Consider the following 55044-nt stretch of genomic DNA (forward strand, 5'->3'; position numbering starts at 1 on the left):
CCGACGACACGAGCTACTTCATCATCGGTGACTACGCGCAGGGCAACTACGGCGCTCCCACCGGCGCCTCGTTCATCGTGAAGGCCATCAACGACGACCCCAACGCGCCGCTCCTCAAGCCGGCCAAGGCGTGGAGCGTCGTCTACACGGACCAGGGAAGCGGCGGCGACTACGACTGGTCCATCTGGTCGGCCGTGCCCCCGGATGGCTACGTGTCCATCGGCATGGTGGGGCAACTCGGCTACGACTCGCCCGACATCCAGAACTACCGCTGCATCCGGAAGGACCTCGTCGTGCAGTCCACCGTGGGAGCCAGCATCTGGAGCGACGAGGGCTCCGGCGCCGACGACGACAGCACCCTCTGGTCCATCAACAGCGTGCCGAACGCGTTCGCCGCGCAGGCGAACTACAACCCGTTCTCCGGCACCGTCTACAGCATCAAGAGCGCCGACTAGCCAGCGCCGCGTCCCCTCCGCGCTTCAGTGCTCCCTCTTCCGGACGGCGGCCGGCTCGCGGCCGCCGTCCTCGTGCAATTCCCATCTGAAATGGACGTGTGACAATGCCCGCAGAAGGCTCTCTCTCCGCCGCCGGTCTGGCCCAGGGAACGTTCGAAGTCGATGCGAACGGCCAGGCGACGTACAAGCTTCCGGTCGACCTGCCTCCGGGCATCAGCAACTTCCAGCCCCTCCTCGGGCTCGCGTACAGCCACCGCCAGCCGAACGGTGTCATGGGCATGGGCTGGGGGCTGTCCGGCCTCTCCGCCATCACCCGAGCCAAGGCCACGTATGCCGTGGACGGCTTCAACGGCGCCGTCACCTATGGGCCGGAGGACCGCTTCGCGCTGGACGGCATGCGCCTCATCAACGTGCAGGGAGACCAAGGCGCGGGCGGCACGCTCTACTACACCGAGCTGCAGCGCTGGGACTCCGTCCTGGCGGGCGCGACGCCAGCGGACGGCTTCACGGTGCATGGCAAGTCGGGCGAGCTCCGCGAGTACGGGACGACGGCCAACAGCCGCATCCTCGCGCCCGGCACCCAGGACGTCCGCGTGTGGGCGCTCGCGTCCGTGACGGACCTCAATGGCAACCGCGTCGAGTTCACCTACACGCTGTCCCCCGACGGCCAGCATGGCGACTCGGGCTCCTACTTCATCCAGCGCATCGCCTACACGGTGCGCGACGACGGCACCGAGGCGAACCGCTTCGTCGACTTCACCTACGAGCAGCGTCCGGACCCCATCGAGGACTACGTGGCCGGCCACCCGGTCAGCCTCTTCTATCGCCTGACGGGCATCACCACGTCGGTGGGCAGTGGGGAGACGGTCCGCACGCTCACGCTCGCCTACCGCACGAGCTCCGCCACGCAGCTCAGCTGCATCCAGTCCATCACCCTCGCCGGCTCGAAGTCCGAAGGGACGCCGTCGCTGCCGCCCACGGTGCTGGTGTGGCAGGACGTCGACTCGCCCGGCTTCGACATCAACCCGTCCTCGACGCTCGACCAGCACCTGGGCACGCCCGACATCCGGTCGATGGACGTCAACGGCGACGGCCGCACCGACCTCGTCCAGCTGTGGACGGACAAGGACAACTCGCTGCACGCCACGACGTACCTGGCCACGCCGGGGACTGGCGGTACGACGTTCCTCCGGGCCTCCGACACCAACCTCGGCTCGTTTCCCTCCCAGCGGGAAGTCCACCCCGTGGACCTCAATGGCGACGGGCGCACGGACCTGCTGGTCGTCTACGCCGGCGGATCGGACAGCGAGCTCCGGCTGGCGGCCTTCCTCTCGAACGGGACGTCCTTCGACGACGGGGGCATCTTCAAGACGGGCGACACCTGGGACTCGAAGCACCTCCAGTTCTTCCCCATGGACGTCAACGGGGACGGGCGCACGGACCTGGTGGAGGCCTACGCGCACCATGACGTGAGTCTGGGCGACCTCCTCTACTTCCGCGCGTACCTGTCGAAGTTCGGCGACACGGACGGCGGCACCTTCACCTCGGGCCTCGTGAGTCCGACGAGCGACCCGGCCGTGCCCACTCATCAGCTCGCGTTCTGGCCCATGGACGTCAACGGCGACGGGATGATGGACCTGGTGCGCGTCTGGCAGAGCGGCTCGGACCAATCCATCATCGCGACGGCGTACCTCGGCGCGAGCCGGAGCCTCGACGACGTGTCCTTCACGTCCTCGGTCGAGAGCAACCTGGGCACGCTCAGCCTCGCCAACCAGATTGCCTTCCTCCCGGTGGACGTCAACGGCGACGGCGTGCTGGACCTGCTGCAAATCTGGAAGGAGCAGGGCAGCAGCTCGACGACGCTGCACCTGACGACGTTCCTATGCGACGCCGCGGGGGCCTTCGTGGCCGGGCCGGACTCCGCCTTCGAGAACCAGACCATCGACCCGGCGGGCTTCTTCCCGATGGACCTCGACGGGAGTGGCCTCACCGCCATCGTCAACAAGTGGGTCTCCGGCCAGCAGCGCCTGATGTTCACCGCCTTCCGCGGCTCGCCCTCGGGGACGTACCGGGTGCTGACGCCCTTCGACGCGGGTGACGCCGGCACCACCGTCGCCAACGCGAAGTTCTTCCCCTGCGACGTCAATGGCGACGGCAAGGCGGACCTGCTGCGCATCGGCCTCGACAGCAACGACCAGGTCGTCGCCGTGCCCTACGCCTCGTCCGGGGAGACGCCCGACCTGCTGTCGTCCATCACCAACGCGCTGGGCGGCGTCGTGTCCATCGACTACGCGGCGCTCTCCGACTCCAGCGTCTACGGCCCCGGAGACCCGCTCACCTTCCCCGCAGGCGATGGCGCGCGCTTCCCGAATCCCCTGACGCCGACGCAGTTCCCCGTGCAGGCCGTCGTCGGCCGCGCGACGTATGTCGTCTCCCGGTACACGCAGAGCAACGATTCGACGGCCAACCGCTTCGCCTACAGCACGACGAACACCCTGACGTATGCCGGCGCGCAGCTCGACCTGCTCGGCCGCGGATGGCAGGGGTTCCAGACGGTCAGCAACCTGTCGCTCGACACCGGGCTCGTCACCGTCGACACCTACAACCAGGACTTCCCCTGCACCGGCACCAAGGCGTCCACGCGCATCGAGGCCAACGGCACCCATGCGTCGGACCCGCGCGTCCCCAGGGACCAGACGGTGCTGATGAACGTCACGACGCTGGAGTACCAGGCGTACGTCAGGGCGACAGGCGCCACCGCGCCCAACCCGCCCGTCTACGAGCCGCTGAGAACCTCCATGCGGTGGGAGACGTGGAACTACGGCACGTTCGACGGGGCGCTCGCGCACACCTTCGACTACGACGACTACGGCAACGAGACGCTCGACGCCAACCTCGGCTACGTCGACTCCGACAACCAGCCGCTCGAGCCGGCGAAGGCCGTCTACCAGCACCGGCTGTTCCAGAACGACGTGCTCAACCCGGGGTGGGCGCTCGGCTACCTCCTGTATGCGAAGGAGACCGCCAACGCCGAGGATGCGGACATCACCCGCTTCCTCCCGGGCGACTACCACCTGCAGGCGCGCACGTACTCGCCGACGACCTACACCCTGGCCACCCAGGGTCAGTGGGATGACACGAGCGGCGCCTTCCTGACCCTCAGCTACACCTACGATGCCTTCGGGAACCGGAGGACGGAGACGAAGCCGGGCGGCTTCACCACGACGTACGAGTACGAGCCCGACTACAACACCTATGTCATGCGTACGACGACGCCTCCCAATGTGGACGGCGTGGCGCTGGTGACGACGAGCGGGTACGACCCCCGCTTCGGAGCCCAGGTCGCGAGCAGCGATGCGAATGGCTTCATCTCCATCTCGAAGCTCGACGCCTTCGGCCGCAAGGCGCTGGGCCAGGGCCCCGTCCCGGCCGGCACGTCGAGCGACACGAATGGCGTCACCCCGCTGGTCACCGGCTCCTCGGACCTTCGCGCCGCCTTCCAGGCCGCGGTCGTCGTCACGACGCAGGCGACGCGGTACCTGGATGACGGACAGGGGGGCCTCTACACCGAGCTGAGCTCGCTCCAGTCCTTCCCCACGACGGAGGCGCGCGACTTCCTCTGGAACCAGAACTACGTGGACGGCCGCACCCGCACCCGCGAGTTCATCCGGCAGACGGGGCAGCAGGCCGGCAACTCCATCGTCCTGACCGACTACGCCCAGGACCAGCCGTCGCTGGAGAGCTTTCCCTTCTTCTCCACCACGTCCGTCGTCTCCAGCGCGCCGTATGCCATCACCACCGCCTTCGACGTCCTCGGGCGTCCCATCCGGCGCACGGCGCCCGCGGGCCCGGACGGCACGACGGACGCGGTGATGACCTGGTTCTACGGAACTGGCGGCGCCGTCACCGTCACCCGCGCCGCGGGCTCGGACTCCGAGTACGTGGAGGTCCAGGTCCACCGCTACGTCAACGGCAAGGACACCGTCGTCTCCGTCACCGTGGAGCCGGACGGCGCGAATGCGACGACGCTGTTCACCTACGACGCGGTGGCCCGACTCACCTCCGTGACGGACCCCGTCACCGCGGCGAATCCGAGCGGCGTCAGCAACACCCTCGCCTCCGACTCGCTCGACCGCCGGCTGTGGCTGGACAACCCCGACCAGAACACCACGGGTGACGCGAGCATCAAGGCGATGACGTTCACCTATGACGCGGCGACGGGCCTGCAGTCGGGCCAGGTGGACGCGGCCCGGGCGGCGACGTCGTATACCTACGATGGCCTCGGCCGCATCCTCACCAAGGCGCTGAGCGACGCGAGGACCTTCACCTATACCTACGACAACGCCGCGACGAATGGCCTGGGCCGGCTCGCCAGGGTGGTCGCGAGGCAGGGCGACGGCACCGTCGAGTCCCAGTACGACTACGGCTACGACGCGTACGGCAACGTGCAGTGCAACACGCTGACGATTCAGGGCGAGGCCTCCCTCTTCACCATCACCAGCGGCTTCGATGCCCAGCAGCGCGTGGTGAGCCAGACCTTCCCGGACGAGACGACGCTCACGCGCACCTTCTCGTACGGCCAGCTCATCACCTCGACGCTCGACGGCGCGCGCACCGACTATCCGCTCGACGACTACGACGTCTGGCAGAAGGCGCGCACGTCGGTCTACGGGCAGGGCATCCTCCCCGGAAGCGGCGTCGTCACGAGCTACACCTTCAACCCGTTGGGACAGGTCATCGGCGAGGTCGTCAATGCCGCGGCCGGCAAGGTCATCGACTTCGCCTACGGGTATGACCTGCTCAACCAGCTCCTGACGGCGACGGACAACACCGGGGGTGACCAGTCGCAGTCCTTCACCTACCTCAACCGCCGCCTCATGAGCGCGTCGGTGCCCGGCTTCACCGCAGGGGCCTACGCGTACGACAACTCCGGCAACCTGACGACGAAGGACGGGGTCATCTACACGTCCCGGGCGCACTTCCCGACGAGCGCCACGCTGGAGGGCACCCAGGTCTACTCCGCGACGCCCGACGCCTGCGGGCGCACGCAGTCACGCACCACGAACGGCGTGACGCTGGGCTTCACCTATGACGGCCTCGGCTGCCTGAGCCGGGTGACGTCGGCCGACGGCTCCACGGTGCGCGAGTTCCTGTCCGACCACCAGGGCCACCGACTCCGCCAGGTGGACGCGGAGGGCAATGTCACCCTGTACATCGACCCCGCCTATCAGGTCTTCCGTCCGAAGGACGGCACCGACGCCGTCACCAAGTACCTCCTCGACAGCCGGGGCACGGCCGCGGCCATCAGCGCCGACGGCGTCAGCTACTTCCGCCGCGACTTCAAGGGGAGCAACACGCACACGTTCGGCGCGGAGGGCACCGTCGTCTCGCAGGTGGCATACAGCGGCTACGGCGAGCGGCGCACCGTGAGCGGCACCGGCACGGGGCCGGAGTACGAGCAGCGCCAGTACGACGCCGCGCTCGGCCTCTACTACTTCGGCGCGCGCTACTACGACCCGGCCATCGGCCGGTTCCTGACGCCCGACAGCCAGCCAGGAACGGACTCCCTGCTGCGTCCGGACGCCTTCAACCGCTTCGCGTTCGAGCTGAACAACCCCATCAACCTCGTCGACCCCACGGGACACTCCGCGTGGGGTGCGGGCCTGGGCATCGGCATCGCCCTCCTGCTGCTCGGCGCGGCCATCATCCTCATCACCGGCGGGGCCGCGACGCCGCTGGTCGCGGGCATCGCCGCCACCGTGGGGGTGGAGGCGGGAACCGTGGCGGCCGTGGGCGCGGTGGTGGGCGCGGGCCTCGTCGGCGCCGGCCTCAATGGCGGCATCTACTCCGTCACCCACAAGGACGTGCATGGCTCGGCCTTCTGGAAGGGCTACGCCGTCAACGCCTCCGTGGGCTTCGCGGTCGGCGCCATCACCGGCGGGCTGGGCGCGTGGGTGGGCAGCGGCATCGACAGCGCCGCGGAGGCCGCGGCGCAGCGGGGCCTGCAGTGGGCCACGACACGGGGGATTCAGGCGCTGTCCCAGGAGACGCTGGCCAAGACAATCCAATACGCCACGCGCGCGACGCTGTGGGCCGCGTTCGGGTCTGTCACGACGGGGGTGGGCGACATGTTCATCCAGTTCATGTCGAACGTCACCGACAAGAAGGTCCTCCATGACTCCAGCGTCTCACTCAGCGCGGGCCTGGGGCGGTCCTTCCTGACGGGCTTCGCCTTCGGTGCAGTCGCGGGCGCCATCCAGGGCGTGGGTGACGCGGCGATGCTCAAGACGACCTATGGGCCGGAGCGGCTCTCGACACAGCCCCTCGAGATGGTGGGCATGGGGGCGGACGAAGGCACGCCGCTGCTCGGCGACGCGGGCTGGCTCTACAAGATGAACCTGGCGGTGCAGTCGACCTTCCGGAGCCGCCTCATCGTCTTCGCCTTCAGCGAAGGCTCGCTCATCACCGACGCGAGCCTCGAGGCGAAGGGGTACTGAGCCGCGGCAGCGCCCCTTCGACAGGGAATGGAAACAGGCCCCCGGGGCCCGGACACCCGCCACCCCCGTCGCGGACATCCAGGCACCGGGGCCCGCAAAGCTACGGCCTGGGCGCGGGCAGCTGCACCTTCTGCTGCGCGCTGGAGCCCTCACCCGTGGCGTCGAAGTACATCACCATCGCCAAGCAGCATCTGGGCCAAGACCGGAACCCCTGGCGTTTCGCGAGGTTCCCCTCCGGACTGTCTTTGAGAGTGACTTGCGAGGTCACAAGCCCGGTGCGTGTTGTTACGTCCCGCGCTACAGAAACCCGCGGTCGGCCTATGCTCGCGAGCACCCAATGCCGACGCCTTTGAACCTTGAAGCCGCGCAGCGCCCACTCACCGGCCAGGATGTCCGGACGCTCGGGCTGGCCGCCCTGGGTGGCGCACTGGAGTTTTACGACTTCATCATCTTCGTCTTCTTCACGACGGTGATTGGTCAGCTCTTCTTCCCGCCCGACACGCCGGACTGGCTGCGGCAGCTCCAGGCGTTTGGCCTGTTCGCGGCGGGCTACCTCGCACGGCCGCTGGGCGGCATCATCATGGCGCACTTCGGCGACCGGACCGGCCGCAAGCGCATGTTCACGCTCAGCGTCTTCATGATGGCCGTGCCCACGCTGCTCATCGGCTCGCTGCCGACGTATGCGACGGCCGGCTACGCGGCGCCGCTGGCGCTGCTCCTGCTGCGCATGCTCCAGGGCGCGGCGGTGGGCGGTGAGGTGCCGGGCGCGTGGGTGTTCGTGTCGGAGCACGTGCCGGAGCGCCGCGTCGGCCTGGCGTGCGGCACGCTGACGTCGGGACTCACGCTGGGCATCCTCCTCGGCTCGCTGGTGGCGACGACGGTGAACAAGGTCTTCAGCCCGGAGCAGGTGCAGGCCTTCGCCTGGCGCCTGCCCTTCCTCGTGGGCGGCGTGTTCGGCTTCCTGGCCGTCTTCCTGCGCCGCTGGCTGTCGGAGACGCCGGTGTTCGAGGAGATGCGCCAGCGCCGCGCCCTGGTGAAGGAATTGCCGCTCAAGGCCGTGCTGCGCGGCCATGGCGTCGCGGTGGTGGTGTCGATGCTGCTCACCTGGGTGCTCACCGCCGGAATCGTCGTGGTCATCCTGATGACGCCGACGTTGTTGCAGAAGCTCCACGGCTTTCCACCGGCGCAGGCGCTGGAAGCCGCGAGCGTGGCCACGCTGAGCCTCGCGGTGGGGTGCGTCGCCTACGGGCTCTTCGCGGACCGCGTGGGCGTGGGCCGGGCGCTGGGCCTGGGCTGCGCGGTGCTGCTCGGGGTGACGTACCTCTTCTATCTCGGCGTGGGCACGTCACCTGGGCAGCTCGTGCCCCTGTACGCGCTGATTGGCTTCTGCGTCGGCGTGGTGGGCGTGGTGCCCACCGTCATGGTGCGCGCCTTTCCCGCGGAGGTGCGCTTCTCCGGGCTGTCATTCTCATACAACGTGGCGTACGCCATCTTCGGAGGCCTGACGCCGCTGTTCGTCACCCTGATGATGAAGAGCCACCCCCTGGCCCCCGCGCACTACGTGGCGGCGCTGTGCGGCCTGGGCATCACGGTGGCCGTCTATCTGCTGAGCGTGGGCCGTGCGAGGTTCGCCGCGGTGACGCCCGCGTCCTGAGGGCCCGGAGGAGGCGGGGCACGCGCCACCTGCGCCTGGCTGACATTTCCGGGGGCCTCCAGGGGTGGACGACCGTGGCGGGCAGGTTGGTCCGGTGCGGGGAGCGAGGCCACCTTCCTGCCAGGAGGTCACTCATGATGCGTCGAATCGCAGTGTGTCTCGCCCTGCTCGTGGTCGGTGCCCCCGTCTGGGCTCAGGAAACGGAGTCTCCCCCCGCCACGGGCGGCTCGGGCGGCCCCATGGACCCGAGCAAGATGGGGCCATGGACCCGGAAGCCGGCCAACGAAGCCAAGGTCAAGAAGGAGCTTGAAGCCTTCTTCAAGGAAGAGGAAGCCGTCATGAAGAAGCGCGACGTGCAGGCAGCGCTCGCGCGGATTGACTTCCCCTTCTTCTGGGTGACCGATGACAGCAAGGGCGTCCCCAAGAGCGAGACGAATGACCGGCAGAAGATGGAAGTGGTGATGAAGGACATGTTCGAGCAGACGCCCGCGGATACGCAGATGGCCAACAAGCCCAACATCACCGTGCTGTCCGACTCGCTCGCCACCTACACCAATGACTTCACCATGACCACGGGAGGGAAGACGTACCGTGGCAAGAACTCCGGGCTCGTGGTGAAGCGCGATGGCCAGTGGAAGTGGAAGGCGATGTACGAGGCGGGCTGGGGCGACATCCCGCCCCCTGCTGTCGGCGGCTCCGGGATGCCCGAAGGCCACGAGAAGCCCAAGCAGTAGGACGCAGCTTCCTGTCACGGGAAGCCCCCGTGGAAACAAGCGCCCTGGAGCCACAGCGGACGTCCGCTGTGGCTCCAGGGCGGTTCTACGTCTCAGGCGGGGCAGAGCCCCGGTGGAAGTCGACTCAGAAGATGTTCTGGCCCGGCGTGAGGATGCGAGCCGGGTCGAAGCGCCGCTTCGCGTGCTCGAAGCGCTCCCAGTAGGGGTGGAAGTGGCGACGCCAGTCCGCGGGGCTCAGCGGAACGGCATCCACGGGGTAGAGCTTCCCGCCAATGGCGGTGAGCCGCTCGAAGATGGCGCGGTTCTTCGCCACCAGGGACGCCACGTTCTCCGGCGTCGGAGGAATGGCGGTGCGCAGCAGCGAGAAGAGGAAGACGTGCCGGTCATTCGGCGTGCGCAGGAAGGGCGCGGTCAGCTCCGAGGTGCGGAACGGATAGAGCAGGATGGGCCCCTGCCCCATGTCCTCCACGGTGGTCTGGGAGAGCACCTCCTGGACGAACTCCTCCGCGCACCGGGCGGGGACGAACATGTCCATCCACGGGTGGGGAAACTCCCAGACGCCGAGCTGCTTGAGCAGCTCAATCAGCGGCGCGAGCCGGTTGGCGAAGTCGAAGTAGCTGCTGTCGCGCGTCTGGAGCGTCCCGGGCTGGAAGCCCAGCCCCGCGAGCAGCCTCGCGTCATTCGGCTCCCTGCCCGGGGTGAAGTACTTCACCACCTCGAGCTGGTAGGCCCAGCCGCCATTGGAGGGGACGACAGCGCCCTCGACATAGTCGAAGCGGCCGTCCTCGATGAGCCGCCGCTGGTCGGCCATGAAGCGGCGCAGGTCGGAGTACAGCGCGGTGTAGGTGCGCGCACTCGGGGGTACCTCGACGAGCCGCACCCGGGCGCGGACGATGATGCCGAACTGGCCCAGCCCGGCGCGCACGGCGTCGAACAGGGGCCGCTCACGTGAGCGCGAGCACCGCACGAGCTCACCCTCCCCCGTGACGACATCCATCTCCAGCACGTTGTCCACCTGGAGGCCCGAGCGGAACACCTGCCCGCCGATGCCTCCCACCGACAGCGTCCCGCCGATGCTCAGCTCGATGTAGTCGGTGAGCGTCGGGGGGCTCCTGCCGGAGGGGAGCGTGGCCTGCAGGAGCTCGTGCCACCGGACGCCCGCGTCCACCCAGGCGCTCGACGCATTGATGTCGTGGATGGTGGAGAGCGCGGACATGTCGATGACGATGCCACCGGGCACCTGGGACTGGCCGTAGGCGCTGTGGCTCTCGCCGAGCCCTCGCGCGGCGGCAATCTTCAGTCCCTGACGGCGCGTGAAGCGGACCATGGCCACGATGTCGTCCACCGAGCCGGGCACGAGCACGGCCCAGGGCGTGCGGTGGATGATGTGGCCGAAGTCGTCCGAGGCCGCGGTGAGCGACGCCGCGTCCATCAGCAGCTGGCCGTCCAGCGGGGGCAGCGCGACCGCGCCGGGCTCGAGTGTGGCGGCCCAGCTCCGGCTCGCGGGGTTGAAGGCCACTGCTACCAATGCACCCTGGAGCAACGTCCTCCGGGAGAGGGCTCGACTCGTCATGGATTCCTCACTCGTTTCCAGCGCTCCGCACCTGCTCGCGGCCCCCCAGGAAGGCGCCTATTCTGAGCCCGCTTCATGGAACATTCCAGGGCGGTATGAGCGCCTTCCGAGGCACGTCCAGGGTGGGGATGGCAACACACCGCCACCCGCGCAGGGCCCCGGGGCTCGTCAGACCCGGAGCCCGCCGTCGGCCAACAGGGGCAGGGAGAAGTGGAAGGTGGAGCCGTTTCCCTGCTCACTGTCCACCCAGATGCTCCCGCCGTGGCGCTCGATGATGTCGTGGCAGATGTAGAGCCCCAGGCCCAGCCCTCCGAAGCCTGAGATGGGAGCATTCCGGGCGCGGAAGAAGCGCTCGAAGAGGTGCGCCGTCTGGTCCGCCGGAATGCCGATGCCCGAGTCCTTGACGGACACGACGGCCCGGGCTCCCTCGCGCCGCGCCGTGACGCGGACCGTGCCTCCGCCGGGGCTGTACTTGAAGGCGTTCTCCACCAGGTTCATCAGCACCTGGGAGAGCCGGCTCCGGTCTCCGAGGATGACGAGGGGCTCGCCGGGCTCCTCGTATTCGAGCGCATGCAGGGCGCTGAGGGAGCGGAAGTCCGACACCGCCTCATGGAGGAAGCTCCCAAGGGAGATGCGCTCGCGCGCGAGCTCGAGCCTTCCAGCCTGGATTCGCGAGGCGTCCAGCAGGTCGTTGACCAGCACCGCCAGCCGGGAGACCTGGGACAGCGCCTTGTGCACGTGGCGTGGTGCCACGGGGCGGCCGGAGCGCGCCTGCCCCTCCATCATCTGCAGGTGGAGCTTGAGCGGGGTCAGCGGCGTCTTCAGCTCGTGGGCGGCGATGGACAGGAAGTCCTCCCGGACGCGGATGGCCTCCTGGGCTTCGCGCAGCAGGCGCTCGCGCTCGGCCTGGGCGCGGACCGCCATTGTCACGTCCCGGTAGCTCCAGACGCGGCCGATGACGCTGTCTCCCGAGCGCATGGGGAGCGACTTGCGCTCGAGGGTCCTCCCGTCCTTCAGCTCGACGGTGTCGACGTCCTCCTCGGGAGAGGGCTGGAACCGCCGTAGGATGAGGGTGACGAACCGCTCCGGGTCCTTCACCAGCGGGGCCGCGCGCACGACCGCCTTCTCGGCGTCCCGCTCCTCCAACATCGCATCCGTGAGCCCCCAGATTTCCTGGAACCGCTTGTTGAAGGCGGTGATTCTCCGGGCCAGGTCCACCACGACGACGCCGTCAGCTATCGAGTCGAACGTGGCGCGCAGCAGCGAGCTCTTCTCTTCGAGATGCTCCCTCGCCTGGCGCTCCTCGGCGGCATCCGCCAGGACGTCTTGCGGCGCCTGGCCGGACGGAGGCCTCGCGGGTTCGGCCACGCGGAGGCAGGCACAGGCTCCCAGTTGGACGCCGGCCTCCCCGAAGACGGGGACCACCACGGCGCTCAGCCGCTGCCCCTGTCCGCTGCCCTCACAGAGCCCTTCCCTGCCCGTGAGCGCCGCGTCGAGGGCCCGGGTGAGCCAGGGGAGGCTCCCGAGGGCCTCCCCCACGCGGTGACCGATGGGGGCGCTGTCCTGCCATCCGGCGGCGAGGGCCAGCAGCGCGTCAATCCAGACAATCCGCGCGTGGCTGTCGACCACCAGCGTGGCGTGGAGACTGGCCCCCACCTGGAGCAGCCGCTCGACAGCGGAGGACGCGGGGGCGACCGACTGCCAGGCAGGGCCCTCTCGCCCTCCGCTTGCCTCGCCCTTCATCCCAGGACCTCCTCCCGGTGCGACAGGACAGCCTGCTCACCGTGAAACATGCGACGCACCGGAGCGACGTGAAAGGCTTGGTCGCCCGGGTGTTGCGTCAGCCGTCCGACGGAGGTCCCTCGCACGGGAGCTGGACGATGAAGGTGGTCCCGACGCCGAGGGCGCTCTCCACACGAATGGTGCCGCCCAGCGCGGTGAGGATTTCCCGCACCAGGTGCAGCCCCAGGCCGAGGCCGCCATAGGCACGCACCGACACGGCCCGCTCGAAGCGCTCGAAGATGTGGGGGAGCTTGTCGGGGGCGATACCGATGCCCTCGTCCCGGACGCACACCGACGCGGTGCCATGGTCGACGCCGGCCGAGACGTGGATGGGCTTGCCAGCGCCGAACTTGAGGGCGTTGGAGAGCAGGTTGAGCAGCACCTGTCCCAGCCGATGGGCGTCCCACTGCCCGACGACGGGGCCTTCGACCTGGACGTCCAGGAAGCAGTCCGCACGGGCCAGGGGCTCGCGCAGCCGCTCCGCGACGCGGTGGAGGACGGCCTCCAGGTCCACGCGCTTCAGGTCCATGTCCAGCCGGCCCGCATGGATGCGCGAGACATCCAGCAGCTCCTCGATGAGGGTGGCGAGCTTGAGCGATTGGCTGTCGACGGTGCGCATGGCGCGCAGGGCCGGCTCCGGCAGGCCCTGGGGGACGTGGCGCAGCAACGACTGGACCATCAGCCGCAGGGAGGTCAGGGGCGTGTTGAGCTCATGGGAGGCCACACTGAGGAACTCGTCGCGAAGGCGGACGGCCTCCTGGGAGGCGCGGTAGAGGCGGGCGTTGTCGATGCAGACGGCGGCGCGGCGGGCCAGCTCCTTCGCAAGCTCCAGGTCCGCCTCGCTGTAGGCGCGTCTGGGGACCTCCGCGATGAGGGTGATGACCCCGAGCGTCCTGCCGCGCGCGATGAGGGGCACGTGCATGGCCGCCCTCGGTCCCAGCGCCTGCATCTTCTCGATGTACTCAGGGCCGTGGCCGACGTCGGCCAGGAGGGTGTGGGTGAACTCGGGCCGCAGCACGGGGTGGCCCGTCCGCAACGCGCGGACGAGGCCGGGCGGCGAGTTCCAGTCGACCGGGTACCGCTCCTGCATCGCGCGGAGCGTGGCTTCCTTCTCCGGATTCGCGTGGGCGACGGGGAGCGCGCGGATGCGGTCCCCGTCCTCGACGAGGGTGAACATGCACCAGTCGGCCAGGAAGGGCACCACCATGCGGGTGGCCTTCGCCAGCGTCTGCTCCACGTCCAGCGACTCGGCCAGGGCGAGGCCGGAGTCGGCCAGGAAGCGCACGGCGGCCTCGGCCCGGCCGCGCTCCTGGACCTCCACCTTGAGCTGCTCGAAGAGCTGGCTGTTCTCCAGGGAGATGGCGAGCTGGGACGAGAGCGCGCGCAGCACGCCGACGCGCTCGGGGGTGAAGGCCCGGGTGGCGAGGTCGTTCTCCAGGTAGAGCACGCCCACCGTCCGGGCCTGACGCTGGATGGGGACGGCGAGGGCGGACTTGATGGAGCGGCGGACGACACAGGGGTCCATGACGAAGCGGCCCTGGTGGGCGGCGTCGCCGAGGACGAGCGTCTCTCCCGTCGCATAGGCATGCTGCACCACCGAGCCGGGGACGGTGTCCGCGGAGGCCAACGGGAGGTGCTCCAGGCTGACGGGCTCGGAGACGTCGCCCAGCGCGCGCACCACGAGGGCCCCCGACTCATTCAGCACCAGCGCGCCCCGCGTCGCACCGGCGGCCTCCAGGCACACCGCCATCAGCTTCTCCAGCAGGCGGTCCAGCACCACCTCGCTCACCAGCGTCTCCGACGCCTTCAAGAGGCTGAGCAGGTCCAGCGAGGCACCGGGCGCCGCGCCCGCCACCGCCGCGGAAGCGGGCTCGCTCCAGGCGCGTCCGCCCGTGGGCTTGAGGTTGGGGAACTCCTCCTCCAGCAGGGTGACCTTGGCCCAGGCGCCCCAGCGCGCGAAGGCCTCCAGGGCGGTGCGCAGGTGGAGCGCGGCGAAGCGCTCCCGGCCCAGCGAGTGGAAGAAGCGCCCCGCGGCCTCGTTCGCCATGGCCTCGTCCTGGAGGAAGCCCTCGACATGGGCGCCGTCGATGGCGGCGTCATAGAGGGCCATGGCGTCCAGATGCCGGCCCTCGAGGCGCGCGACCTCGGCGGCGACGAGCTGGTGCTTGTGGCGGAAGTTCTCCGGGCAGTGCTCCACCCACCCGCCGAGCTGCCGCTGGTTGGCGGCGATGCGGGCCAGGGCCTCCTCCCGCGCCTCGAGGGTGTCGCTCCTCCGGGCCGCCAGCGCCAGCGAGCTCACGAAGTTGAAGTCCACCACGCGGTAGGAGCCCTGGGTGTAGGCCGCGTACTGCTCCGCCTGCCGCGACACCCTCACCGCCTCGTCGAAGTCGCCCAGCACGTACGCGACCAGGATCCGCAGCGTCGCGAGGCTGAAGCGATACAGGGGCGCCAGCCGGCCCGAGTCGAGCACGGCCTGCTCGTCGAAGTCGTCGTCGTCGAAGCGCGCGGGCCGGCGGGTGTGGCCCCGGAGGGCGCGGATGGCCTGGCGGAAGAAGACCACCGAGTCCCGCAGGGACATCACACCGGACTTGCGGGAGAAGGCCAGGCAGCCGTCCACCGTGCCGAGCACTCGGCCCAGCTCGGTGCCCATGGAGAACTCGGTGCTCACGCTGATGGAGAGCGTGAAGCCTCCGAACTGCAGGTCGCCACCGGCGATTCCCGCCGCGAGGCCGCGGCGCGCCAGGGGCATGGTGGTGCGCAGCGGCGACCTCCAGTGGTTGATTTGAAGCAGGGAGATGATGGCCCGGCATTCCTGGCGGGGGTCTGCCTGCCGCCGGGCCAGCTCCACCGCCATGGTGGCGAAGGCGTGGCCGTTCACGACGTCCCCCTCGCGCACGGACAGCATCATGGCGTAGCACCCGTACACCACGGGCGCCCAGGGCGAGTTGCCGTGCCTCAGCGTGAGGTTGAGGGCGCGCGTGTTGATGAGGGCGAAGAGGACCGGGTCCAGGAAGAAGGCCGAGTTGTCCAGCTCGGACAGCAGCCGCACGCGGGCGAGCTGCTCGGGGTCTTCCATCCGCGGCGCGTCCAGCAGCTCCGCCGCGGAGCGCCCCCGCAGGTTCGCCGGCACCTCGGCCAGCTCGACCGCGAGCGCGGACGAGAAGTCCCGCTCCGGCACCTCCATACCCAGCAGTCGGAGCCCCTCGCGCCCCCACTGGAGCCCCTCCGCGTACTTGCCCTTCAGGGTGTGGGCGAGGACCTGCAGGCAGTACAGGCCCACCTTCTCCAGACAGGAGGGCGCGTGCTCCAGGGCCGTCCGCACCAGCTCCCCGGCCAGTCCCGGGTCGCTGGAGAAATAGGCGCACTCCGCCGCTTCCGCGTGCAGGTGGAAGACCTGCTCGCGACGCTGGGGCCAGAGTGCCCGGGGCAGCAGCGAGATGCCGCGCAGCAGGTACACCAGCGCGGCGCCGAAGGCCGAGGCGGACTTGGCCTTGAGGCCCGCCCGGTAGTTGAGCTCGACCAGCTCCAGTCCCTCCACCTCGCCGCCCGGCCGCTCCACGCCCAGGTGCAGGTGGTCCACCACCGCGAAGAGCCGCTCGTCGAGCACCTCCGGGGAGGCGCCCCGCAGCAGCTGACGCCCCGCCTCGTGGTGGAGGTGCCGCCGCTCGTCCTCGGAGAGCATCGAGTACGCCGCCTGTCGGACCCGGTCGTGCGCGAAGCGGTACGTGGCCTCCTGCTCCGAGGGCGCCCCTGCCCCGGCGCCGTCGGCGCGAGGAGGCCGCGCCCCCTCCTTCTCCGGGAGGAGCAGTCCTTCGCGCAGCAGGCTCCAGAGCGCGGAGGCCGCCTCACCTTCGGCTCCTCCCACCAGCGCGGACAGGAGCCACAGCTCCACGCGGTCTCCCAGGCACGCGGCGACCTTCAAGGCCCGCTGGGCCCGCTCTGGAAGCCGGCGGATGGTGGCCAGCATCAGCTCCACCACGTTCTCCATGGCCTCCACCTGCTCGATGCGGGAGAGGTCCCACCGCCATGCGCCGCTGTCGAGGTCGAAGGCCAGCAGGCCGGACAGGTGGAGCAGCCGGAGGAAGCGGGTGATGAAGAGGGGGTTGCCGGCTGTCTTGCGCAGCACGAGCTCCGCGAGCGGGCCGGCGCGCTCGACCCCGCAACGGAAGGTGTCCGCGCACAGCGCGGTGACGGCGGGCAGGTCCAGCGGAGCAAGCTCGAGGGCGCCGAAGGGCATGGCCTCGGCCTCGCGAAGCGCCTCAATCCACCGGGTGAGCGGATGGTCCGGGCCCACCGCCCGGGGCCGGTAGGCGCCCACGAGCAGGACGTGGCGCGAGTCCGGGTCCATGGCCAGGGACTGCAGGAGCTGGAGCGAGCCCGAGTCGGCCCACTGCAGGTCGTCCAGGAACAGCACCAGCACGTGCTCGGCGGACGCGAGCGTCTGGACGAAGGACTGGAACATGAGGAGGAGACGTGCCGACGTCCCCACCGGCTCCAGCTTGAGGGGTGCCGGCTGCGGGCCCAGCAGCTCCTCCAGCTCCGGCACGATGTCGCTGATGACACGGCTGTTGTCGCCCAGCGCCTTCAGGAGCCGGTGACGCCAGCCCTGGCGCACGAAAGGAGGCTGCTCGCGCAGGCCCCGGACGAAGCCCCGGAAGGCCTCGACGAAGGCGGCATAGGGCACGTTGCCCTGGAGCTGGTTGAACTTCCCACCGAGGACGAGGTCTCGAGGCTCGGCATGGCGCTGAAGCTGCTGGACGAGCGCGGACTTGCCGATGCCGGCATCGCCCACCAGCAGCACCCCCTCGCTGGCGCCCCGGCGCACCCGCTCCAGGGCCTCGCGCAGCCGCGTCTGCTCTCGCTCACGGCCGTAGAGCCGGTCCGGGAAGGTGAGCTGCCGGGCCAGGTCCACGCGGCCCAGCTCGAATGAGCCCATGGTGCCCGACGCCTGCCGCCGCCGCGCCTCCAGCAGGTCCGCGAGGAGTGCCTCGGCGCTCTGGTAGCGCTCCTCCGGCATCTTCGCCAGGAGCTTCAGGACGACGTCGGACAGCAGCTTGGGGACGGCGGGGTTGGCGAAGGCGGGAGGCACGGGCGGCTTCGCCAGGTGGGCGTGCACCAGCTCCGCCGGGTCCATGGAGACGAAGGGCGGCAGGCCGGTGAGCAGCTCGTAGAAGGTGGCGCCCAGCGAGTAGAGGTCGGCGCGGTGGTCGATGGGGCGATTCATCCGCCCGGTCTGCTCGGGAGCGACATAGGGCAGGGCCCACTGCAGCTCCCCGGGCAGTCCCTCATCGGGCGCGACACCGGCCACCTGGGTGGCGAGGTCGAAGTCGATGACGGTGACGTGCCGGCTGCCAGCGCCCACCACCATGTTGGTGGGGTTGAGGTCGCGGTGGATGACGTGCTGCTGGTGAAGGCTGGCGATGATGCCGGCGAGCTGGAGTGCCAGCTCAAGGAAGGCGTCCATGGTGACGGGCCGACGGCCCAGCCACTCCTGGAGGTTCTGGGGGCCCGCATCCTCCAGGATGAGGGCGGGCAGGTGCGCCTCGTCCTCCCTCAGGGCCAGGGCCCGGGTGACGCCGGGCACCTCGTCATGCAGGCTGCGCAGCAGGGAGTACTCATGGCGCAGCATGGCCTTGCTGCCACTGGCGAGGGGACCGGAGCGCACCTGCTTGACGACCAGGGGCTCGCCGTCCTGCTTCCAGCCCCGCAGCACGACGTAGCGGCGCCCGCGATAGATTTCCCGAAGTCCCTCTTCGCCCAGCGCCTGCGCCATCCGCGCGACCCTCTGTGGAGAGGAGTCATAAACTTTTGGATGACGCAGCCCGGGAGCACGACACAAGCCGCCAGGCGAGGAGGGCGAGCCCTCCTGCCTCCGCCCGCTGTGGGGGCCGCCCGCGAATGGGCTCAGAGCCAGCGGCGGGTGTGCTGGGCGTAGCGTTGGTAGCGCTCGCCGAACTTCCCTCTCAGCATGGCCTCCTCGAAGGTGATGTACCAACGGTCGGAGATGATGACGAAGGCCACCGCCAGCAACATCGCCGGGAGCGTCCCCAGGAAGAGGGAGAGCCCCAGCAGCGCGACGGAGAAGCCGAGGTACATCGGGTTGCGTGTGAACCGGAACACGCCGTCCGTGACGAGGTGGTCGGGCTCGCTGAAGGTGTAGATGTTGGTGCGCGCGCGAGCGAACTGCTTGCGCGCAACAATGGCAATGGCGAGGCCCAGGGCCAGCAGCGGCAAGCCGAGCCAGTGGAAGGGCGACGGCACCAGCTCCGGCCCGGAGAGAAAGGTGTCGAAGGCCACCATCAGTCCGGCGAGAATCAACGTGAGCTGCGGAGGAAGGAGTCTTTGCATGGCGGGTCACCGTGGGAGTCGTTCGAAGCCCGGAAGTGTAGGAACCGCGCTCGACGCCAGAAACTCGCGTTCGCCCCGGGCGGAGAAGCAGCCAGAGCCCCCTCGGAAGGAGCCGCGCCAGGGGCGCTCGAAGCAGATGGTCGACGTCATCCTGGAAGCGGCGGCTCGCGTTTTCGACCGCCAGGGCTACCAGGAGGCCACCACCAACCGCATCGCCGAGACAGCCGGCGTCAGCGTCGGCTCGGTGTACCAGTACTTCCCGAACAAGGACGCCCTCCTGACGGCCCTGCACGAGCGACACCTCCTGCGGATGCAGGCCATCGTCGACCGGGCACTCGACGCGACACACGGCCGGACGCTGCGCGAGGCCATCGAGGGAATCGTCGCGGCGGTGCTCCAGGCCCACCGGGAGGAGCCGCGCCTGCAGCGCGTGCTGCACGTGGAGTTCCCCTACTTCGAGCGGCCGGCCAGCGTCAGCACGTCCGCGAGACACCTCTTCGAGCGCTCCAGGGCCTTGCTGAGCGAGCACCGCGAGCGGCTCGGCCGGGACGACCTCGACCTGGCGACGTACATGGTGCTGAAGCTGGTCGAGTCGCTGGTGCACACGGCGGTGCTCGAGCCTCCCGCCGCAGGCGAGAAGGCGCTCGAAGCCGCCATCGCCGACGCCGTCGAGGGCTACCTCGTCCTGCGGCGCTGAGGGCGGCGGCTCCGGGCGAGAAGGGCCGCCTCCGACGGCCGTACGCCCTGGCGAAAGTGCGCCAGGGGCCCGCCCGGATTCCTACCGGGCCACGCGCTCCGCGGGTGACACCTGGGACACGGTGCCGTTGTCGACGATGAGGGTGAGGGTCGCCGGCTCGCTCGCGTTGCCTGACGTGTCGAACGCCGTGGCAGTCACGGTGTGTCGCCCGTCGGGCACCCGCTTCGAGTCCCAGCCCAGGAGAAAGGGTGGCCGGCTGCTGCTCCCGACACCCTGGCCGTCCACCTGGTAGAGCACGGAGGCCACCGCGACGTTGTCCAAGGCACTGACGTTGAAGCGGACAGTCCCACTCACCGTGGCCTCCTGTAGCGGAGACGCGAAGGTGACGGTGGGGGGCACGAGCTCGTTGTCCACCGTCACCACGACGGAGGCCTCCCCCACGTTGTCCTGGGCGTCATGGGCGAGCACCCGCAGCGTATAGGTCCCGTTCGGCTCTGCCCCCGTGGTCCACCACACGGTGGACGAGGCCGTGTTGCTGGCCGTCCCTACCAGACGGCTCCCAGCGTAGAACTCGAGCTTCGTCACGCCGACGTTGTCCGAGGCGGAGGCGGTAATGGCGACGTTGCCTCGCACGGTGGTTCCCGTGAGCGGCGCGGCGATGGACACCTGCGGCGGCGTCAGGTCGTTGTCGACGGTGACGGTGACATCCGCGGTGCCCACGTTGCCGGCGGCGTCGTAGGTGCGGAGGTACAGTGTGTGCAGCCCGTTCGTCGTAGTGCGCGTGTTCCAGCTGAAGGTGTAGGGCGTGGAGGTGTCGGTGCCCAGCAGCTCCGCGCCATCGTAGAACTCCACCTTCGTCACCCCCACGTTGTCGGTGGCCGTGGCGGCGATGGAGACGAAGTCGCGGAGCACCGCACCCGGGAGCGGTGACGTCAGGGACGCGGTGGGAGGCGTGAGGTCCGGGGGCGCGCCGACGGTGAACACCAGGTCATCGTGGTCGGTGTAGGGGCCACTCATGCAGGGCCCGGACGCACGGTCGCCGAAGCGGAACCGGCCTCGGATGGCCTGGGAGCCGGCCTGCGAGGGCAGTGTGTAGGTCGCTGAGAGCACCTTGGAGCCCGCCTGGGTCGGCAGCACGGTGCCGATGAAGACCCAGACGGGACTGGTGGCACTGGCGCTGTAGTAGAGGTCCAGCTCGTTTCCTACGACGCCCTCCCGGACCCACGCCGTGGCCTCAATCTTCACCACCTTGTTCCCCGTGAAGGGCTGGCCATCCAGCGTGGAGACCCGCAGCCGGTCCAGCGACTCGGTCACGTGATAGGCCCCGAAGGTGCCATCCGCGCAGGTGCCGCCCAGGGTGTTGGGCTGGTTGAGCTCGGGACCGAGCTGCGCGCGGCCGTCGAGCAGGGACGCCGAATCGCAGGAGGCGGCCGGGGTGGCGCACCGGGGCACCTTGAGCGCGCTGTCGTAGACGGCCGTGGCGAGGATGGGGCCGCTGGTGACGGTCAGCGTCACCGTGGCCACGTTGGATTCGAACGTGCCGTCGCTCGCCGTGTACGTGAACGCGTCCGGGCCCGTGTAGCCACTCCCCGGGCTATAGGTCAGGTTCGGCAGCGTACCGGAGAGCGTGCCGCGAGTCGGGAAGGTCTTCAGCGTGTAGGTCAGCGCGTCGCCGTCCGGGTCCGAGGCCGACAGCGCCACCGCCACCGGGGTTCCCACCCCTGTCGCGACGGACATGGCGCTGCTCACCGGCGCGTCGCTCACCGGCATCACCGTCACGGAGACGGTGGCCAGGGCGGCGCTCACACCATCCGAGGCCTGGTAGACGAATGAGTCGTTGCCGAAGAAGTTGGCCGCCGGCTTGTACGTCAGCTGCGGCGCCGTACCGGACAGCGTGCCCCAGGCGGGAGGCGTCGGCACGGTGTACGTGACGGCCCGGCCCTCGGTGCTCTGCGCCGAGAGCTTCACCGCCACCGATGCATCCTCGGCCGTGATGACGGACAGGGCCTGGGCCCGCACCGTGCTCTTGCCGAGCGCCACCACGCGCCCGCCCGTGACTCCACCCACCGTGATGGACAGCAGGTAGTGGCCCGCCGGAAGAACGGGCGCGGCGGTGCCCAGCGAGGTGCCCGAGAAGTGGGTCGTGGAAAGCCGGGTGATGGCGCCACCTCCCACGGGCATGAGGTGCACCCTCGGGAAATCGGTGGGCGAAGCCCCGAAACGGCCATGGCTGCCTTCGGAGATGCCGCGGAGGCGGAGGCCACTCACGGTGAAGGCCGCGCCCTGCTCGACGAAGGCGGGCAGGTTCACGACGGAACGCCACCCATCACTGGCCCCCTCCGGGTCGAAGTACACGGCCGTGGACGTGGGCGTGCCGCTGCTCCCCGTACCGCCCAGGATGAGCACCTTGCCCGAGGGCAGCAGCGTCGCCGTGTGGCCATACAGGCCCGCCGACAGCACCGCGTCACTCGTCGTCCAGGAGTTCGTCGCGGGGACGTACAGCTCCAGCGACGCAAGCGGCGTGCCCGCCGCGTCCTGGCGGCCTCCGCTCACCAGCACGTTGCCCGACAGCAGCAGCGTCGCCGTGGCCAGGTCCCGCGCAACGGGCAGGCTCCCCGCGGAGCTCCAGGTGCCGGAGTTGGAGTCGTACTGCTCCGCCGAGGCGAGGAACGTCCCCGCCCCATTGCGCCCTCCGACCACCAGCACCCGACCGTTGGCCAGCAGCGTCCCCGCATGGCCCACGCGCGCCATCGCCAGGCTGCCCGTGGCGGTCCAGGTCTCCGTCGCCGGGTCGTACAGCTCCGCCGAGGCGAGGACGAGCGAGCCGCGGCTGCCTCCAACGACCAGCACCTTGCCCGAGGGCAGCAGCACCGACAGGTGACTGTCCCGGGGCGTGCCCAGGGAGCCCGTGGAGCGCCAGGACCCGGTCGCCGGGTTGTACACCTCCGCCGAGGCCAGGGTGTTGCCCGTGGCATCCACGCCGCCGGCCACCAGCACCCGGCCGTCAGGCAGGCGCGTGGCCGTGTGCCGCGCGCGCTGCACGACCAGAGAGCCCGTGGACTGATAGACGAAGGCGGACTGGAACAGCTGCGCCGGGCCGTACATCAGACCGGTGGGATGAACCCCCCCGGCCATCAACACGCGGCCATCGAGCAGCAGCGTCGCCGTGTGGCCGCTGCGCTGGGAGGGCCCCGAGCTCGCGTGGCCCGTCTGCCCAGAGGACGGCGTGAATTCCTCCGCGAGGAGGTGCTCCCCCGCGGCGAGGAGCCCGCCCAGGCTCAGCACATCGCCATTTGGCAACAGCGTCGCCGTGGCGCGGGTACGGGGGATGCCCAGGCCTCCCGCGAAGACGCGGACCGCGGTGGTCGGGTGATACACCTCCGCGTTCGCGCTGATGGAGTTGCCGCCGAGGACCAGCGCCCGCCCGTCCGCCAGCAGCGTCCCCATGGCCACCTGCCGCGCCTGGACCAGCGGACTGGAGGCGGTCCACGTCCCCGAGTTGAAGTCGTACAGCTCGGAGGTGGCGAGCGGAAGGCTGTTGGCGCCGTAGCCGGCCGCCATCAGCACCTTGCCATTGGAGAGCAGCACGGTCGCCGGGAAGGCCCGGGGCGACGTCATGGCCCCCGTCATGGCCCAGAGGCCCGTGGCGGGGTCGTACAGCTCCGCGCTGGCGTGCGCGCTGTCCTGAGCGCTGAACCCGCCAGCCAGCAGGACCTTGCCGTTGGGCAGCAGCGTCCCCGAAGGAGACCGCCGAAGCACCAGGGGGCTCCCCGTGGACGCCCACGTCCCCGTGGCCGGGTCGTACAGCTCGGCCGTGGCGCTGAGGCTGGTGGAGACGGCATAGCCACCGGCCACCAGCACCTTGCCGTCGCGCAGCAGCACCGCCACATGCTGGCGATGGGGCGTGGGGAGGTTGGCCGTGAAGGACCAGGTGCCCGTGGTGGGGTCGTACAGCTCCGCGGTGCTCTGAGCGCTGGAAGACTGGCCCCCAGCGACCAGCACCTTGCCCGATTGCAGCAAGGTCGCGGTGTGGTGGTGGCGGTCGGCGGACATCGCGCTCGCGGGAGACCAGACCCCCGTGGAGGGGTCGTACAGGTCCTCGCCCTCGGACACGCCGGAGCCGGAGTAGCCACCGGCCACCAGCACCTTGCCCGAAGGCAGCAGGGTCGCCGTATGGCGGGAGCGAGGGGCGCGCATGGTCCCCGCCGAGGACCAGCCTCCCCACGACGGGTCATACAGCTCAGTGGAGGACTGGAAGGTGCCATCGCCCGCGAGGCCGCCTGTGACGAGGACCTTGCCGCTGGGCAGCAGCGTCATCGTGTTCGTTGAGCGCCCCATCGACATGGAGCCGGTGGAGGACCAACCCGGGTCGACCACCACCGGCCCCGTCAGGCCTTCCAGGTCCAGTTCCGTCTGCACGGTGAGGATGCGGTCCGTGAGCGCGTACCGCGCGAGCTGCCCGCCGCCTCCCGCCACGGCCACCACGCCGCGCAGCAGGGCCGGTCCCTGGCGCGTGCGTCCCTGGCCGTCGCGCGCGACGACATGGTGCATCCGCAGCACCGGACGCGCCTCGGCGTCGAGGAACTCGAGGTAGTCGTGCGCGTCGCGGACCGAGACGATGCCGTCCGGCACGGTGACTTCATAGCGGGCGTGGTGCTGCCGCTGGCCCTCGGGCAGGACGAAGTATTCCTCCACGCGGTGGGTGACCCAGCGCCCCTCACGGGATTCGGGCTGGCCGCCCACGGGCGCCCACAGGTGGCCCGGGCCGTACCAGGCTGCATCCGCCGTGGCTCGCCTCTCGGCCCCCCTGCCCTCTTCACGCAGGGCCCGCACCTGGAAGACGTGCCCCCGGGTGGTGAGCTCCAGTGCGTCGTCCTCCGTGGCGGGCAGCTTCACGTGCAGTGCCGCGCCCTCGTGGATGGGCGCCGCCGGCTCGAATCCGGCTTGGGCCTCGAAGAACTCGGGGAAGGACTCCTGGACGCGAGCCAGCGCGGCATCCTCTTCGGACGCTGACGCCTTCACGGCACTGGGAGCGGCCCGGCGCTCCAGCCGCGCCAGGGACGCGTGGCCTGGGTTCGGCTGCCGCTCGAAGTCGAGCGAGCGCCCCACCTGGACCCATCCTCCCGTGTCAGCCAGAGGGCCCGCACTGCGCCTGGTCGCCGGTGCGGGAGTCACGTCCTGACAAGCGGACAGAACCAGGGTTGCAACGAAAAGAGCTCTCAGCCAGATGCGCGCCATGCCGTCCCCGCGAAATTTTCCAACCCCAGACGCCTGATATTCCAATCGCCTGACGCGAGGAAATGAGTTCCTGGCTACCCTGGGTCGGCCAGGCAGTGGCACGAGTCCGGAGGGCCCCAGCTCTGCGACCGTGAGTGGAATTCGCATGGCGCTCAGTTGGCGAGAGCCCCAGCGAATGATGGGGTCGGCAACGCGGATGCTACGCCGGCCATCCACTCCTGGACGGTGGCGCTACCGGTTCCGGCGGCCCCATCATCACCAGCCATGGACGAACTGCTGGCCCTGCTCGAGCGCTACGCTCCCGGCTACGGCGGTCAAATCGAGGGCTACCCGGACGTGCTCGTGGACGAGTTGGAGGAGGTCTTCGGCCGTCCGCTCCCGAACGTCTACCGGACCTTCGCCCAGGTAATGGGGACGCGAGGAGGGCCGCTCCTGGCATCTGTGCGCTCCTTCGACCCCATCCTCGATGTCGCCGAGCTCTACCGCCTCGCTCCCAAGGGAGAACTGCCACCAAGGCGGTTTCTCTTCATCTTCGGAGACCCCGACCCGCTGGCCCCCCATCATTACTGGCTCGACCTGGAGTCCCCTTCCGAGGAAGGAGACTGTCAGGTGGTGCGAATGCCCTTCGGTGCGGACTCCTGGAAGACGAAGCTGCACCGGGAGGCACTCAGCCTCCAGGAGCTGCTCTTCCTCTGGGCGATGGAGCACGTCCACCTGCTCACCCTCCCTCATCAGGCCAGCTACCTGCGCGGAGAGGGACGCACGACTCCCAGTGCCGAGTACCTCGCGCGCCTCCTCGAGAAGATGGGCTTCGTCCGACTCCCCTACCCCCGATACAGCATGCTCTTCGAGCGGAAGGGGGCGGCGGCACGGCTGTACCGCCCTCCCGACAGCCCCCACTTCACCCTCAGGGTGGGCATGCGCAGTCCCGAGGAGCTGAAGCATTTCCAGGTGCTCCTCGAGGACAACACGGACCTGGGGAAGTCCCCGTTCTGATTTTCGAGCCCGCGTAGCCCCTAGCGGGTTGTCCCTCCCAACGCCTCGCCCCAGCCCCTCGCCACTCCGGGTATCGCCCTCTTGCCGTCGCGCACGCGCGCGGCACCGGCGTGGTGCGAGACCTCCTGCGTGTCCCTACCGCCAGGCGCCCTGGTGACCCACGCGCGCCGCCGTGGACCGGCCCGGCCACGCACCCGGGGCATTCTTGAGACCTGAATCACCTTTCAACATCATCGCCCTCCACTTCGGCACGCCGTGCGCGCCAGGGGAGAAGCCATGCGGGAGACACAGGCCTGGGTCCTTCATCGCGGGGAGCGGCAGCGGGAGGGGCAGACCGTCCCCGGCGCGCTGGTGGAAGAGGCCTTCTCCTTCGCGGACCCCGGCCCGGACGACGTGCTGGCGGAGCCCGTCTACGGCTGCTGGGAGGGCAACATGGGCCACGCCCTGCAGCGCGTCCCCGTGGACGTCTGCCGGCTGCGCCGCGAGGACAAGGTGGTCCTCGGCAACGCAGGCGTGGTGCGCGTGGTGGAGACGGGCAGCGCCGTCACCCGGGTCCGTCCCGGGGACCACTGCCTGGTGTTCTGCAATGCCGAGGCGGATGAGCATGGCTACCCGCTCAAGGTGCTGGCCTACGACGCCAGCCGCACCATGGGCCTGCTGGCCCGGCGGACCCTGCTGCCCCAGCACGTCCTCATCCCCATTCCCGCCAACAGCCGTCACTCGCTGAGGCAGTGGGCGGCCTTCTCCCTCCGGTACATCACCGCCTGGTCCAACTGGCGGCTCGCCTGGGGATGCTTCCGCCTGCAGGTCAGTGAGTCGGACTGCCCGGTGCCCTTCGTGGTGGGCTGGGGCGGCGGCGTGTCCTATGCGCAGCTCCGGCTGGCCCGCTACGCCGGATGCCGGGTCGCCATGGTCGCCTCACAGGAGGAGCGGCTGCGGCACCTGGAGTCCGTGGGCATCATCCCGTTGGACCGGCGCGAGTTCCCGGACCTGAACCTCGACCCGGCCCGCTACGCCTCGGACGCCGCGTACCGGCAGCGCTACGCGCAGTCGGAGAAGCAGTTCCTGGCGCGGGTGAAGGAGGCGGGCCGGGGCCAGGACGTCTCCATCTTCCTGGACCACATCGGCGGCCCACTCCTCCAGGCCAGCCTCAAGGCGCTGGGCCGGGAAGGCGTCATCACCTCCGCCGGGTGGAAGCTGGGCGCGGACCTCATGGACGTCTCGCGCTCCACCGAGTGCACGAAGCGCCACCAGCACATCAACACCCACTACGCGCGCTTCTCCGAGGCCGTGGCGGCGGTGGGCTTCGCCGAGGAAGCGGGCTGGCTGCCCCCGGTGGACGGGGAGCGCGTCTACGCCTGGGACGAGGTGCCCCAGCTGGCGCGCGAGGTCGAGGAAGGGCGCGTCGCGTCCTACTTCCCCCTCTACCAGGTCAACCCCGAGCAGTGAGCCCGAGGCACACCATGACGGAGAGCACGGTGGACGCGCTCGGCACCGCGCGGCAGAAGTTCAAGCACCAGTCCCAGGCGTTCGGCTTCACGCGGGTGCTCCTGGTGGACCTCATCACCATGGCCTTCTCGCTGACGCCCGCGCTGGTGGCGTGGGCGGCCTTCGCCCTCTTCCTGCGCTGGAGCTGGGACCGGGCGGCCTTCCCGCTCTGGGTGCTGCTGGCGCCGGGAGTCCTGGCGGCGGCGTTCCTGGCGGCGTGCTGGCTCGTCCGCCTGTGCATCCCGAGGATGAGGCCGGGCACGTACAAGATGGAGATGTCCCGGGACTACCTGGCCTGGTTCATGACGCTGTGCCTGGGCCACTCGGTGCGCATCTCCGGGCTCCAGCCGTTCTTCTTCTCCTTCTACGTCACCAAGTACCTCTACTGGCGGGCGATGGGGGCGCGCATCGCCTACGGGGTGAACTCCTCCATCTTCGCGGTGCTGGCGGACTACCCGCTGCTGACCATCGGCAAGGGCTGCACGATGGGCGCGAACGTCCTCGTCATCGGCCACATGTTCCTGGGGGACAAGGTGATGTTGGGGCCGGTGGACATCGGCGACAACGTCTTCCTGGCGGCCGGCGCCATGGTGGGCCCGCGCACGACCATCGGCTCGCGAAGCTGGATTGGCATGCAGAACAAGCTCCTGAAGGACTCCCTGCCCGAGGGCTCGAGGCTGGAGAACTTCGAGTGGGAGCACTTCAACCCGGCCCGCCGCGCGGAGGCACAGCCCGCCGCACCCCGCCCCGAGGAACACCCGTCATGAAAGTCCTGGAGCCGCGCCTGGGCATCCAGGTGCTGGGGCATGGCCGTTCCCTGCCGGGAGAGCGGCCCGTGTCCAACGCGGAGCTGCTCGCGCTGGACCCCGAGCAACAGGGCCGCCCACCCGAGTTCCTGGAGGCATTGGGCCGGCGAGTGGCGGCACGGCTGGGCTTCAGTCAGCGCTACCTGGCGCGGCTGCCCGCTTCCGACGGAGCACCCCCGCACGAGGACGAGGAGACGAGCGAGTCCCTGGCCCTGGCGGCCGTGAGGCACGCCCTCGGTGGACGGAGCGGCATCGACGTGGAGGCCCTCATCCACGGGACGACGACGACGAGCCGGTACACGGGCTCACAGGCCGCGGCCATCCTGGGACGGCTGGAGAGCCACGCCTCCGCGTGGGAAGTCAAAGCGGGCTGCTCCACCTCGCTGGCCAGCCTGCACCTGGCGGTGTCTCTGCTGGGGAGCGGCTACGACAACGTGCTGGTGAGCTGCGCGGAGACGCTCTCCAAGGTGATGAACCCGGCGATGAAGGAGACCTGGTTCATCCTCGCGGATGGTGGCGCGGCCGTGTGGCTGAAGCGCGAGCCCGTCTCCCCCGACTTCGAGGTCCGCCGGTGCCTCTACGCCACGGATGGAACCCTGGTGGACCTGTACACGACGCCGGGGCGCCTGCCGCCGGACAGGGCCACGCTGGAGGCGGGCGGCTACTGCATGGTCGGAGACGGCACGCGGCTCCGGCAGGAGGCCCTGCAACGCTACCTGGAGATGCTGGGAGCGATGTTCCCGGGCGGCCGGGGCCTGAGGGGCATCCGGTGGGTGGTGGCCCATCAAATCAACCGGAAGCTCGTCGAGCAGGTCTGCGAGGTGGGCGGACTGAGCGCGAGCCTCGTCTGGAGCGCGGAGCGCGTTGGCAACGTGGGCGGCACCTCCGTCCTGTTCTCGCTGTCCGAGGCACTGGAGCAGGGCCTGTTCGCGCCAGGGGACGGGGTGCTGCTGATGAGTGTGGGCGGCGGCCTGTCCTTCGCGATGCAGCACTGGGTGAAGCGCTGAAAGGTGGGTGAGGCATGGACCTGGTCGAACGCATTGGCAACGCACTGCGCGCCGCGGGCATGGAGGAGCTGCCCGCCAGCACGTCCGAGGCACTGTCCGCGTATGGAATGGACAGCCTGATGATGGTGCTCTCCGTGGCGGCCCTGGAGAAGGAGTTCTCGCTCCGCATCTCCGGCCGCGACTTCTCGGAGGCGGCCTTCCAGAGCCTCGCCTCCCTGGCCTTCTGGCTGCGGAAGCTGGGCGCGTCATGAGGGTGCTCATCACCGGGGGCAACTCGGACATCGGGCGCGCCATCGCCCGCCGTCGGCTGGCCCTGGGGGACGAGGTCTTCGTGACAGCCTCGTCGGCGGAGTCACTGGCCGCGACGCTGGCCCGCTACCGCGCGGAGGGGCTGGAGGCACGGGGCCTGGTGCTGGACCTGTCGGCTCCGGCTGGCGCCGAAGCGGCGCTCGCGGAGTTGCTGGCGCAGGGGCTCCAGGGTCTGGTGCTGAATGCCTGGACACGGCGGCCTCCGCTCCACCGCTTCCACGAGCTGCCCCAGGAGGCGCTGGAGGCGGACGTCACCGCGAACCTGATGGGCAACCTCTGGCTGTTGCGCCGGGTGCTGCCGTCGATGGTGGAGGCGCGGTGGGGACGCATCGTCTTCATCTCCAGCGTCTCCACCGTCAACGGCACGGGGCGGTACGGCGCCTATGTCCTGTGCAAGTCCGCGCTGGAGGGGCTGGTGCGCAACCTGGCGGTGGACTACGGCGACTTCAACGTCCTCTCCAACACGGTGCGGCTGGGCATCTTCACGACGGAGCGGACGAAGAAGTACTGGTCGAAGCCCCGCTACGTGGAGCGGATGAGCGGCGTCATTCCCCAGGGAAAGCTGGGCGCGCCCGAGCACGTGGGCGAGGCGCTCGACCCGCTGCTGTCCGCGCACCAGTACATCAACGGCGCGGTGCTGGACGTCACCGGTGGGCTGCCGATGTTCCGGCTGGAAGGAGTGTTGCGGACATGAGCTTCCTGAGACCCACGGAGCCGGTGTACCTGCTGGGGCCCCGCTCCTGGCTGCCCGAGCGCATCATGACCAACCAGGACGTGCTCGACTGGATGGGCACCCGCGCGCGGCCGAGCTGGATTACGCACCGCACGGGAGTGGAACAGCGGCACTGGGTGGAGGACGGACAGGCGTGCAGCGATGTCGCGGCCGCGGCGGCCCTGCGCCTGCTGGAAGATGGCCGCATCGACCGGAAGCGCATTGCCCAGGTGTTGCTGGCCACCGTCTCCGGCGACTTCCCCACTCCGCCCACCTCGCCGCTGATTCTGCCCCGGCTGGGGTTGGACCGCGTCGGAGTGCTGGACTTGAGCGCCGCGTGCGCCGGCTTCACCAGCGCGGTGCACGTGGGGGCGGCGCTCGCGTCGTCCACGGGCAGCGACCAGCTGGTCATCGCCGCGGACATCCGCTCCAAGTTCCTCAACCGCGAGGACCTGGCGACCACGGCCCTGTTCGGAGACGGGGGCGCGAGCTGCCTCGTCTCCCAGCGCCCCGAGGGGGCGGACTTCCAGCTCGTGGCGAGCGAGCTTGCGGCGGACGCGACCATGGCGGACATCATCGCCATCCGGGCGGGAGGCTCGCGGCTGCCACACCACCTGAACGATGACCCCGCCAAGGTCTTCCTGAAGATGGAGCACGGGGCCACGCTGTTCATGAAGGGCGTGGACAACATGACCGCGGGCGCGGCCTCGCTCCTGCGGCGCATGGAGCTGACCGTGGCGGACGTGGACTGGATTGTTCCCCATCAGGCCAACCTGCACCTGATGCGGGCGGTGACGGAGAAGCTGGGCGCGGACCCGGCCCGGGTGGTGGAGACGGTGCGGTTCACCGGCAACACCTCGGGGGCCAGCGTGGGCATCGCGCTCGCGCACCTCAAGGAGCGCCTGCCGCTGAAGCCGGGACAGCGCGTCCTGCTCGTCTCCGCCGGGGCGGGCGGCGCCTCGGCCTGCGCGCTGCTGCACAGCCTGTAGCCACCATGGACACGCCCATGAGCACCGCGCACGCCTTCACCCGGACCGACGCCACGGTGGCCCTCACGCTCGGCGGCGAGTCCTGCTCGTTCGGAGCCCTGCGGGACGAGGTCGAGGCACACAAGCGCCGCCTCGGAGCCCTGCCACCCGGCATCGCCATCCTCCGAGCCCACCGGAGCCGGGAGTTCATCGCCAGCTTCCTCGCGCTCTACGAGGAGGGAGTCCCGCAGGCCGTGTTCGCGCCGGAGTGGACCGTCGCGGAGCTGGAGGTGCGGCGACGGGGCCTGGGCTGCTGCTTCGAGCTGGACGAGGCCCTCTCCGTCACGTGGCGGAGCGAGTCCGAGGCGCCACGGCACCACCCTGACACGGCGCTGGTGCTGTTCACCTCCGGCAGCACGGGAGCGCCGCGCGCCGTGCAGCTCTCCCGGAGGAACATCGAGGCGAATGTGGCCGCCGTGCGGGCCTCGCTGGACTTCGACTCCGCGCCGGCCCAGACGCTGGTCCTTCCGCTCTCATACTCCTTCGGGCTGCTGGGCCAGCTCCTTCCCGCGCTGGCGGCGGGTCTTCCCACCGCGCTGCTCGGCAACCTGGTGGAGCTCAAGGCGCTGCTCGACGAAGGGCAGCTGGTGGGAATGCTCAGTGGAGTCCCCTCGCACCATGAGACGCTCCTGCGCCTGCTGGGAGACGGGCCGCCGCGCACCCAGGGAGTCACCCACGTCGTCTCCGCGGGCGCGGCACTGAGCCTGTCCCTCCGACAGCGGTTGCTGCGGGCCTTTCCCTCCAGTCGCGTCTACACCAACTATGGCCAGACGGAGCTGTCACCGCGGGTGCTGTGTCTGCGCAGCGACCACCCCGCCTTCCTGAGCAATGCCACCGGCTTTCCCGTGGGCAACCTCGCCGTGAAGCTCACCGCCGAGGGCGAGCTCTGTGTGCGTGGGGACCAGCTGATGCTGGGCTACCTCGGCGCTCCCGAGGCCACGCGCGAGAAGGTGGAGGACGGCTGGCTGCGCACCGGAGATTTAGCGGAGCTGCGGCCGGATGGGCTGGTGACGCTGCTGGGCCGCAATGACGACCTGCTCAAGGTCGGCGGCGAGCGCTTGAGCCCGTTCGAGATTGAAGCGGCCCTGCGCGAGCTGCCCGGCGTGGAGGACGCCGCGGTATGGGGCCGGGAGGATCCGCTCTACGGCACCATGCTCACGGCCTTCCTCCAGCTCCGGCCCGGGGCCCCCTGCCCGCCCAGACGCGAGCTGCGGCAGGCACTGCGAGACAGGCTGTCCACGCACAAGGTGCCCACCGACTTCTACCGGGTGGAGCAGCTCCCACGGACGGCGAACGGGAAGCTGCAGCGCGCCCGCCTGGGAGAGGCTCTGCTCCCGGAGCTGCGCATCGGCTGAGCAGCCGGGTCACTGTCAGGCAGGGGCGACGCGTCTTCTCCGAGGGCGCCCCACGAGCGACACCACGCCCCACCACACAGCAGCCCAGAAGACAGCCACGGCGGCCCACCCGAGCAACGAGGGCGCTTCCCATCCCCCAGATTCCGCCCGTCCAAAGACGGGGAGGCCCAGTGCTCGCAAAGCCATGAGCGGCAGGTAGACCGAGCCGGCCACAACGGGAGCAACGGCAGCTGGGGGAAAGGCCGTCGCGAGAAACTGCAGCGTCAGCAACGAGCCCCACAGGACCAGGCGCAGTCGCATCGTTCCAGAGCCTCCGACATCCAATGTCATGAGTGAAGGAGTGGCCTGCCAGGGGTCTACTTCTTCGTATCGAACTGGGACCACAACATCAGGTCACCCGCCTGCACGGGCGTGAGGAGTCGCTGGTTCAAGATGTAGCTGGCGCTGTCCGGGCGGACCACCGAGCTGGTGATGAACTGCTCAGGCACCGAGCGCTGCGAGATGGCTTCATACGTGACAACGGTGCCTTCGGGCATGTCCACGGCCGCGACGACCGCGGGAACCAGGTTCCAGCCCCTCCGGACGTCGGCCTCCTTCTTCTTCAACCACGCGTAGCCGCCCACACCGAGCACGAGCGTGGTGACGAGGAAGCTGATCACGCCACCAGTGAGCACTCCGACAAGGAAACCACTGCCCCGCTGGGACGGCCTGGAGTCGTTCATGGTGGCGGGTACGGTATCCGGTCCGGGACGGAGCATGCCAACGGTGCACGGAGGGGGCTGCTTCCGGGCAGAAAACAAGCAATAAGGGCTGGACCTGAATACCCCGGAGGCACCATGAGGAAGTCCAGGTCGGCCGTACTCGCGCTGCTCATCACCCTCGCACTCATCCCCGCGATGGCCACGGCGGGCCAGAGTGCCTCCACCCGCTGGGCGGCGAGCCGGGGCGACTTCCTCGCCTGGCAACTCAGCGGCGTGAGCCGCGCGGCGGATGGCTCTCTCCAGCTCCTCCCGGGTCAGGCCTGGTCCGGCACCGACCCGTACGGGCCGGGCGGCTACTACGGGGGCACCTATTACAACGGCGGCTCGTTCGTTCAGGGTGAGGCCACCAGCCCCATCATCAGCAGCGCATTCGGCTTCCGCGAGGCCATCGCCTCCTGGGAGGCCACCACGCCCACGGGCACCTGGGTGGAGACCCTCATCCGCGTGCAGGTGAGTGGCACGTGGACGAAGTGGTTCAGCCTTGGCGTCTGGGCCTCGGGCACCTCGCCGGTGCGGCGTCACTCGGCGGACTCCCAGACGGACACCGTGGCGCGAGTCTCCATCGACACGCTGCTCGTCACCGCCAAGAAAGCAGCCGCGAGCGCCTGGCAGGTGAAGACGCGCCTGTTCAGCGTGGATGGCGTGGCCACCCCCACCCTGCACGCCAGCGCGCTCACCACCTCCACCTCGCCGGAGTCCAGGCCTACCGTCCCGGCCGGAAACCCCGCCCGCTGGAACAACGTGCTCGCGGTGCCGCGGTGCTCGCAGATGGTCTACCCGGACGGCGGCGAGGTCTGGTGCAGCCCCACCTCCACGGCCATGGTGCTGAAGTACTGGGCGGGGGACACCAGCGGCTGCGAGCCGGGCGTGCGGGCGGCCGTCAGCGGCGTCCATGACTGGTACTACGGTGGGCACGGCAACTGGCCGTTCAACACGGCGTACGCGGCCACCCTGGGCTTCCAGGCCCATGTGGCGCGCTTCACGAGCTTCGCCCAGCTGGAGCCCTGGCTCTCCGCCGGAGTGCCGGCCATCCTCAGCGTGGCGTGGGGCAAGGGGGAGCTGACCGGCGCGCCCATCCCCTCCACCGCGGGCCACCTCCTCGTGCTCGCGGGCTTCGACGCAGCCGGCAATCCCGTGGTGAACGACCCGGCGGGCGCCAGCGACACCGCCGTGCGGCGGACCTACCTCCGCTCGGAGCTGGAGCCGCTGTGGCTCTCTCGCTCCGGAGGCACCGCCTACCTCATCTACCCACGGGGGTGGACGGTGCCCGCGTTGTAGTGACGCCCTGTCGCCTGCCTCCGGCCTGTCGCTGGAGGCAGGCGGGGACACGCGCGGACCGGTGGAGGCCTACGCCATTCCGGTGAGCGGAAGCCGGACCGTGAACGTCGTCCCCGCCTCCGCGGTCGATATGACTTCGATGCTCCCGGAGTGCGCTCGCACGAGCTGCTTCACGATGTAGAGCCCGAGCCCGATGCTTCGGCTCGCGCGGTCGTACGTCGCGGCGGCGCGCTGGAGCGGCTCGAAGAGCTTCGGCAGGAAGTCCGCTGGAATCGGCGCCCCCTGGTTGTGGATGTCCAGCACCGCCGAGCCGCCGACTTCGCTCAGCGCCGCCGTGACGTCGGTACCGGCCGGGCTGTACTGGAGCGCGTTGGCCAACAGGTTCGTCAGCACCTGTGAGATGCGGTCCGCGTCCACGCAGGCCTCGAGGCGCGCTGGCAGCGTGCTGACGACCTTTCGGTCCGGCCAGGCGAGCGCCACCTCCTCGATGACGTGCCCGCAGACGCTGGCGAGGTCCGCTGGCGCCCGCGCAATCGGGATGCCGCCTCCGAGCCGCGCCCGGGTGAAGTCGAGGAGGTCACGAATCATCCTCGCCGCACGCTGCCCGGCGGAGCGAATCCGGTTCATCGACTTCGTCGTGCGCTCGTCGAGACCTCCGTTGCGAAGCAACACATCGGCGCTGACGAGGATGGCGTTCAGCGGATTGCGCAGGTCGTGGCTGACGATGCCGACGAGCTGCTGCTCGAAGCTCTCGCGCCGCTTGAGCTCCGTCACATCTCGCGAGACACAGAGAATCTTCTCCGGCCGGCCGTCCGCGCCGCGAATCGGCGTGAGCACCACGTCCCACCAGAGAGACTTCCCCTTCATCGACGGGCAGTGACCGACGAAGCGGCCCGGCTCTCCGGCTCGCGCCCGCTCGAGGGCTGCCGCGGCGGCGGTGCGATCCGCGTCCTTCCAGAAGTCGAGCCAGTCGGTGCCGACCACCGCGGCCAGGTCCTCGATTTCGAGCATGCACTGGCCCGCCTGGCTCAGCGAGAGCAGGCGGCCTGACACGTCGAGAATCTTGATGCAGTCAGCGCTCGCGGCGAGGACGCTGTGGTTGAGCTCTTCGCTCGCGCGCAGCGCCTCGTGCGCGGCGCGGGCCTCTTCCTCGAGCCGATGGATGCGGAGCACCGAGCGCAGCGCATGGCCCAGTCGGGCCGGAGAGAGCGAGGACTTCGCGAGGTAGTCGGAGGCACCCGCCTTCATCAGCTCGACGGCGACCTCGGCGTTGTCCTGCCCGGTGAGGACCACCACGGGCACGCGGACCCCCCTGGACCGCGACTGGCGCACCACGTACAGCCCGTCATAGGTGGGCAGGTTGAGGTTGAAGTCCAACAGGACGAGGTCGAAGGGCTCCGTCTCCAGCAGCCGCAGCGCGGCAGCCGCGCTCTCGCACTCCTCGGCCTTCACCGCGAACCCAGCGGAGAGCATCATCCGCTTCACCGTCATCCGGTCAAACTCGTCGTCGTCGACGATGAGCGCACGCAGCGGCTCGAGGGAACGCCGTTCCCCGGAAGCCGCCGTGGACGAGGCTTCCGCGAATGCGTCCGGCGTCAAGGCATCTCCACGAGGGTCCAGTACTTGTTGAGCGCGGAGGTGAGCTCGACGAAGTTGACGAAGGTGACGGGCTTGAGCAGGTAGCCCGCGACGTTCAGCTTGTACGCGTCGACCTTGTCGCGCTCCTCGTTCGACGTGGTGAGCACCACGACCGAGAGCCCGATGAGCTCGGGGTCCTGCCGAACCGCGCGCAGGAATTCGATGCCGTTCATCTTCGGCATGTTGAGGTCCAGCAGGACGAGCCGGCGGCCGCGAGGGACTGTGCCATCCCGCAGCATCCGCAGCCCTTCGAGACCGTTCTCCGCGACATAGATGGGGTTGGTGATTTTGTTCCGGTCGAAGGCGCGGCGGACGTTCATCACGTCCACCTCGTCATCCTCCACGAGGAGGATGTGCATCGTCCTGTCTTCTGTCACGCCGTTCCTTCCTTCCTGGGCCACGTGAAGTGGAACTTCGCTCCGGCTCCAGGGGAGGATTCGACCCACGCCCGTCCACCCCGCGACTCCACGACCTTCTTCACCACCGCGAGACCGATGCCGGTGCCCTCGACCTTGTCGCGAGCCTCCAGCGTCTGGAAGATTCCCCAGATGCGCTCGTGGAACTCGGGCGCGATGCCGGGGCCGTTGTCCGTGACGGTGAAACGGCAGAGCTCGCCGTCCTCCGCCGCGCTCACCACCACCCGGGCATCCTCGCGGCGCGCGTGCTTGAGCGCGTTGGTGATGAGGTTCATCAACACCTGCTGGAACGGCACGCGCTCCGAGTAGAGCGCCGGGAGCTCGCCCTCAACCTCCAGCACCGCCGGAGGCCTCGGAGCGACGAGCTCGATGAGCTCGTGCAGCACCTTGCCGACGTCCATCAACTCCGGCTTCCCACGGACGCGGCCCGCGCGCGAGTACTGGAGGATGCCGTCGATGAGGGCCTCCATCCGGTGGACTCGCCGCCGCATCAGCTCGAGGTGCTTCTTCGAGTCCGCGCCCAGCGCGGCGCCGAGGTCCTCCTCGAGCCACTGCGACAAGTTCGCGATTCCGCGCAGCGGCGCCTTCAAGTCGTGAGAGGTGACGTAGGCGAACTGGTCCAGGTCCTGGTTGCTCTGCTCGAGCGCCCGGATGAGCCGCTGCGCCTCACGGAACAGGCGCGCGTTGTCCATGGCGATGGCGGCCTGTGCGGCGACCCCCACCGCGAGACGCTCGGCGCGCTCGGTGAAGACGCCTTCCTTGCCATGGCCGAAGAAGAGGCCCCCCAGCACACGGCCGTCGCGCGAGACGACCGGCACCGCGAGGTAGCTGACCACCGGCAGGTGCCCGCCCGGCATCCCGTGGTACGGCGCGTTCTGCCCGTAACGCGAGTCCTTCCGGATGTTGGCGACCCGAACGACGCCCTCGCCCGCGAAGGTGGGGGCGAAGACCTTCGTGTTCCGAGGCATCGGGAACTTCGAGAAGGCTTCTCGCGGCACGCCGGAGATGGTGTACAGCGTGTACGACTCACCCCGGTCGTCGACGACGTTGTAGAAGAACGCGCCGAACTGCGCGCCCGTCAGCCGCGTCGCCGAGTCGGTGATGGCCTGCACGAGCTTGTCGGTGTCGAGCTCCGCCGCGATGGACTGCCCGACCTTGTTCAGGAGGTCGAGCGTCTCGCTCTCTTCGCGCGCCCTCGCCTCCGCCCGCTTGCGCTGGACGCCGACCGCGACGGAGTCGGCAATCGAAGCGAGCGCGGAGAGCGTGCCCTCCTTCAAGGGCACCCGGGAGAACATCGCCATCACCCCAATCACCTTGCTGTCGACGATGAGCGGGTAGCCGGCGAAGGAGACCATGCCCTCACGCTTCGCCCACTCGCGATTCCCAATGCGCTCATCGTTCAGCACGTCGTTGGTGTGGTGGGGCCTGGCTTCCCGCGCGATGAGGCCAATCTTGAACCTGCCGACGGGGATGCGGGCGTGCGGGCCGTCGAGGTGCGTGTACTGGCCCGCGCTCGCCTGAAGCTCGAGGACGTCGCTGCCTTCGTCGAGCGTCCAGATGCGCGCGAACGCGGCGTCGAGGTGACGCACCATGGCTTCCGCGCACCGATGCAGCACCTCGCGGATGGACAGCGCGCCCGCGAAGGCGACTCCCAGCTCGGCGCTCAGCGCGAGCTCGTTCTGACGCTGCCGCAGGAACGCCGCCGCCCGGGTCTCCTGCTGCCTTGCGCGAACCTGCTCCGTCACGTCGTAGGCGACCGTCATGATGCCTTCGACGTTGCCGTTCGTGCCGCGCATCGGCTGGTAGACGAAGTTGAAGAAGCGCTCCTGCTCCTGGGCCTCCTCGCTCGCGCGCAGGCGCACCGACAGCTCCTTGCCTTCGAAGGGAGTCCCCGAGGTGTACACCTGGTCGAGGATGGCGAAGATGCCCTGGGACTCGAGCTCCGGAAACGTCTCGCGCAGGGGCCTGCCAACCCGCACCTCACGGCTCACGAGCCGCTGATACGGAGCGTTGACGAGTTCGACGTGGTGCTCGGGCCCACTCAGCACGATGATGGGTGCGGGCGCCTGCATGAAGAGGCTGTGCAGGTGCACGCGCGCACGCTCCGCGTCTACCGTTCGATTCATCCGTGGGACCACCTCCGGCCCACTGTCGCCGGAGAAGCTCCCGATTTCACGAAGGGCTCAGACCCAGGGGATGGTGCGCGTCTCGAAGAGGACAGACCTCCTTCGCAGTGGTGACCAGGCAACAGCGTGGCACGAACACCGGGTTGAAGCGCGTCCAGCCCGAGCGGGACCTCCGGCCGAACGGCCCCCGTGCAGGGGCCTCGCCTGTCAGCGAGGGCGCTCGGACGCGCTCCTCCACGTCAGAGAAGCTCCGCGAGGCGAGCTCGGTCCACGTCGACCTGGAGCTGGCGGGCAGCGATGGCCGCCGCACGCCCCAGGACCCCGGTATACGTGGGAAACGAGAGCGGAACGCGAGCCAGTTCATCCACTCGCATCCCCGCCGCGATGGCAATCGCCGCCGTCTGGACCAGGTCGACCGCCCGCTCACCCACCACGTGGCAACCGAGGATCCTCCGCGTGGAGCGGTCGACGATGAGCTTGCAGAACCCCGTCGTCCGACCATCGATGATGGTGCGCGTCGTCGAGTCGAAGCGCACCACCGCCACGACGATGTCATGCGCTTGACGCGCCTTCGCTTCGGTCAGGCCCGCTTGCGCGTACTCGGGGTCGGTGAAGCTGCCAATCGGGCACACCTCGTCCGTGACGGAAATCATCGGAGCTCTCGCCGCGTTGGAGCCCGCGACGAACCCGTCATGCAACGCCTGGGGGACCAGCATCAGGCGCCCAGTCACGTCTCCGGCGGCGAAGATGTGCGGCGCGGAGGTTCGCAGCTGCGCGTCGACGCGCACGAAACCTCGCGAGTCGGTCTCGACGCCCGCGGCCGAGAGGTTGAGCGCGGAGGTGTCTGCCATCCAGCCCACTGCGACGACGACGAGCGCAGCCTCGGCGCTGTCTCGCACGCCATCCCTGGAGAAGACCATCCGCACACCCCCCGGCGTCCTCTCGAAGCGTTCAATCGTGCCGAAGTCCTCGCGCACCACCATGCCGGCCTGACGAAAGGACTCCGCGACGGCGGCGGACACGTCTTCGTCCTCGGTCGGCACAATGCGCGCGTCCGCCTGGAAGAGCTGCACCCGCGTGCCGAACGCAGTGAAGACCGACGCGACCTGTGCTCCCGTCGCGCCACCGCCGACGACCACCATCGTCGGTGGAACGCTGGTCAGGCTCCACGCATCGCTGTGGGTCGCCGTGAGCTCGAATCCCGGAATCGGGAGGCGCCGGCTCACGCCGCCGGAGCAGAGGATGAACTTCTCCGCTCGAAACCGCAGCCCGCGCTGGGTCTCGACGGTGTGCGAGTCCACGAAGCGCGCCGAGCCGGCGTGCTCGTGCACGGAGACACCCGCCGCGGCGATCTGCTCGCGCAGGGCCGCTCGAGCGCGAACGTCGCCAGTCACCTCGCGCACGCGCGTGAGAAGTCGCGAGTAGTCCAGCACTGGCTCGGTCACCGCTATGCCATAGCGTCCCAGCTGCCGAGCATCGCGGAGCAACCGTGCCGCCTGCGCCAGCGTCCTCACCGGAACCGGTCCATCGTGGGCCGCCATGCCGCCGAACTCGTCGCGAGTGACGAGGGCGGTCCGGGCGCCCAGGTCGCCGGCACGGAGCGCCGCGAGCAGCCCCGCGGGTCCGGCACCGATGACCACGACATCCATGCTCGCCGAGTCATTCATGTCCGTAGCTCCGCCAGCCACCGCAGCGCTCGCAACCCGGGCATGAAGCAATACTCGCCTCCGCGCGTGACCACGAAACGAGGAAGGCCTTGCAGACGCCTGGGGATGGGCCGCCTCGGGAATGAGAACACGCCGGTTCCGTCGTTCGCGCCGGCGATGGAGTCCTTCGCATCGCCCAACCCGAGAAAATCACCGCCGTTGATCCACTCCGCCTGCACGAACTCGAACTGCCGTCCGAGGTGCGCGCCGATGAAGGCAAACATCAACCCCCGGTCGGCGCCGTCGTCCTCGAGGACTCCCTCGGGCAGCTCAGGCCCGTAGGCGGTTCCGCGCCGGATCATCCGATGGAGCCTGACCACGCCGGCGACGGCCGCGTCACGGGGATTCGCTCGCCGGACGTGCGACGCGGGAGGCGTCTTGTACCCGGTCGGGTCATCCGAATAGAGGAAGTCATTGTTGCGCGACGGATCGGCGCCCAGGTCGGGAGCGTCGTGGTGGGGGCACAGCGCCAGCGGCGCGCCGCTCCGCCACCTCCCCATCATCTTCGCCGCCAGGCACTCCTCGTCCTCCGGGCTGCTCGAGGTGTTCTTCAGGTACTGCCTGAACGCGGCCACGCGCTGATGAAGCTTGCGGAAGGCGACGTACGTTCCATTGCGCCCCAGGACGTCAGGCTGGGGCATCGGGGGCAAGCTGCCCGTCTCGTCGGTGTAGCCGAGGACGAATTCGCCTGCCCTCAACGGCTCCTCGCGGGGATTGCTTCCTGGAATGCCGCTACCCTCGATAGCCGGATGGCTGATGCCGTCCCTGAACCCGAACGGCTCCTTGCCGGTGCTCAGTGCGTGGCAGTCCTGACGCCAGATGGCCTCGATGCCGCCAAGCTCCCGCAGGGCCTTGTGCGCGCGCTCCAGGGCGGCTCCGAGTCGAGCCGGGTCCGGCGCAAGGGCCGTCAGCACGACGTGGACGTCGCTCGTTCCCAGCGGCGCTTCCCAGTGTTCGGGGCTGCTCTCGCCACCGTCTCCCAGCGCCTTCGCCCGGGCGACCATCCCCTGCCGGAACTCCCACGCGAAGCTGTCCAGGGAGTCCCGTGGTACGCCCAGCGCCTCGAGCCCGTGATACGTGAGCGCGACGCTGACCCAGCAATCGGCGTTCGGGCTGCTCGGATGGGCGGCCGCAGCCACCACCGAGACGAGCCGCCCCATCAGCTCCCGTCCCGCGCTCCGGTCGTCGATGCGGAGGAGGATGTAGGTCGCGACGTACGGAGAAGGCCGGGGCCGCAGCACTCCACTCTGGATGTCGTCCAGTTCGAGCATCTCAATGGGCCGTGGCCAGGTTCTTCCAGAAGCGCACGAGGCTCTCGTCCGCCCCGAACAAGGTGCTGAAGATGGTGGAGTCGGCCACCAGCACGTCGCCGGCCCTGCCGTCGCCCGGCGGCACCCACACCAGCGCATTGAACTCGGTGTTTCCCGCGTTCGTGAATGGGTGTGGCCGGGTCCGGTCGATTGGCTGCTTCGCCAGGACGCGAACCGAACGGGAGTCCTCCGTCGTGACCGCATAGTGCGGCAGGTGCTGGTGGAAGTTGAAGTTCTGGACCCCGGTGAGCCAGCCGCGCGTATCCAGGTCTGCCATCACCGTCAATGGGACGCTCCGGTTCGTTCCTTCGACGACGGCAGGGCGGAGCCCCCAGCGATTCTCGACAGGGATTCCCAGTCCCTTCATCAACGAGCGCGTATAGCCGCCGAAGCGTTGCTGCCGGGGCACCAGCGCGTCGCCATGGTGGGCATATTCCAGGGCGCGCTCCTTCAGGTCCGGCGAGTGCCCGACGTCGTGGTGTGGGCCAATCACCAGACAGGTGCCTTCGCGCCCGAGGAACGCGCGGACCGCTTCAATCTCCTCCGGGGCGGCCACCTGCTCGGTGACGTTGTGGTCCAGCCCGAAGACGAGCAGCGTGTCCGCATCGCCGAGGACCCTTTCGTCGAGCGACAGGGTGAAGCCCGCCTGGTCGACCCGCTGAAACATGGGGACCCCATGCCCGGTGACCTCCTCGATCACCTGCTGGAACTTCACCCATGCCCAGAAGAAGAGCTCCAGTGAGCCCGAGATTCCCTGCTGGAACCTCAGCGGGTCCGCCCACTGAGGGGACTCGTAGTCGGGCCAGAGCACCCGGCGAACCTCGGTCATCGTCGAGAACCGATTGTCCATTTCGGTTGGATTTCGATTGGCCTCTCCGGGGTAGCTCCAGGACGTGTAGACGCTGACTCGCCGATGCCCCTTCGAGTATTTCCTCGGCGTGTGGTTCTGGTTGTACGTCCGCCCGGGAGTTTTGCTCATGACAGGCCCCCCCTACTGCATCTGCTCGAGCATCTCGGCGAGCGCGGCCTTGATTTTCAGAGCCTTCTTGATCTCATCGCCCGTGAAGTATGGGTATTCGCCGTACTCGAGAAAGCTGTTGCACTGGTGGTCTCGGATGAACTTGATGAACGCAGGCGTGTTGGTCTTCCAGTCCATTGGAAAACCCTCGAGGCTCTCGAAGGCCGTGTTGATTCCGGACTTCGTGAAGAGAACGACCGCGTCCTCGGTGTATTTGTCGAAATCGGTGTCGAAGATGCCCTGATACATGAACCGGGTGTCGTCATCGAAGAGCACCCAGCGGAGGTAGTGGAGCTTGAGCGGCGCGAGGAAGGCGGGGTCGGCCTTGAGCGCGTCGGCCAGCCGCTGGCCGTAGCCGCGCATCACCTCCGCGCGCCCCGGCTTGACGTGGGCGACAATCGTGAAGCCGTAACAGGCGGGGGTCTTCGGGTAGATCGGACCGTACTTCCCCCTTTCGAGGTGATCCGTCGACCTGGGTATGGCTATGGCCTGAGGTTTGATCTCCATCGCTCGGCTCCCTTTTCGCGTGCACCTCAAGTTCGTGGTGGGTCCCAGAACCTGCAAGTGCGGTCGCCTTCGAGCGGACGAGCACACGCAATCCCGTCGTCTCATCACGCCAGGCCGCAGGACCAGGGTACCGAAGGAGCGCTCGGCCACTCCGCTCGGCTCGGCGTTGCAGGTGACGGCTCGCTTCCACACGTTGGTGCCGTCCGTCAGCCGGTCTTGACACCGTACCGGGAGGCCGGCCGCGAGGCCCCGCGAGGCAGCAACAACCGGGCCGCGTTCTCCCTCATGACGAGCTTCAATTGAGGCCCCGCCAGCACCTCGCGCGCAACGCCCAGGAAGAGCTCGAGGTGCTCGGCCTGACGACCATCCTCCCGAAAGACGGGCCAGTCCGTTCCGAAGAGCAGCTTGTGGGCGGGGCCGAACCTGAGCAGGTGGGTCAAGCCCTGCCCTCCCGGATTGCGCGACACCTCCTGGAACCCACTCACGTCAGCGTAGACGTTGGGCCGGAAGGCGCAGAGCATGGCGCACTCATCAACATAAGCGGTCGCTGCGTGGGCGAGGATGAAGTTGACGTTCGGGAACAGGCGCGCGGGCTCATCCACGAACCCGGGACGTGCGTACTCGAAGCTCAGCTTGGATGAAGTCGGCCCCATGTGCAGGAGAACCGGGACGTTCCACTCCGCGCAAAGCTCATAGAAGGGATGGAGAGAAGGGTCGTCGGCCCGGTAACCGCACGGAGGATAGAGCTTGAGGCCGCGGAATCCGTACTCCCTCAACCCTCGCTCGAACAGGGTCAGCGCATCCCTGCCCCATCGCGGATCTACGCCCGCCATGACCTGGAAGCGCCCCGCGTGTCGCTCGAGGATGCCGCGATGCAGCTCGAACATCTCCGCGATGGTCAGCTCGCAATCCCGCAGGCAATACGTGAAGTCCGGGAGCAGGAGGACCGTCCAGTCGATTCCTGCTTCATCCATCTGCCGCACGAGCTCGTCGCAGTCATGATCCTCCATGCTCTCGAGCGCTCTGTCCACGAGGCGCTCGCGGTGGGTCGGCACGCCCAGGGCTTCGTGCATGGCGATGATGTTGCGAATGCCGCCGTCCACGAACGAGCGCGGGATGAACCGCCGTGAGGCTGCATGACAATGTGCATCAATCACCCCGGCCCGTACCTGGCTCGGCTCACCCATGGCCATTCCCCTGCATCCACGTTGCACGGGCCCCCCGGCCGAGGTCCAGGAGCTCACCGATGGTCCGGACCGAGCCGAGCTGATGCTGCAGCGGTTCCACTGGCACGGGGTAGCGCTCGAGGAAGCGGCCCACGATGAGCACCAGGCACAAGGAATCAATTCCTACCTGGCGGAGTGTCGCCTCGGGACGAAGGTGACGAGCCCTGCCCGGAGGCAGGGCTTCCTTGATGACGGCCAGCAGGTCTTCATCATCGACGGACACTGACATCCTTGGAGTCCTCCCACTTCCGGGCAGGGATGGGCCCCTGCGAGTCCAACAACCTCCGGAGCGCCGGGCGGTTGAGCTTGAGGTTCTGGGTCAGGAGGCCATTCTGCGAAGTGAACGGCTCCCTGCTGAACACGACGTGCGTAAGGCCCTGTCCCGTCTGCTCCAGGACGACCCGCTCCAGTTCACGACGTGCGGCCTTCTCGAAGCGAGGGTCCTGGCTCGCCGCGTGGACGACACAGGCGATCCCGAAATGCCCCTCGGGAAGGAGCGCTGCCTGGTGAATCAAAGGGACGCCGATGAGCTCGCGCTCGATGGACTCCGGATGGATCTTCCGGCCATCTCCAAGCACAATCACATTCTTCTTGCGGCCCATGAGATGGAGAAAGCCCTCGTCGTCGAATCGGCCCAGATCGCCCGTCGCGACCCTGCCCTCGCCCAGATACGTCTCCTCGTTGACCCTGGGCTCGACGCCGACGTAGCCCGCGGTGAGTGGGACCTGCCGCTGGACGACGATTTCCCCGTCCGGCAGCAGCTCCACTCGAACGCCAGCCGCGGGGCGCCCGACGCTGCCGGGGCGGGCCGCGCGAGGGGTGTTGCAGGCGATGATTCCGCATTCCGTCATGCCATAAGCCTCGAACAGCGGCAGTTCGAGGGCGGCATACACGTCCAGGGTCGCACGCCCGACAGGCGCCATCCCCGTAATCATCAACCGTATCCGTCCTCCCAGCTCCGAGAGGACCTTCCGCCGGAGCGGTGAAAGCACCACGCTGCCCAACAGGCCCAGCCCCTTCTTGCTGACTCGAGCGCGAGCCGCCGTGCGAATCACCCACCGGAGCAGCGGGGAGCTCGTCACCCTGCGGGCGATCGCCTCGAAGAACAACGGTGGCGCGAGCAGCACCGTGGGCCCGGTCTCCTTCAGCGCGGGCAGGAGGTGTATCGGCTCGATGAGGACGAACGAGATGCCGTACCAGATTGCCGCGTACACCAGGAAGCGCTGCTGAAGGTTGGCGACCGGCAGGAACAGCAGCAGGGTGTCCGAAGCGTCGAACGCATAGGTGTCCCTCAGTTCGTCGATCGAACGCTCGATTCCCGAGCGTGGCACGGAGATACATCGGGGAGTCCCAGAGCTGCCCGACGAAAAAACCCGAAAAGGGATGGCCCACTCCGGGTCACGCTCCCGCGGACTCCCAGCCCTCAGGCGAATCGGGTCGGGTGAATCCCCATCCGCGACCCAGCCCAGGTGGGTAAATCTGGAAGTGGGCGTTCCCCCTCCTACGAGCAACAACGCGACGAGTTCCTGCTCCGCCGCGAACTTCTCGAGCTCTCCCTCCAACTGGGCGCTCGTGACTGCGACGCTCTCACAGCGGAGCGACACCAGCGCAAGGTCGAGCACGATCCATTGGTAGCAATTGCACGCGAGCACACCTACGCGCATGAACGACCCAAGGCCGCGGCGACGTAGCTCATCCACCTTTTGACGCACGTCTTGCCGCAACTGCACAAAGGACCGGCTCACCCATCGCTGCTGGTCGCGAATCGTGACCCGAGCAGCCGGGTGGGCATCCAAGCGGGCCACCAGTTCCGTGAGCTCAGCCAAATGTGCTGCTCCTCGCTTCCCGCGGATTTCGAAGCCCTTTGCTTCAACGCACGAATACGTCACCACTCGCGGGCTTTCAATACAGGTTCACCCGATACATGAAAACCCGAGCCCCACGGTAAATTGACAAATCAAAACCCATATCGCTACAAGCACCGTGAGGTGACACGTGCCAAGAACGATTCTGGTAACTGGCGTCGACAAGCCGCTCGGCGGCCTACTGGCGGCATATGTCCTCGCGACCAGCCAGGACTCCCTGCTCTGCCAGGCCGCCGAGGCGCCAGACGCATCGGTGGCCTGGCTCGAGCAACGAATACGGTCCAACTGGGCTGCCTCTACCTTCGGCTCCGGCACCCTTCTGCCCGAGACCTTCGCCCCTCGGCTACGCCTCCTCGAGGACTCACCCCGGAAGAACGAGCGGATAGACGAGGTCTGGAGCCTTGGCCCCACCCAGGCGTTGACCCTGGCTCCACGCCATGAGCCCCAGACAGGCGGCCTGGCGCGGCTGCGCTCCTTGTTTCGAGGTCATCAAGTTGGCGTCGTCAATCACGTCAGCACCGCCTACGTGGCCGGAAGCAGACAGGGTCTGATTCGCGAAGAGCCCTTCGACGAGGGGTACTCCGTGAACACCCCGGGAGAGGCTGCCGAGCGTGCCGCGGAGTGGGAGTTGGTAACCTGCGCCCAGGAAGCAGACGTTCCCTGGCGCATCTTCCGCCCAGCGATGCTCCTCGGCGTTCCCCTTCCTCTCGCCCCCTCCTCCCCGGGAGCACTCCAGGGCTTCCTCGCGGCCCTCCTTCGCTTCAAAGAGCTCATCGACTCCAAGTCGCCCGCCTACCTCGAGCAACATCCCCTCCGCCTGGCACTCACCCCAGGCGCCGGCCCGAACGTCATTCGGGTGGAACAAGCCTTGGAGTGGATGTTCCAGGTAGCGCGCGCCTCGACGCGCGAGACTGGCTACTTTCACCTCGTGACTCCCGAGCCCTCCTCGCTGGAACCCCTAGGCCAGCACCTCAGGGGCGCCACCGGACTGACGCTCAAGTGGGTGAGAGCCCGCGCGGAGCAGAACCCCATCGACACCCTGCTGCAGGCGCGCATCGCTGCTTTCGATTGCTACCTGACCCAGCCCCGGCGCTTCGACAGTACTCGCGCTTGCCTGGGCGCAGTAGCTGGCGGCCCTTCTCTTCCCGACTGGGAGAGGCCAGACGGGGACCCACTGCTCGAAGCCTTCCATCAGCAGTGGCTGGCGTCGAGGCAGGAAGCACGCCATGAGGTGACACGAGCGCTCGAATCACTGGTTCGGCGCACGCTCTCCGCTGACGACGGGGCCCCCATTGAATACCAGGTCGCGGGGAGCGGGCCGGTGCTGATCTGTATCAATGCCATGGGACAGAACCTCTCCGTCTGGAGCTGGTTCATCGCGCACTTCCTGAAGAGCCATCGCGTCATCTACTGGAGCCCCCGAGGCACCTATGGTCCTCCATCGCACTGCCCCACGGTTGGAGCCCAGAGCGCCGAGCTCGAGCTCATCCTGAAGCAAGAAGATGTCCAGCAGTGCCGCATCGTCGCATGGTGCAGTGGGGCCAAGATTGGAATCGAGCTGCTGAACCGCAGACCTATCGCATCCGCGATGGTACTGGTCACCGGCGCCTACGCCCCCATGAAGGGACTGGAGCATCTCGAGACGACGTTCCAACGCACGCTCCGGCAGATGTGCCAGCTGGTGAACCAGCGGAAGGAGCAGGCGGCCCTGGTAAAGACCGCCATGGTCTCGATGGTGACGCGCGACCCGCCCACCACCTCCGGCTCCTTGCAGGCCAGCCCCGTGGACGTGCTGGCGCTCCCCAGCCGCGAGCTCAGGGCGGCCGTCGCCGAGCCCTTCGCTCAGGTCCAGAGCATCTGCAACTACAGCTTCCAGGTGGTCGACTACGCGTCACATGACGTCTCCCCAATGCTCAAAGGCGTGACGACCCCCACCCTGCTACTCGGAGGAGAGCTGGATCAGGTCGTCTCATCCGAGGTGTCCAGGGTGGTGTCGGAGCGGTTTCCGGCCGCACACTTCGCGGAGCTCCGAGGCGCAACCCACTACTGCCTCTACGAGAACGCCGAGCTGCTCATCGAGCTCGTCGAGCGGTTCTTCGAATCACCGCGGACCTTCCGCCCCGAGAGTCCGGAGCTCAGTCGAGTCCAGTCCGCGGCATGCCCCCCTCAGGGGTGAAGTTCCGCCAGGATACTCCTCTACATACAAACATGTATGGGGCCCCCTCGTATGGACGGTCTGCGTCCATTGAGCCACGCTTTTCAACGGAATTGCATCGCAGGGAATCAGCATCCTTCAACCAGGACAGACACCCTCATGTCTCACATGCCCGACAACCGGCAGCCCCGCACCCTGGTCGAGCTCCTCGAAGAGAAGGCCTCCAGAACCCCGGAGCAACGGCTCTTTACGTTCCTGGAGGAGACGGAGGGTGAGGAACAAAGCCTGTCCTACGGCGGACTGCGCCAGCGCGCACGGGTGATAGGGACTTCACTTCAGGCACTCTCCGCGCCCGGAGAGCGCGCGCTGCTGTTGTATCCGCCCGGGTTCGAGTACCTTGCGGGGTTCTTTGGCTGCCTTTACGCCGGTCTGGTCGCGGTGCCCGCCTATCCGCCGGATCCCCTGCGACTGAACCGCACGCTCCCCCGGCTGCGAGCCATGATCCAGGACGCGCAGGCCAAGGTGGTCCTCACCACCTCGTTCATCCTCTCGCTGGGAGAGTCTCTCTTCGAGCAGGAGCCGGACCTCAGGCATCTTCAATGGATAGCCACCGACGAGCTGCCGGAGAGTGCCGCGGACTCCTGGCGCTGGCCGGCGCTCTCACGGGACACCCTCGCCTTCCTCCAATACACCTCCGGGTCCACGGGAGCGCCCAAGGGCGTGATGCTCACGCATGACAACCTGTTGCACAACCTGGGGCAGATTGCCCACACCTTTCAGATCCGCGCCGACAGTTCTGCCGTCATCTGGCTGCCCCCGTACCACGACATGGGGCTCATCGGCGGCATCCTGGAGCCCGTCTACACAGGCATGAGAACCGTCCTCATGTCACCTCTGGGTTTTCTCAAGAATCCCTACCGGTGGTTGGACGCCATTTCCCGCTTCAAAGCCACGGTCAGTGGTGGCCCGAACTTCGCTTTCGACCTCTGCGTCCGCAAGGTGACCGAGGAGCAGCGCCAACGCCTCGACCTGAGCCATTGGGAGGTGGCGTTTTCCGGAGCCGAGCCAGTGCGCCCGGAGACGCTAGAGCGTTTCACCCGCGTGTTTGGCCCCTGCGGCTTCCGTCGGAAGGCCTTCTACCCCTGCTACGGGCTGGCCGAGGCGACCCTCCTCGTCTCCGGCGGAGAGGTGTCCACACCGCCCGTCCTGTGCGCGTTGAGCCCATCGGCACTGGAGCAGGGTCAGGCCGTGGAGGTGTCCACCGGACAGCCCGACACGCGGATGCTGGTGGGGTGTGGCAGGACACTGCCGGACCAGGAGCTCCTCGTCGTGGAGCCGGAGTCACGAACGCGCTGCCCTCCAGGCAAGGTGGGTGAGGTCTGGGTCCGCGGACCGAGCATCGCGCAGGGCTACTGGCAAAAGCCCGAGGAGACCGAGCGGAGCTTCCGAGCGCGGCTCGCGGACGGAGGCGAGCACGTCTACCTCCGCACAGGAGACCTGGGGTTCTTGAAGGACGGGGAGCTCTTCGTCACCGGTCGCCTGAAGGACCTCATCATCATCCGCGGGCGCAACCACTACCCCCAGGATGTGGAGCTGACGGCGGAACAAAGCCACCCTGCATTGAGGCCTGGCTGCGGGGCAGCGTTCTCCCTCGAGTTGGAGGGAGAGGAGCGGCTGGTGCTCGTCCAGGAGATAGACGTGCGCAAGACTGGAGACCTGCGCGCGCAGCTTGACTGCTGTGAAGCGGCGGCGGCAGCCCTCCGTCAGCGGTTGGCCGAGGTGCACGAGGTCCAGCTCCACGCCCTGGCGTTGCTGGAGCCGGGCAGCATCCCCAAGACCTCCAGTGGCAAGATCCAACGCAGAGCATGCCGGGAAGCCTTCCTGTCGGGCGAGCTGCGGATGGTCTTTCGGTGGGAGGCGAGCGAGCGCCAGGAGAAGGCTCGGCCGGCGCCCGCTCCGGCACCGGCCCCCCGATTGACGGTGGCGCCCGCCGAGCTGGGAACGGAAGAAGACCTCCAGTCCTGGCTGGTGACTCACGCCGCCGAGCAGCTACGCGTTCCCGTCTCCTCGTTGGATCCGACCCTGCCCCTCACGCGCTACGGCCTGGACTCGCTGGCCGCGGTGGAGCTGGCACACACGTTCGAGAAGGGACTTGGGCTCCCCATTGCCATGGAGCAGCTGCTGCAGGGCGCCAGCCTCGCTCAACTGGCGCGCCAGTTCTTCTCTCGGCGCACCTCGGCGGACGAACAACGCGCGCCCCTGGTGCTCCAGCTGCCGCGGAACGGCCCGCTGCCCCTGTCCTTCGCCCAGCAGCGCCTGTGGTTCCTGGACCAACTGGAGCCCGACAGCCCCCGCTACAACCTCCCGGCCGCCGTTCGCATCGAGGGCGCCCTGGACGTCTCCGCACTGGAGCGCGGCTTCCAGCTCCTCGTGGCGCGCCATGAAACCCTGCGCACCACCTTCCACGCGGGCCCTCATGGGCCCACCCAGCTCATCGCCCCCTCCAGCTCCTTCCTGCTCCTCCAGGTCGACCTGCGCACGCTCCACCCCTCCCAGCGCGACGCCCACCTGCGCGGCCTCTCCTCCGAGCACGCCCTTCGCCCCTTCTCCCTCTCCCACGGCCCCCTGCTTCGCGCCTCCCTGCTTCGCCTGGACGAGCACCTCTTCGTCCTCCTCCTCGCCATGCACCACATCATCTCCGATGGCTGGTCCATGGGCGTCCTCGTCCGCGAGCTGGCGGCCCTCTACCAGGCCGAGCGCTACGGCCAGCCCTCCGCCCTTCCTGCCCTGCCCCTTCAGTACGCCGACTTCGCCTCCTGGCAGCGCTCCTCCCTCCAGGGCCACGCTCTCCAGTCTCAGCTGGACTGGTGGCGCAGCCACCTCCACGGCGCTCCCCTCTGCCTCCAGCTCCCCACCGACTTCACCAGGCCCCCCGTACAAACCTCGCGCGGCGCCGCAGTCCCCGTCCTCCTTCCTCCCTCCCTCTCCGACTCCCTTCACTCCCTCTGCCTGCGCCAGGGCGTCACCCCCTTCATGGCGCTCATCGCCGCCTTCCAGCTGCTCCTGGCTCGCTACTCCTCCCAGGACGACGTCTGCGTCGGCTTCCCCATTGCCAACCGCAACCTCCCCGCTCTCGAGGGCCTCATCGGCTTCTTCGCCAACACCCTCGTCCTGCGCTCCCGCCTGCCCCCCTCCTCCTCCTTCCTCCAGCTGCTCGCCCACGTGCGCACCGCCGCCCTCGGCGCCTATGCACACCAGGACGTCCCCTTCGACAAGCTCGTCGAGCACATCAACCCGCAGCGAGACCTGAGCCGCTCCCCTCTCTTCCAGGCCATGTTCTCTCTTCAGAGCACGCCCATTCCCGAGCTGGACGGGGACCACCTGCAGCTGCGCCGGCTCGAGTTGGAAAGCCAGACCTGCCTCTTCGATCTGATGCTGTCGCTTGAAGAGACCGCCACGGGCTTCGCTGGCTCGTTCCACTACAACACGGACCTCTTCACGGCAGCCACCGTCTCTCGAATGGCCACGCACTTCCTCGTGTTGCTGGAAGGTCTCCTGGCCCACCCTGAGCAGCGCATCTCGGACGTGTCGTTCCTCACGCCACAAGAGCGGCACCAGTTGCTGGATGAGTTGAGCGGCACGCCTCCGCTCTCCAGCGCCCACTGCCTCCACCACCTCTTCGAGACCCAGGTGGCCCGCGGCCCGGACGCTACCGCCCTCGTTGCCGGCTCCAACCGGCTCAGCTACCGGGAGCTCAACCAGCGCGCCAACCAGCTCGCGCATCATCTGCGCGCCCGCGGCGCCAGACCGGACGTTCCCGTCGGGCTCTGCCTCCAACGCTCCGCCGACCTGGTGATAGGCCTCCTCGGAATCCTGAAGGCAGGTGCCCCCTACGTCCCTCTCGACCCGGCCTACCCCACCGAGAGACTCGCCCACTGTCTTCAGGATGCCGCCGCCCCCATCCTCGTCACCCAGGACGCCCTCCGTCAGCTCCTGCCAGGCTCCGGCGCCGAGATCGTCTGCATCGACTCCGACTGGGACATCATCTCCCGAGAGTCGGCAGACAACCCTCGCGCTTCCATCCTCCCGTCGAACCTCGCCTACGTCCTGTACACCTCTGGCTCCACGGGCAGACCCAAAGGGGTCGCCATCGAGCATCACAGTGCCGTCGTCTTCATTCAGTGGGCTCTCGACTGCTTCTCGGCCCAGCAGTTGTCTGGCGTCCTCGCCTCCACCTCTATCTGCTTCGACCTCTCGGTATTCGAGCTCTTCGCCCCGCTGAGCTCCGGCGGCACCGTCCTGCTCGCCGACAACGCCCTCGCGCTGCCCTTCCTCCCGGCCGCCCATGAGGTGACACTCGTCAATACGGTCCCCTCCGCCATCGCGGAGTTGGCCCGTACCAACGCCCTCCCCTCCTCCGCCCACACAATCAATCTCGCGGGCGAGCCGCTCCCTGGCTCCCTCGTTCGGGCCCTGTACGCCCTGCCTTCCGTCGAACACGTCTTCAACCTCTACGGGCCCACCGAGGACACCACCTACTCCACCTTCACCCTCGTCCCGCGGGACTCCTCAGCGGAGCCCACCATCGGTCGCCCCATCTCCGGCACCCGGGCCTATCTGCTGGATCGAAACCTCAACCCCGTTCCCCGCGGTGTTCCTGGCGAGCTTCATCTCTCCGGCTCGGGCCTCGCTCGCGGCTATCTCAACCGCCCAGAGCTCACCGCCGAGCGATTCCTCCCGAATCCCTTCAGCCCCCAACCCGGGAGCCGCCTCTATAGGACTGGCGACCTCGCCCGCCTGCTGCCGGATGGGAACCTGGAGTACCTCGGCCGCATCGACCACCAGGTCAAGCTCCGTGGCTTCCGCATCGAGCTGGGAGAGATCGAGTCCGTCCTCCTGTCCCAACCCGGAGTGCAGCAGGCCGCGGTGCTCGCCCACGAAGAAGTCCCTGGAGACAAGCGCCTCGTCGCCTACGTCGTCGCCGCCAGGGAGCGCGCCTTCACCGCGACGGAGCTGCGACGCCTCCTCAGGGAAAAGCTCCCTGACTACATGATTCCCTCGGCCTTCGTCCTGCTCGACGCCCTGCCGCTCACGCCCAATGGCAAGCTCGACCGCAAGGCCCTCCCCCGCCTTGAGGTCCTGCCCCCAGAACGGCGGGACTTCATTCCTCCCAGCACCCCGCTGGAGAAGACCCTGGCCGAGACGTGGCGCGAGCTGCTCAAGGTGGACAAGGTCGGCGCTCAGGACAACTTCTTCGAGCTCGGCGGCCACTCCTTGTTGGCGGCCCAGGTCCTCTCGCGGATCCGCGACACCCTCCGTATCGAGTTGCCCCTGCGCGCGCTCTTCGAGTTCCCCACCCTCGAGTCCCTTGCCCGCACGATTGAGTCCGCCCTGGGCTCGCAGCAAAGCCTCCAGGCTCCCCCACTCCTACCTTCGCTGCCTCGCTCCAGCCCGCTGCCCCTGTCCTTCGCCCAGCAGCGCCTGTGGGTCCTGGACCAGTTGGAGCCCGACAGCCCCCGCTACAACCTCCCGGCCGCCGTTCGCATCGAGGGTGCCCTGGACGTCTCCGCACTGGAGCGCAGCTTCCAGCTCCTCGTGGCGCGCCATGAAACCCTGCGCACCACCTTCCGCACGGGCCCTCATGGGCCCACCCAGCTCATCGCCCCCTCCAGCTCCTTCCTGCTCCTCCAGGTCGACCTGCGCACGCTCCACCCCTCCCAGCGCGACGCCCACCTGCGCGGCCTCTCCTCCGAGCACGCCCTTCGCCCCTTCTCCCTCTCCCACGGCCCCCTGCTTCGCGCCTCCCTGCTTCGCCTGGACGAGCACCTCTTCGTCCTCCTCCTCGCCATGCACCACATCATCTCCGATGGCTGGTCCATGGGCGTCCTCGTCCGCGAGCTGGCGGCCCTCTACCAGGCCGAGCGCTACGGCCAGCCCTCCGCCCTTCCTGCCCTGCCCCTTCAGTACGCCGACTTCGCCTCCTGGCAGCGCTCCTCCCTCCAGGGCCACGCTCTCCAGTCTCAGCTGGACTGGTGGCGCAGCCACCTCCACGGCGCTCCCCTCTGCCTCCAGCTCCCCACCGACTTCACCAGGCCCCCCGTACAAACCTCGCGCGGCGCCGCAGTCCCCGTCCTCCTTCCTCCCTCCCTCTCCGACTCCCTTCACTCCCTCTGCCTGCGCCAGGGCGTCACCCCCTTCATGGCGCTCATCGCCGCCTTCCAGCTGCTCCTGGCTCGCTACTCCTCCCAGGACGACGTCTGCGTCGGCTTCCCCATTGCCAACCGCAACCTCCCCGCTCTCGAGGGCCTCATCGGCTTCTTCGCCAACACCCTCGTCCTGCGCTCCCGCCTGCCCCCCTC

32 protein-coding genes (1 of these 32 running past the window's edge) are annotated in these 55044 nt (G+C 68.7%); 16 read left to right on the top strand and 16 right to left on the bottom strand.

Annotation, left to right across the window (positions count from 1 at the left end; all coding sequences use genetic code 11):
* The 4 genes from G4D85_RS37800 to G4D85_RS37815 all read left to right on the top strand — a co-directional run.
* A protein-coding gene (locus G4D85_RS37800) for a Vps62-related protein (RefSeq protein WP_164018970.1) crosses the window boundary here: on the top strand, positions 1-455 show its 3' portion. Its footprint begins 148 nt before the window's first position; only the last 455 of its 603 coding nucleotides appear in the window; its start codon lies off the left edge, out of view; its stop codon occupies positions 453-455.
* Between the two features lie 104 nt (positions 456-559).
* Positions 560-6952 (top strand): FG-GAP-like repeat-containing protein, encoded by a 6393-nt coding sequence (locus G4D85_RS37805; RefSeq protein WP_164018971.1) that lies wholly within the window; start codon positions 560-562, stop codon positions 6950-6952.
* Between the two features lie 337 nt (positions 6953-7289).
* Positions 7290-8606 carry an MFS transporter gene (locus tag G4D85_RS37810; protein WP_164018972.1) on the top strand — a complete coding sequence of 439 codons (1317 nt, stop codon included), beginning with the start codon at positions 7290-7292 and terminating at the stop codon, positions 8604-8606.
* Positions 8607-8740: 134 nt separating this feature from the next.
* The gene (locus tag G4D85_RS37815) at positions 8741-9340 is read left to right on the top strand and encodes a hypothetical protein (protein WP_164018973.1); all 600 of its coding nucleotides are present in this window, start codon (positions 8741-8743) and stop codon (positions 9338-9340) included.
* 124 nt (positions 9341-9464) lie between these two features.
* Here the strand turns inward: G4D85_RS37815 and G4D85_RS37820 are convergent, their stop codons facing one another.
* The 4 genes from G4D85_RS37820 to G4D85_RS37835 all read right to left on the bottom strand — a co-directional run bounded on the left by G4D85_RS37820 (position 9465) and on the right by G4D85_RS37835 (position 19043).
* On the bottom strand, positions 9465-10913 hold the full coding sequence (locus tag G4D85_RS37820; protein ID WP_164018974.1) for an FAD-binding protein: 1449 nt from the start codon (positions 10911-10913) through the stop codon (positions 9465-9467).
* A gap of 168 nt (positions 10914-11081) precedes the next feature.
* The gene (locus tag G4D85_RS37825; protein ID WP_164018975.1) at positions 11082-12656 is read right to left on the bottom strand and encodes a sensor histidine kinase; all 1575 of its coding nucleotides are present in this window, start codon (positions 12654-12656) and stop codon (positions 11082-11084) included.
* Between the two features lie 97 nt (positions 12657-12753).
* On the bottom strand, positions 12754-18468 hold the full coding sequence (locus G4D85_RS37830; protein ID WP_164018976.1) for a sensor histidine kinase: 5715 nt from the start codon (positions 18466-18468) through the stop codon (positions 12754-12756).
* A 131-nt stretch (positions 18469-18599) separates the two neighbouring features.
* Positions 18600-19043, bottom strand: a complete 444-nt coding sequence (locus G4D85_RS37835) for a methyltransferase family protein (protein WP_164018977.1) — start codon at positions 19041-19043, stop codon at positions 18600-18602.
* Positions 19044-19179: 136 nt separating this feature from the next.
* Here G4D85_RS37835 and G4D85_RS37840 point away from each other — a divergent pair, with 136 nt between their 5' ends.
* Positions 19180-19740, top strand: a complete 561-nt coding sequence (locus G4D85_RS37840) for a TetR/AcrR family transcriptional regulator (protein WP_164018978.1) — start codon at positions 19180-19182, stop codon at positions 19738-19740.
* An 81-nt stretch (positions 19741-19821) separates the two neighbouring features.
* Here G4D85_RS37840 and G4D85_RS37845 read toward each other — a convergent pair whose 3' ends face one another.
* The gene (locus tag G4D85_RS37845; protein WP_164018979.1) at positions 19822-24849 is read right to left on the bottom strand and encodes an Ig-like domain-containing protein; all 5028 of its coding nucleotides are present in this window, start codon (positions 24847-24849) and stop codon (positions 19822-19824) included.
* Between the two features lie 393 nt (positions 24850-25242).
* On the opposite strand from G4D85_RS37845, the gene G4D85_RS49925 reads away from it, so the two are divergent.
* The 8 genes from G4D85_RS49925 to G4D85_RS37885 all read left to right on the top strand — a co-directional run bounded on the left by G4D85_RS49925 (position 25243) and on the right by G4D85_RS37885 (position 32679).
* Positions 25243-25974 carry an SMI1/KNR4 family protein gene (locus G4D85_RS49925; RefSeq protein WP_240359734.1) on the top strand — a complete coding sequence of 244 codons (732 nt, stop codon included), beginning with the start codon at positions 25243-25245 and terminating at the stop codon, positions 25972-25974.
* Positions 25975-26250: 276 nt separating this feature from the next.
* A complete protein-coding gene (locus G4D85_RS37855; RefSeq protein ID WP_164018980.1) occupies positions 26251-27423 on the top strand; it encodes an MDR/zinc-dependent alcohol dehydrogenase-like family protein in 1173 nt (390 codons plus the stop codon).
* A 14-nt stretch (positions 27424-27437) separates the two neighbouring features.
* Positions 27438-28229 (top strand): hypothetical protein, encoded by a 792-nt coding sequence (locus tag G4D85_RS37860; RefSeq protein WP_164018981.1) that lies wholly within the window; start codon positions 27438-27440, stop codon positions 28227-28229.
* Positions 28226-29275, top strand: coding sequence for a 3-oxoacyl-ACP synthase III family protein (locus G4D85_RS37865; RefSeq protein ID WP_164018982.1), 1050 nt, complete (start codon positions 28226-28228; stop codon positions 29273-29275). Before G4D85_RS37860 ends, G4D85_RS37865 begins: the two co-directional genes overlap by 4 nt.
* 14 nt (positions 29276-29289) lie before the next feature.
* Entirely contained in the window at positions 29290-29526 is a 237-nt protein-coding gene (locus G4D85_RS37870; RefSeq protein WP_164018983.1) for an acyl carrier protein, read from the top strand.
* Complete coding sequence (locus tag G4D85_RS37875; RefSeq protein ID WP_164018984.1) at positions 29523-30278, top strand: SDR family NAD(P)-dependent oxidoreductase; 756 nt, start codon at positions 29523-29525, stop codon at positions 30276-30278. Before G4D85_RS37870 ends, G4D85_RS37875 begins: the two co-directional genes overlap by 4 nt.
* Positions 30275-31285 carry a 3-oxoacyl-ACP synthase III family protein gene (locus tag G4D85_RS37880; protein ID WP_164018985.1) on the top strand — a complete coding sequence of 337 codons (1011 nt, stop codon included), beginning with the start codon at positions 30275-30277 and terminating at the stop codon, positions 31283-31285. The genes G4D85_RS37875 and G4D85_RS37880 overlap by 4 nt, the downstream gene beginning before the upstream one ends.
* A gap of 17 nt (positions 31286-31302) precedes the next feature.
* The gene (locus tag G4D85_RS37885) at positions 31303-32679 is read left to right on the top strand and encodes a class I adenylate-forming enzyme family protein (protein ID WP_205525880.1); all 1377 of its coding nucleotides are present in this window, start codon (positions 31303-31305) and stop codon (positions 32677-32679) included.
* Positions 32680-33035: 356 nt separating this feature from the next.
* Here G4D85_RS37885 and G4D85_RS37890 read toward each other — a convergent pair whose 3' ends face one another.
* Complete coding sequence (locus G4D85_RS37890; RefSeq protein WP_240359735.1) at positions 33036-33338, bottom strand: SAF domain-containing protein; 303 nt, start codon at positions 33336-33338, stop codon at positions 33036-33038.
* A gap of 177 nt (positions 33339-33515) precedes the next feature.
* On the opposite strand from G4D85_RS37890, the gene G4D85_RS37895 reads away from it, so the two are divergent.
* Positions 33516-34718 carry a C39 family peptidase gene (locus G4D85_RS37895; RefSeq protein ID WP_164018987.1) on the top strand — a complete coding sequence of 401 codons (1203 nt, stop codon included), beginning with the start codon at positions 33516-33518 and terminating at the stop codon, positions 34716-34718.
* Positions 34719-34787: 69 nt separating this feature from the next.
* Here G4D85_RS37895 and G4D85_RS37900 read toward each other — a convergent pair whose 3' ends face one another.
* The 10 genes from G4D85_RS37900 to G4D85_RS37945 form a co-directional block, all read right to left on the bottom strand.
* A complete protein-coding gene (locus G4D85_RS37900) occupies positions 34788-36317 on the bottom strand; it encodes a sensor histidine kinase (RefSeq protein WP_164018988.1) in 1530 nt (509 codons plus the stop codon).
* Positions 36314-36733 carry a response regulator gene (locus G4D85_RS37905; RefSeq protein ID WP_275900348.1) on the bottom strand — a complete coding sequence of 140 codons (420 nt, stop codon included), beginning with the start codon at positions 36731-36733 and terminating at the stop codon, positions 36314-36316. The genes G4D85_RS37900 and G4D85_RS37905 overlap by 4 nt, the downstream gene beginning before the upstream one ends.
* Positions 36730-38898 (bottom strand): GAF domain-containing protein, encoded by a 2169-nt coding sequence (locus G4D85_RS37910; RefSeq protein WP_164018989.1) that lies wholly within the window; start codon positions 38896-38898, stop codon positions 36730-36732. Before G4D85_RS37910 ends, G4D85_RS37905 begins: the two co-directional genes overlap by 4 nt.
* 239 nt (positions 38899-39137) lie before the next feature.
* A complete protein-coding gene (locus tag G4D85_RS37915; protein ID WP_164018990.1) occupies positions 39138-40565 on the bottom strand; it encodes a dihydrolipoyl dehydrogenase family protein in 1428 nt (475 codons plus the stop codon).
* Entirely contained in the window at positions 40562-41875 is a 1314-nt protein-coding gene (locus tag G4D85_RS37920; protein ID WP_164018991.1) for a Dyp-type peroxidase, read from the bottom strand. Before G4D85_RS37920 ends, G4D85_RS37915 begins: the two co-directional genes overlap by 4 nt.
* 1 nt (position 41876) lies before the next feature.
* Positions 41877-42893, bottom strand: a complete 1017-nt coding sequence (locus G4D85_RS37925; protein WP_205525881.1) for a hypothetical protein — start codon at positions 42891-42893, stop codon at positions 41877-41879.
* A 12-nt stretch (positions 42894-42905) separates the two neighbouring features.
* Positions 42906-43439 (bottom strand): hypothetical protein, encoded by a 534-nt coding sequence (locus tag G4D85_RS37930; protein ID WP_164018992.1) that lies wholly within the window; start codon positions 43437-43439, stop codon positions 42906-42908.
* 206 nt (positions 43440-43645) lie between these two features.
* Positions 43646-44632: an amidohydrolase family protein gene (locus G4D85_RS37935; protein WP_240359736.1), complete on the bottom strand. Its 987-nt coding sequence runs from the start codon at positions 44630-44632 to the stop codon at positions 43646-43648.
* Positions 44619-44894 (bottom strand): phosphopantetheine-binding protein, encoded by a 276-nt coding sequence (locus G4D85_RS37940; protein WP_164018994.1) that lies wholly within the window; start codon positions 44892-44894, stop codon positions 44619-44621. The genes G4D85_RS37935 and G4D85_RS37940 overlap by 14 nt, the downstream gene beginning before the upstream one ends.
* The gene (locus tag G4D85_RS37945) at positions 44875-46491 is read right to left on the bottom strand and encodes an AMP-binding protein (protein WP_240359737.1); all 1617 of its coding nucleotides are present in this window, start codon (positions 46489-46491) and stop codon (positions 44875-44877) included. The genes G4D85_RS37940 and G4D85_RS37945 overlap by 20 nt, the downstream gene beginning before the upstream one ends.
* A 169-nt stretch (positions 46492-46660) precedes the next feature.
* Here G4D85_RS37945 and G4D85_RS37950 point away from each other — a divergent pair, with 169 nt between their 5' ends.
* Entirely contained in the window at positions 46661-48706 is a 2046-nt protein-coding gene (locus G4D85_RS37950; RefSeq protein WP_164018995.1) for a hydrolase, read from the top strand.
* Between the two features lie 138 nt (positions 48707-48844).
* The coding region (locus tag G4D85_RS37955) for a non-ribosomal peptide synthetase (RefSeq protein WP_240359738.1) at positions 48845-55044 on the top strand (6200 nt) is incomplete at its 3' end.

It is taken from the genome of Pyxidicoccus trucidator, from assembly GCF_010894435.1.
In the GTDB taxonomy this organism is placed as follows: domain Bacteria; phylum Myxococcota; class Myxococcia; order Myxococcales; family Myxococcaceae; genus Myxococcus; species Myxococcus trucidator.

Coding starts and splice junctions, on each gene's coding strand:
- G4D85_RS37830 (WP_164018976.1), bottom strand. CDS start 18,468: ATGGCGCAGGCGCTGGGCGAAGAGGGACTTCGGGAAATCTATCGCGGG.
- G4D85_RS37840 (WP_164018978.1), top strand. CDS start 19,180: ATGGTCGACGTCATCCTGGAAGCGGCGGCTCGCGTTTTCGACCGCCAG.
- G4D85_RS49925 (WP_240359734.1), top strand. CDS start 25,243: ATGGACGAACTGCTGGCCCTGCTCGAGCGCTACGCTCCCGGCTACGGC.
- G4D85_RS37810 (WP_164018972.1), top strand. CDS start 7,290: ATGCCGACGCCTTTGAACCTTGAAGCCGCGCAGCGCCCACTCACCGGC.
- G4D85_RS37870 (WP_164018983.1), top strand. CDS start 29,290: ATGGACCTGGTCGAACGCATTGGCAACGCACTGCGCGCCGCGGGCATG.
- G4D85_RS37930 (WP_164018992.1), bottom strand. CDS start 43,439: ATGGAGATCAAACCTCAGGCCATAGCCATACCCAGGTCGACGGATCAC.
- G4D85_RS37880 (WP_164018985.1), top strand. CDS start 30,275: ATGAGCTTCCTGAGACCCACGGAGCCGGTGTACCTGCTGGGGCCCCGC.
- G4D85_RS37925 (WP_205525881.1), bottom strand. CDS start 42,893: ATGAGCAAAACTCCCGGGCGGACGTACAACCAGAACCACACGCCGAGG.
- G4D85_RS37895 (WP_164018987.1), top strand. CDS start 33,516: ATGAGGAAGTCCAGGTCGGCCGTACTCGCGCTGCTCATCACCCTCGCA.
- G4D85_RS37885 (WP_205525880.1), top strand. CDS start 31,303: ATGAGCACCGCGCACGCCTTCACCCGGACCGACGCCACGGTGGCCCTC.
- G4D85_RS37910 (WP_164018989.1), bottom strand. CDS start 38,898: ATGAATCGAACGGTAGACGCGGAGCGTGCGCGCGTGCACCTGCACAGC.
- G4D85_RS37860 (WP_164018981.1), top strand. CDS start 27,438: ATGACGGAGAGCACGGTGGACGCGCTCGGCACCGCGCGGCAGAAGTTC.
- G4D85_RS37835 (WP_164018977.1), bottom strand. CDS start 19,043: ATGCAAAGACTCCTTCCTCCGCAGCTCACGTTGATTCTCGCCGGACTG.
- G4D85_RS37875 (WP_164018984.1), top strand. CDS start 29,523: ATGAGGGTGCTCATCACCGGGGGCAACTCGGACATCGGGCGCGCCATC.
- G4D85_RS37855 (WP_164018980.1), top strand. CDS start 26,251: ATGCGGGAGACACAGGCCTGGGTCCTTCATCGCGGGGAGCGGCAGCGG.
- G4D85_RS37815 (WP_164018973.1), top strand. CDS start 8,741: ATGATGCGTCGAATCGCAGTGTGTCTCGCCCTGCTCGTGGTCGGTGCC.
- G4D85_RS37935 (WP_240359736.1), bottom strand. CDS start 44,632: ATGGCCATGGGTGAGCCGAGCCAGGTACGGGCCGGGGTGATTGATGCA.
- G4D85_RS37805 (WP_164018971.1), top strand. CDS start 560: ATGCCCGCAGAAGGCTCTCTCTCCGCCGCCGGTCTGGCCCAGGGAACG.
- G4D85_RS37825 (WP_164018975.1), bottom strand. CDS start 12,656: ATGAAGGGCGAGGCAAGCGGAGGGCGAGAGGGCCCTGCCTGGCAGTCG.
- G4D85_RS37820 (WP_164018974.1), bottom strand. CDS start 10,913: ATGACGAGTCGAGCCCTCTCCCGGAGGACGTTGCTCCAGGGTGCATTG.
- G4D85_RS37865 (WP_164018982.1), top strand. CDS start 28,226: ATGAAAGTCCTGGAGCCGCGCCTGGGCATCCAGGTGCTGGGGCATGGC.
- G4D85_RS37920 (WP_164018991.1), bottom strand. CDS start 41,875: ATGCTCGAACTGGACGACATCCAGAGTGGAGTGCTGCGGCCCCGGCCT.
- G4D85_RS37940 (WP_164018994.1), bottom strand. CDS start 44,894: ATGTCAGTGTCCGTCGATGATGAAGACCTGCTGGCCGTCATCAAGGAA.
- G4D85_RS37915 (WP_164018990.1), bottom strand. CDS start 40,565: ATGAATGACTCGGCGAGCATGGATGTCGTGGTCATCGGTGCCGGACCC.